Annotated in this window: 63 protein-coding genes, 1 tRNA gene, 1 pseudogene and 1 riboswitch (1 of these 66 cut by a window edge); of the genes and pseudogenes, 50 read left to right on the top strand and 15 right to left on the bottom strand. The window is 41.1% G+C overall.

The genetic code is table 11. From position 1 onward, the window contains the following. On the bottom strand, nt 1-12 hold the 5' end (the start) of the coding sequence (locus tag JNO66_RS18685) for an MBL fold metallo-hydrolase (RefSeq protein ID WP_203090728.1). The gene continues 624 nt to the left of window position 1, outside the view; the window shows 12 of its 636 coding nt (coding positions 1-12); the start codon lies at nt 10-12; its stop codon lies beyond the left edge, outside the window. Nucleotides 13-126: 114 nt separating this feature from the next. Between JNO66_RS18685 and JNO66_RS18680 the strand changes: the two genes are divergently transcribed. Continuing rightward, on the top strand, nt 127-318 hold the full coding sequence (locus tag JNO66_RS18680; protein ID WP_203090727.1) for a DUF2759 domain-containing protein: 192 nt from the start codon (nt 127-129) through the stop codon (nt 316-318). Nucleotides 319-336: 18 nt separating this feature from the next. Here JNO66_RS18680 and JNO66_RS18675 read toward each other — a convergent pair whose 3' ends face one another. Beyond that, nucleotides 337-1,158 carry a YqhG family protein gene (locus JNO66_RS18675; RefSeq protein ID WP_203090726.1) on the bottom strand — a complete coding sequence of 274 codons (822 nt, stop codon included), beginning with the start codon at nt 1,156-1,158 and terminating at the stop codon, nt 337-339. Beyond that, nucleotides 1,136-2,812 (bottom strand): DEAD/DEAH box helicase, encoded by a 1,677-nt coding sequence (locus JNO66_RS18670; RefSeq protein ID WP_203090725.1) that lies wholly within the window; start codon nt 2,810-2,812, stop codon nt 1,136-1,138. Before JNO66_RS18670 ends, JNO66_RS18675 begins: the two co-directional genes overlap by 23 nt. Nucleotides 2,813-2,969: 157 nt before the next feature. Further along, a riboswitch (glycine riboswitch) is annotated at nt 2,970-3,063 on the top strand. Nucleotides 3,064-3,228: 165 nt separating this feature from the next. Here JNO66_RS18670 and gcvT point away from each other — a divergent pair. The 3 genes from gcvT to gcvPB are packed head-to-tail and all read left to right on the top strand — an operon-like array spanning nt 3,229 to nt 7,151. Next, complete coding sequence (gcvT, locus tag JNO66_RS18665) at nt 3,229-4,332, top strand: glycine cleavage system aminomethyltransferase GcvT (RefSeq protein WP_203090724.1); 1,104 nt, start codon at nt 3,229-3,231, stop codon at nt 4,330-4,332. A 15-nt stretch (nt 4,333-4,347) separates the two neighbouring features. Next, entirely contained in the window at nt 4,348-5,691 is a 1,344-nt protein-coding gene (gene gcvPA, locus JNO66_RS18660; protein ID WP_203090723.1) for an aminomethyl-transferring glycine dehydrogenase subunit GcvPA, read from the top strand. Beyond that, complete coding sequence (gene gcvPB / locus JNO66_RS18655) at nt 5,688-7,151, top strand: aminomethyl-transferring glycine dehydrogenase subunit GcvPB (protein WP_203090722.1); 1,464 nt, start codon at nt 5,688-5,690, stop codon at nt 7,149-7,151. The genes gcvPA and gcvPB overlap by 4 nt, the downstream gene beginning before the upstream one ends. A gap of 301 nt (nt 7,152-7,452) precedes the next feature. On the opposite strand, the gene JNO66_RS18650 is transcribed toward gcvPB, so the two are convergent. From JNO66_RS18650 to JNO66_RS18630, 5 genes are all read right to left on the bottom strand, one after another. Continuing rightward, nucleotides 7,453-8,193, bottom strand: a complete 741-nt coding sequence (locus tag JNO66_RS18650) for a PepSY domain-containing protein (protein WP_203090721.1) — start codon at nt 8,191-8,193, stop codon at nt 7,453-7,455. Nucleotides 8,194-8,288: 95 nt separating this feature from the next. Continuing rightward, complete coding sequence (locus JNO66_RS18645; protein ID WP_203090720.1) at nt 8,289-8,978, bottom strand: PepSY domain-containing protein; 690 nt, start codon at nt 8,976-8,978, stop codon at nt 8,289-8,291. Beyond that, nucleotides 8,971-10,332 carry a sensor histidine kinase gene (locus JNO66_RS18640; RefSeq protein ID WP_203090719.1) on the bottom strand — a complete coding sequence of 454 codons (1,362 nt, stop codon included), beginning with the start codon at nt 10,330-10,332 and terminating at the stop codon, nt 8,971-8,973. Before JNO66_RS18640 ends, JNO66_RS18645 begins: the two co-directional genes overlap by 8 nt. Further along, nucleotides 10,329-11,024, bottom strand: coding sequence for a response regulator transcription factor (locus tag JNO66_RS18635; RefSeq protein WP_444546285.1), 696 nt, complete (start codon nt 11,022-11,024; stop codon nt 10,329-10,331). Before JNO66_RS18635 ends, JNO66_RS18640 begins: the two co-directional genes overlap by 4 nt. A gap of 126 nt (nt 11,025-11,150) precedes the next feature. Beyond that, complete coding sequence (locus tag JNO66_RS18630) at nt 11,151-11,534, bottom strand: rhodanese-like domain-containing protein (protein WP_203090718.1); 384 nt, start codon at nt 11,532-11,534, stop codon at nt 11,151-11,153. A 147-nt stretch (nt 11,535-11,681) separates the two neighbouring features. Between JNO66_RS18630 and JNO66_RS18625 the strand changes: the two genes are divergently transcribed. The 3 genes from JNO66_RS18625 to JNO66_RS18615 all read left to right on the top strand — a co-directional run bounded on the left by JNO66_RS18625 (nt 11,682) and on the right by JNO66_RS18615 (nt 15,882). Continuing rightward, a complete protein-coding gene (locus tag JNO66_RS18625; RefSeq protein WP_203090717.1) occupies nt 11,682-12,521 on the top strand; it encodes a lipoate--protein ligase family protein in 840 nt (279 codons plus the stop codon). Between the two features lie 185 nt (nt 12,522-12,706). Beyond that, nucleotides 12,707-15,040, top strand: a complete 2,334-nt coding sequence (helD, locus tag JNO66_RS18620; RefSeq protein ID WP_203090716.1) for an RNA polymerase recycling motor HelD — start codon at nt 12,707-12,709, stop codon at nt 15,038-15,040. Further along, a complete protein-coding gene (locus JNO66_RS18615; protein WP_203090715.1) occupies nt 15,037-15,882 on the top strand; it encodes an SDR family oxidoreductase in 846 nt (281 codons plus the stop codon). Before helD ends, JNO66_RS18615 begins: the two co-directional genes overlap by 4 nt. A gap of 292 nt (nt 15,883-16,174) precedes the next feature. Here JNO66_RS18615 and dat read toward each other — a convergent pair whose 3' ends face one another. Continuing rightward, complete coding sequence (gene dat / locus JNO66_RS18610; protein ID WP_246483362.1) at nt 16,175-17,083, bottom strand: D-amino-acid transaminase; 909 nt, start codon at nt 17,081-17,083, stop codon at nt 16,175-16,177. A gap of 146 nt (nt 17,084-17,229) precedes the next feature. On the opposite strand from dat, the gene splB reads away from it, so the two are divergent. The 3 genes from splB (at nt 17,230) to JNO66_RS18595 (ending at nt 19,822) form a co-directional block, all read left to right on the top strand. Further along, a complete protein-coding gene (gene splB / locus JNO66_RS18605; RefSeq protein WP_203090713.1) occupies nt 17,230-18,255 on the top strand; it encodes a spore photoproduct lyase in 1,026 nt (341 codons plus the stop codon). Nucleotides 18,256-18,379: 124 nt separating this feature from the next. Further along, entirely contained in the window at nt 18,380-18,814 is a 435-nt protein-coding gene (gene mntR / locus JNO66_RS18600; RefSeq protein WP_203090712.1) for a transcriptional regulator MntR, read from the top strand. Between the two features lie 117 nt (nt 18,815-18,931). Then, nucleotides 18,932-19,822, top strand: coding sequence for a patatin-like phospholipase family protein (locus JNO66_RS18595; protein ID WP_203090711.1), 891 nt, complete (start codon nt 18,932-18,934; stop codon nt 19,820-19,822). 18 nt (nt 19,823-19,840) lie between these two features. On the opposite strand, the gene JNO66_RS18590 is transcribed toward JNO66_RS18595, so the two are convergent. Together JNO66_RS18590 and JNO66_RS18585 are read right to left on the bottom strand one after the other, a co-directional pair. Further along, the gene (locus JNO66_RS18590) at nt 19,841-20,269 is read right to left on the bottom strand and encodes an SA1362 family protein (protein ID WP_203090710.1); all 429 of its coding nucleotides are present in this window, start codon (nt 20,267-20,269) and stop codon (nt 19,841-19,843) included. 27 nt (nt 20,270-20,296) lie between these two features. Beyond that, on the bottom strand, nt 20,297-21,241 hold the full coding sequence (locus tag JNO66_RS18585) for a DUF1385 domain-containing protein (protein ID WP_203090709.1): 945 nt from the start codon (nt 21,239-21,241) through the stop codon (nt 20,297-20,299). 147 nt (nt 21,242-21,388) lie between these two features. Here JNO66_RS18585 and JNO66_RS18580 point away from each other — a divergent pair, with 147 nt between their 5' ends. The 4 genes from JNO66_RS18580 (at nt 21,389) to aroD (ending at nt 24,563) form a co-directional block, all read left to right on the top strand. Next, entirely contained in the window at nt 21,389-21,871 is a 483-nt protein-coding gene (locus JNO66_RS18580; protein ID WP_203090708.1) for a YqhR family membrane protein, read from the top strand. 92 nt (nt 21,872-21,963) lie between these two features. Next, complete coding sequence (locus tag JNO66_RS18575) at nt 21,964-23,034, top strand: M24 family metallopeptidase (protein ID WP_203090707.1); 1,071 nt, start codon at nt 21,964-21,966, stop codon at nt 23,032-23,034. 95 nt (nt 23,035-23,129) lie between these two features. After that, a complete protein-coding gene (efp, locus tag JNO66_RS18570) occupies nt 23,130-23,687 on the top strand; it encodes an elongation factor P (protein WP_203090706.1) in 558 nt (185 codons plus the stop codon). Between the two features lie 135 nt (nt 23,688-23,822). Beyond that, nucleotides 23,823-24,563, top strand: a complete 741-nt coding sequence (gene aroD, locus JNO66_RS18565) for a type I 3-dehydroquinate dehydratase (protein WP_203090705.1) — start codon at nt 23,823-23,825, stop codon at nt 24,561-24,563. A gap of 13 nt (nt 24,564-24,576) precedes the next feature. Here the strand turns inward: aroD and JNO66_RS18560 are convergent, their stop codons facing one another. Continuing rightward, the gene (locus JNO66_RS18560; protein WP_203090704.1) at nt 24,577-25,101 is read right to left on the bottom strand and encodes a shikimate kinase; all 525 of its coding nucleotides are present in this window, start codon (nt 25,099-25,101) and stop codon (nt 24,577-24,579) included. Between the two features lie 165 nt (nt 25,102-25,266). Between JNO66_RS18560 and JNO66_RS18555 the strand changes: the two genes are divergently transcribed. From JNO66_RS18555 to JNO66_RS18435, 25 genes and pseudogenes are all read left to right on the top strand, one after another. After that, nucleotides 25,267-25,548 (top strand): YqhV family protein, encoded by a 282-nt coding sequence (locus JNO66_RS18555; protein WP_203090703.1) that lies wholly within the window; start codon nt 25,267-25,269, stop codon nt 25,546-25,548. A gap of 11 nt (nt 25,549-25,559) precedes the next feature. Beyond that, nucleotides 25,560-26,492: a stage III sporulation protein AA gene (spoIIIAA, locus tag JNO66_RS18550; protein ID WP_203090702.1), complete on the top strand. Its 933-nt coding sequence runs from the start codon at nt 25,560-25,562 to the stop codon at nt 26,490-26,492. Next, nucleotides 26,489-27,001, top strand: coding sequence for a stage III sporulation protein SpoIIIAB (gene spoIIIAB, locus JNO66_RS18545; RefSeq protein ID WP_203090701.1), 513 nt, complete (start codon nt 26,489-26,491; stop codon nt 26,999-27,001). Before spoIIIAA ends, spoIIIAB begins: the two co-directional genes overlap by 4 nt. A 22-nt stretch (nt 27,002-27,023) precedes the next feature. Next, nucleotides 27,024-27,230 (top strand): stage III sporulation protein AC, encoded by a 207-nt coding sequence (gene spoIIIAC, locus JNO66_RS18540; protein ID WP_010898943.1) that lies wholly within the window; start codon nt 27,024-27,026, stop codon nt 27,228-27,230. Nucleotides 27,231-27,244: 14 nt separating this feature from the next. Further along, entirely contained in the window at nt 27,245-27,634 is a 390-nt protein-coding gene (gene spoIIIAD / locus JNO66_RS18535) for a stage III sporulation protein AD (RefSeq protein WP_203090700.1), read from the top strand. 21 nt (nt 27,635-27,655) lie between these two features. Continuing rightward, nucleotides 27,656-28,855 (top strand): stage III sporulation protein AE, encoded by a 1,200-nt coding sequence (spoIIIAE, locus tag JNO66_RS18530; protein ID WP_203090699.1) that lies wholly within the window; start codon nt 27,656-27,658, stop codon nt 28,853-28,855. An 18-nt stretch (nt 28,856-28,873) separates the two neighbouring features. Continuing rightward, nucleotides 28,874-29,500 carry a stage III sporulation protein AF gene (spoIIIAF, locus tag JNO66_RS18525; protein WP_246483367.1) on the top strand — a complete coding sequence of 209 codons (627 nt, stop codon included), beginning with the start codon at nt 28,874-28,876 and terminating at the stop codon, nt 29,498-29,500. After that, nucleotides 29,493-30,158: a stage III sporulation protein AG gene (gene spoIIIAG, locus JNO66_RS18520; RefSeq protein WP_203090697.1), complete on the top strand. Its 666-nt coding sequence runs from the start codon at nt 29,493-29,495 to the stop codon at nt 30,156-30,158. Before spoIIIAF ends, spoIIIAG begins: the two co-directional genes overlap by 8 nt. A gap of 2 nt (nt 30,159-30,160) precedes the next feature. Then, a complete protein-coding gene (locus JNO66_RS18515; RefSeq protein ID WP_203090696.1) occupies nt 30,161-30,742 on the top strand; it encodes a SpoIIIAH-like family protein in 582 nt (193 codons plus the stop codon). Nucleotides 30,743-30,919: 177 nt separating this feature from the next. Next, nucleotides 30,920-31,291 (top strand): hypothetical protein, encoded by a 372-nt coding sequence (locus tag JNO66_RS18510; RefSeq protein ID WP_203090695.1) that lies wholly within the window; start codon nt 30,920-30,922, stop codon nt 31,289-31,291. Between the two features lie 155 nt (nt 31,292-31,446). Continuing rightward, a complete protein-coding gene (gene accB / locus JNO66_RS18505; RefSeq protein WP_203090694.1) occupies nt 31,447-31,926 on the top strand; it encodes an acetyl-CoA carboxylase biotin carboxyl carrier protein in 480 nt (159 codons plus the stop codon). A gap of 19 nt (nt 31,927-31,945) precedes the next feature. Next, a complete protein-coding gene (gene accC, locus JNO66_RS18500) occupies nt 31,946-33,313 on the top strand; it encodes an acetyl-CoA carboxylase biotin carboxylase subunit (RefSeq protein WP_203090693.1) in 1,368 nt (455 codons plus the stop codon). A gap of 21 nt (nt 33,314-33,334) precedes the next feature. Continuing rightward, on the top strand, nt 33,335-33,730 hold the full coding sequence (locus JNO66_RS18495) for an Asp23/Gls24 family envelope stress response protein (RefSeq protein ID WP_203090692.1): 396 nt from the start codon (nt 33,335-33,337) through the stop codon (nt 33,728-33,730). A 185-nt stretch (nt 33,731-33,915) separates the two neighbouring features. Further along, nucleotides 33,916-34,323 (top strand): transcription antitermination factor NusB, encoded by a 408-nt coding sequence (gene nusB, locus JNO66_RS18490; protein ID WP_203090691.1) that lies wholly within the window; start codon nt 33,916-33,918, stop codon nt 34,321-34,323. Nucleotides 34,324-34,398: 75 nt separating this feature from the next. Further along, entirely contained in the window at nt 34,399-35,247 is an 849-nt protein-coding gene (gene folD, locus JNO66_RS18485; protein WP_203090690.1) for a bifunctional methylenetetrahydrofolate dehydrogenase/methenyltetrahydrofolate cyclohydrolase FolD, read from the top strand. Between the two features lie 11 nt (nt 35,248-35,258). Then, nucleotides 35,259-36,629 (top strand): exodeoxyribonuclease VII large subunit, encoded by a 1,371-nt coding sequence (gene xseA / locus JNO66_RS18480; RefSeq protein ID WP_203090689.1) that lies wholly within the window; start codon nt 35,259-35,261, stop codon nt 36,627-36,629. After that, nucleotides 36,619-36,861: an exodeoxyribonuclease VII small subunit gene (xseB, locus tag JNO66_RS18475; RefSeq protein ID WP_203090688.1), complete on the top strand. Its 243-nt coding sequence runs from the start codon at nt 36,619-36,621 to the stop codon at nt 36,859-36,861. The genes xseA and xseB overlap by 11 nt, the downstream gene beginning before the upstream one ends. After that, entirely contained in the window at nt 36,858-37,739 is an 882-nt protein-coding gene (locus JNO66_RS18470) for a polyprenyl synthetase family protein (RefSeq protein ID WP_203090687.1), read from the top strand. Before xseB ends, JNO66_RS18470 begins: the two co-directional genes overlap by 4 nt. A gap of 175 nt (nt 37,740-37,914) precedes the next feature. Next, entirely contained in the window at nt 37,915-39,804 is a 1,890-nt protein-coding gene (gene dxs, locus JNO66_RS18465; protein ID WP_203090686.1) for a 1-deoxy-D-xylulose-5-phosphate synthase, read from the top strand. A gap of 3 nt (nt 39,805-39,807) precedes the next feature. Further along, nucleotides 39,808-40,650, top strand: a complete 843-nt coding sequence (locus tag JNO66_RS18460; protein ID WP_203090685.1) for a TlyA family RNA methyltransferase — start codon at nt 39,808-39,810, stop codon at nt 40,648-40,650. A 218-nt stretch (nt 40,651-40,868) separates the two neighbouring features. Then, the gene (gene ahrC, locus JNO66_RS18455; RefSeq protein ID WP_203090684.1) at nt 40,869-41,318 is read left to right on the top strand and encodes a transcriptional regulator AhrC/ArgR; all 450 of its coding nucleotides are present in this window, start codon (nt 40,869-40,871) and stop codon (nt 41,316-41,318) included. A 12-nt stretch (nt 41,319-41,330) separates the two neighbouring features. Further along, nucleotides 41,331-43,034: a DNA repair protein RecN gene (gene recN / locus JNO66_RS18450; protein WP_203090683.1), complete on the top strand. Its 1,704-nt coding sequence runs from the start codon at nt 41,331-41,333 to the stop codon at nt 43,032-43,034. Nucleotides 43,035-43,168: 134 nt separating this feature from the next. Next, complete coding sequence (gene spoIVB, locus JNO66_RS18445; protein WP_246483366.1) at nt 43,169-44,452, top strand: SpoIVB peptidase; 1,284 nt, start codon at nt 43,169-43,171, stop codon at nt 44,450-44,452. 227 nt (nt 44,453-44,679) lie between these two features. Continuing rightward, a pseudogene (gene spo0A, locus JNO66_RS18440) lies at nt 44,680-45,473 on the top strand (sporulation transcription factor Spo0A). A 176-nt stretch (nt 45,474-45,649) separates the two neighbouring features. Then, on the top strand, nt 45,650-46,099 hold the full coding sequence (locus JNO66_RS18435; RefSeq protein ID WP_203090681.1) for a hypothetical protein: 450 nt from the start codon (nt 45,650-45,652) through the stop codon (nt 46,097-46,099). A gap of 27 nt (nt 46,100-46,126) precedes the next feature. On the opposite strand, the gene JNO66_RS18430 is transcribed toward JNO66_RS18435, so the two are convergent. Then, nucleotides 46,127-46,324 (bottom strand): hypothetical protein, encoded by a 198-nt coding sequence (locus JNO66_RS18430; RefSeq protein WP_203090680.1) that lies wholly within the window; start codon nt 46,322-46,324, stop codon nt 46,127-46,129. A 125-nt stretch (nt 46,325-46,449) separates the two neighbouring features. Here JNO66_RS18430 and steA point away from each other — a divergent pair, with 125 nt between their 5' ends. From steA to JNO66_RS18415, 3 genes are read left to right on the top strand one after another with little or no spacing between them, the layout of a single operon-like run. Then, a complete protein-coding gene (gene steA, locus JNO66_RS18425; RefSeq protein WP_203090679.1) occupies nt 46,450-47,577 on the top strand; it encodes a putative cytokinetic ring protein SteA in 1,128 nt (375 codons plus the stop codon). Next, on the top strand, nt 47,570-48,235 hold the full coding sequence (locus JNO66_RS18420) for a glycosyltransferase family 2 protein (protein ID WP_203090678.1): 666 nt from the start codon (nt 47,570-47,572) through the stop codon (nt 48,233-48,235). The genes steA and JNO66_RS18420 overlap by 8 nt, the downstream gene beginning before the upstream one ends. After that, on the top strand, nt 48,232-49,029 hold the full coding sequence (locus JNO66_RS18415; protein WP_203090677.1) for a hypothetical protein: 798 nt from the start codon (nt 48,232-48,234) through the stop codon (nt 49,027-49,029). Before JNO66_RS18420 ends, JNO66_RS18415 begins: the two co-directional genes overlap by 4 nt. 7 nt (nt 49,030-49,036) lie before the next feature. On the opposite strand, the gene JNO66_RS18410 is transcribed toward JNO66_RS18415, so the two are convergent. Then, nucleotides 49,037-49,279, bottom strand: a complete 243-nt coding sequence (locus tag JNO66_RS18410) for a DUF2627 domain-containing protein (RefSeq protein ID WP_203090676.1) — start codon at nt 49,277-49,279, stop codon at nt 49,037-49,039. Nucleotides 49,280-49,648: 369 nt separating this feature from the next. Here JNO66_RS18410 and JNO66_RS18405 point away from each other — a divergent pair, with 369 nt between their 5' ends. From JNO66_RS18405 to JNO66_RS18370, 8 genes are all read left to right on the top strand, one after another. Continuing rightward, nucleotides 49,649-50,761: a Glu/Leu/Phe/Val family dehydrogenase gene (locus JNO66_RS18405; RefSeq protein WP_203090675.1), complete on the top strand. Its 1,113-nt coding sequence runs from the start codon at nt 49,649-49,651 to the stop codon at nt 50,759-50,761. Between the two features lie 23 nt (nt 50,762-50,784). Continuing rightward, nucleotides 50,785-52,206, top strand: coding sequence for a dihydrolipoyl dehydrogenase (lpdA, locus tag JNO66_RS18400; protein ID WP_203090674.1), 1,422 nt, complete (start codon nt 50,785-50,787; stop codon nt 52,204-52,206). Between the two features lie 23 nt (nt 52,207-52,229). After that, nucleotides 52,230-53,237 (top strand): thiamine pyrophosphate-dependent dehydrogenase E1 component subunit alpha, encoded by a 1,008-nt coding sequence (locus tag JNO66_RS18395; protein WP_203090673.1) that lies wholly within the window; start codon nt 52,230-52,232, stop codon nt 53,235-53,237. After that, nucleotides 53,234-54,217, top strand: coding sequence for an alpha-ketoacid dehydrogenase subunit beta (locus JNO66_RS18390; RefSeq protein WP_203090672.1), 984 nt, complete (start codon nt 53,234-53,236; stop codon nt 54,215-54,217). The genes JNO66_RS18395 and JNO66_RS18390 overlap by 4 nt, the downstream gene beginning before the upstream one ends. An 18-nt stretch (nt 54,218-54,235) precedes the next feature. Next, on the top strand, nt 54,236-55,495 hold the full coding sequence (locus tag JNO66_RS18385) for a dihydrolipoamide acetyltransferase family protein (protein ID WP_203090671.1): 1,260 nt from the start codon (nt 54,236-54,238) through the stop codon (nt 55,493-55,495). 81 nt (nt 55,496-55,576) lie between these two features. Next, entirely contained in the window at nt 55,577-56,011 is a 435-nt protein-coding gene (locus tag JNO66_RS18380; RefSeq protein ID WP_203090670.1) for a BrxA/BrxB family bacilliredoxin, read from the top strand. 126 nt (nt 56,012-56,137) lie between these two features. After that, nucleotides 56,138-56,497, top strand: a complete 360-nt coding sequence (locus JNO66_RS18375) for a hypothetical protein (RefSeq protein WP_203090669.1) — start codon at nt 56,138-56,140, stop codon at nt 56,495-56,497. Nucleotides 56,498-56,571: 74 nt separating this feature from the next. Beyond that, nucleotides 56,572-56,643 (top strand) — tRNA-Arg (locus tag JNO66_RS18370). Nucleotides 56,644-56,982: 339 nt separating this feature from the next. Here the strand turns inward: JNO66_RS18370 and JNO66_RS20480 are convergent. After that, a partial coding sequence (locus JNO66_RS20480) for a hypothetical protein (RefSeq protein WP_210340946.1) occupies nt 56,983-57,172 on the bottom strand: 190 nt, incomplete at its 5' end.

Here is a 57,172-nt window from a genome sequence, read left to right as displayed (position 1 = left end):
GGTCCAAGTCATGTTGATCCTCCTCATGAAAATAATGATATATACGTATCATAACTGTTTTCTTGGGAGTGTTCAAAACATTCACGTCTGTGAATGGTACGAAGTAAGTGGAAGGAGGAAGTCAATTTGTTTCTTGCCATCGTGTTCTTAATTATCACGATCCTTGCAGTGATTGGTGGAATTCGTGAAATGAAACGGATGAACTTGTTTGCTGTAGGATTCTCGTTTGTAACAGTTTTAGTTTTTGGGTTTTTCTCCGTTATGACATTGTACTCATTAATTACAACTGGAGAAGGAGCACCAGTAAGCACTCATTAAATGAAAATGGACATTCCCTTAATTTGCGGAATGTCCATTTTTTTGTGTGAATACTTGCTGCTGTAAGAAGAAAAGTCCCCCGTTAATCATTTCCACTTCAATGCGAGGTTCGTATTGTTCTCGGAGCGCCTCTTTTTCTAACTGATAGCTTTCTGGTTTCTCTTCGTATTCTTCATAAAAACTTTCAAGTAACTCTTCATCTTGCTGCCACCGTTGTCTCGCTTGAATAGCCCAATCATCTGGCTCATTATTAGCGAAGGTTTGTATCATTTTTTGTAAACGAATGAGGCCGCTGGCAGGCTTAATCAGGGAGGCCATCGTAAAACAATAATCCGGAAGCTTGGGCGTGAGAGGAATTTCCATCATCTTCGTATGAAAATCAGTAACGATCTGTCCGTGAATAAGATTTAGTCCTAATGATAAAATGACATCCTTTTTTCGATCACATTGGAAAGATACTTTTGCGTTTACGTTGATCCAAGGCTGAAGTGGGGTCGATTGAACGCGACTAACATGAACATCCTCGTACATTCTAATATAAGATCCGAGCGATTTTGTAGATTGAAATAGTTGATGAAGACGAGGAGAGCCAAAGTGAATATACTCTCCCTTCATTTCTTTTGTATTGGGCGTAGATTCTGTAATAAGTGTCATTTTCATTGGATTAGGGGAACCGCCTGTTTTTTCTAAGTAATGCCAGTAAAAGGGACGGTTCATGAGTAACTTATCCATATCAATAGACAATTGTACAGTTAAGAAGTCAGATTGGCGCTCGACTGGAGGACAGTCATTGGCTTCAAAATATCGTTCTACATACTTACGAACTTCGGACTGATTCATGATACCCCTCCTCGTTTTCGTCTTCGCTTTCCTTCGCAGCATCATTCATGACCGATGCAAGATGAGACAGTTTGATATTGACCTCGCCTTCGGAATCAGAATGTAAAATCACATCCTTCACATATTCATCGATGTTCGGTAGTTGAATACGTGTTAAAATTTCATCCAATTGCCCAATGACTTTTTCAAACAAGTGAATTTTGTCATAAAGTAGGTCGAGTATTTTTTGTTCAACTGTATTTTGAACAGCAAAGTTGTAGATGCGTACATCATGCTGCTGGCCTAATCGGTGAATACGCCCTATGCGTTGTTCAATTCTCATTGGGTTCCAAGGAAGATCGTAATTTATAATGTGACTACAGAATTGAAGGTTGATTCCTTCACCCCCGGCTTCGGTTGCGATGAGTACCTGAGCATGATTTTTGAAAAGCTCTCTCATCCAATCTTTTTTCCCGCGTTTAAACCCACCTCGGAACGGTACAGATACAATGCCATTTTGTTTTAAATACCATTGCAGGTAAAGCTGTGTGGCCCGGTACTCAGTAAAGATAATGACTTTTCCATCAATTTCTTTAATGAGTTCGAGTGCTTTCTCAGCTTTTGCATGCCGTTCAACCTTAGCAGCTTGTTCTAGTAGAGCCGTAGCTTCTTTATTGTCTTTTCCTTCTTCTTCAGCTTTTTCAATGAGCTTTTTTAAGGTCATGAATGTCGCTTCACGACTCGAGCATATTTCACGCTTTAGTGTAAGAAGAGAGAAATGATTTGCGCCCATTTGAGAAATGGCGTCGTACAACGCTCTTTCTTCTTCACTAAAGGTAATCGGAACCGTTTCAACGATTCGTTTTGTCCACTTAATTCCGGTTTCCTCACGGCGGTTTCGAACCATTACTTTATTAACTAATGCACGTAGCTTTTCATCATTCTTAGGAGAGCGTCCATTGGACCTGAATTCTTTTTCAAAGCTTGTTAAGTCTCCGAGATGACCTGGCTTTAAAAGAGAAACAAGATTAAAGATTTCTTCCAATTTATTTTGAACGGGTGTCGCCGTTAAAAGCAGACAGAATTTTTTCTTAAGACTGCGGATGAATTCATAGTTTTTCGTGTTTGGGTTTTTCAGTTTGTGTGCTTCATCAATAATGACAAGATCATAGGACTGATTAAGTACGATTTCTCTGTGTGGCTGTCGCTTAGCTGTATCAATTGATGCGACAACGACATCACATTGTTCCCACACATACGATTTTTTCTGAGGGATGGCAGGAATATAAAATTTGCTATTTAATTCAACTGCCCACTGAGAAACGAGAGAGGCAGGAACTAGGATTAAGATTTTTTTAGCTAGGCCACGAATCATATACTCTTTTAGGATCAAACCTGCTTCAATTGTTTTGCCAAGTCCTACTTCATCCGCAAGAATGGCTTTTCCGTTCATATCTTCAATGACGGTTTTAGCAACCTCTAATTGATGAGGAAATGGTTCAAGCTGAGGTAAGTGTGCAGGAGCCAATAAACCATGAAAATCTGCAACTTTCTGATAGTGGTGAGCTTCATAGGCTAAACAATAGTTTTCCCAACTGGCCCATTGACCATCAGAATCAAGCCTGTGAAGAAATTCTAAACGCCATGAATCATCAAAATGTATAGGAACTGTCATGAGCTGCGGTCTCCTTTTAACGTAAATCGTTCGACATCTTTTTAAAAAAATCGTTGCGCCACATGGTGACTATTGATAGGATATACAGTGTATAGAGCAACATGAATATTAGTAGTATGTACCAATTTCAAAAAACATAATCGAATCTTTTTTGCGGATGAAGGTAAGGGGAGAGATCGGGCGAAACGGCCCGACGCCGAAGGAGCAAGCAGTGATGTGAATCTCTCAGGCAAACAGACTCTTACGTGACGCAGCTCTGGAGAGAGCTTGCTATGCAAGCCACCCACGAAGACAATTCGGCCACCAGCCGAGTGAAACTTTCTGGTTCAAGGACAGGGTGATACACAAGTTATCGTGTATCAGTCTGTCCTTTTTTGTTTAATAGTTCAAACTATTCGTTCATCAGGAGGAGAAGCATGGCTGACTTAAAACAAACCCCAATATATGATTTGTACCAGGACTATCAAGCTAAAACGATTGATTTTGGAGGATGGGCATTGCCTGTTCAATTTAGTAGTATTAAAGCAGAACATGAGGCAGTTAGAACGAAAGCAGGACTATTTGATGTATCTCACATGGGTGAATTTGAGGTAACAGGAGAAGAGTCACTCGATTTTTTACAGAAACTTCTTACAAATGACTTATCCAAGCTAGTTGACGGCCAAGCGATCTACACAGCAATGTGCTACGAAAATGGTGGAACCGTTGATGATTTATTAGTATATCGAAAATCAGCGAGCGACTATCTTGTCGTTGTGAATGCCTCGAATATTGATAAGGATTGGGAATGGATGATTCAACATAAGCCTAGCTCTGTTGAAATGAAAAATGTGTCAGATCAGACGGCTCTACTTGCTATTCAAGGACCTCAAGCTGAAACCATTCTTCAACAAGTAACAGATGAACCTCTTGCTGAAATCCGTCCTTTCCGCTTCAAGGCCCAAGTAACGGTTGCGGGAGTGAATGCTCTTCTTTCTAGAACGGGTTACACAGGCGAAGATGGTTTTGAGCTTTATGTCGCTTCAGAAGATGCACAAAAGCTTTGGACAGAGCTTCTCTCTACAGGAGAATCTGAAGGACTTGTGCCATGTGGACTAGGTGCACGTGATACGCTTCGTTTTGAAGCGAAGCTCGCATTATACGGACAAGAGTTAACAAAAGATATATCACCACTTGAAGCCGGTATTGGTTTCGCTGTAAAGGTAAATAAAGAGGTTCCTTTTATTGGACAAGAGGTACTAAAGAAACAAAAAGAAGAAGGTCTTACTCGTAAACTTGTCGGAATTGAAATGCTTGATAAAGGCATTCCGAGAGCAGGGTATGAGGTATTTGTAGGTGAAGAGCAGATTGGATTTGTAACAACAGGTACACAATCTCCTACACTTGGTAAAAACATTGGCCTTGCCATACTTGATACTCGTTACACGGAGCTTGGTACTAATGTAGAGGTTCAAATTCGCAAGAAGCGGATACAAGCTGAAGTTGTAGGCACTCCATTTTACAAACGACCACGTCCATAGGAGGATTTGTTAAACATGAATAACCGATACTTACCAATGACAGAAACTGATCGCGATGAGATGCTCCAAGCCATCGGTGTTGACTCAATTGAAGAATTATTTGCCGACATTCCGAGTGATATCCGCTTTAAAGGGCAGTTAAATATCGAAAAAGCATTAAAAGAGCCTGAACTTATTAAATTCTTTAATGGGCTAGCAGCAAAGAATACATCTACGAAAAGCGTACCTTCTTTTCTAGGAGCAGGTGTGTACGATCATTACATCCCATCAATTGTGAATCATGTGATTTCACGTTCTGAATTTTACACGGCATATACACCGTATCAGCCTGAGATCTCCCAAGGAGAACTTCAAGCTATCTTTGAATTTCAAAGTATGATTTGTGAATTAACTGGAATGGACCTTGCAAACTCCTCAATGTATGATGGTCCAACCTCACTGGCTGAAGCGGCGATGATGAGCTGTGGTCATACGAAAAAGAAAACGATCCTAGTATCAAAGGCTGTTCATCCAGAAGCCCGCGACGTGTTAAAAACAAATGCATATGGTCAAGGATTAACAGTGATTGAGATTGATACAAAAAATGGAGTAACCGATTTAGATCTTTTGAAAGAGCATTATAATGATGATACGGCTTGTGTTCTTGTACAATATCCAAACTTTTTTGGTCATGTAGAGCCTTTAGCTGATATCGAAGCCATTACTCATCAAGGTAAGGCACTTCTTGCTGTATCGAGTAATCCGCTTGCACTCGGTTTGTTAAAATCACCAGGTGAATTTGGTGCAGATATCGTCGTTGGCGATGCACAGCCATTTGGGATTTCAATGCAATTCGGTGGTCCTCATTGTGGGTATTTTGCAACAACAAAGAAATTAATGCGTAAGGTTCCTGGTCGCTTAGTTGGCCAAACGGTTGATGATCAAGGGCAACGCGGATTTGTGTTAACTCTTCAAGCGCGTGAACAGCATATCCGTCGTGATAAAGCGACATCGAACATTTGCTCAAACCAAGCATTAAATGCACTTGCTGCATCGGTTGCCATGACGGCGATCGGTAAAAAAGGTGTAAAAGAGATGGCGTATCAAAACGTACAAAAAGCAGCTTACTTAAAAGCAAAGCTCAAAGGGTTAGGCATTAATATTGTTCATGACGGACCAACATTTAATGAATTTGTGATCCAATTAAACCAACCTGTAAAAGAAGTGAATGAAAAACTTCTTGAGAAAGGGTTTATTGGAGGATATGAATTGGAGCGTGACGATCAGTTACTAGAAGGTCAAATGTTACTATGTGTAACTGAGGTACGTACGAAAGAAGAGCTAGATGCATTTGCGAGTGAATTGGGGGCATTACAATGAGCACAGATAATCAAGCATTGATTTTTGAATTAAGCAAACCAGGTCGTGTTGGACATAGCTTGCCGGACCTTGATATCCCTGAAGTAGATCTTAGCTCTCTTCTTCCTGATGAGTATATTCGTGTCGAGGAGCCTGAGCTACCAGAAGTGTCTGAACTTCAAATTATGCGACACTACACAGCATTATCGAAACGTAATCATGGCGTGGACTCAGGTTTTTATCCGCTTGGATCATGCACAATGAAATACAATCCGAAGATTAATGAGGATGTTGCGCGTATCGATGGTCTTGCGAATGTTCACCCATATCAGCCAGTAAAGCAAGTGCAAGGCTCTTTGGAATTACTCCATAACCTCCAAACGTCACTAGCTGAGATTACTGGTATGGATGAGGTTACTTTACAACCAGCTGCTGGAGCACATGGAGAATGGACTGGACTCATGATGATCCGTGCGTACCATGAAGCAAGAGGGGACGCTCGTCGTACAAAGGTCATCGTACCTGATTCAGCTCACGGTACAAATCCAGCTTCAGCAACAGTTGCAGGGTTTGAATCAATCACTGTTCGGACGGACGAGCACGGGTTAGTGGACCTCGCCCATTTGCGTGAGGTAGTAAGTGATGAAACGGCAGCTTTAATGTTAACAAATCCGAACACGCTAGGTTTGTTTGAAAGCTATATCGTTGAAATGGCTTCAATCATCCACGAAGCGGGTGGAAAGCTTTACTATGATGGAGCAAATTCAAATGCCATTCTAGGGATTGCAAGACCTGGAGACATGGGCTTTGATGTTGTCCATTTAAACCTTCACAAGACGTTTACTGGACCTCATGGTGGCGGTGGCCCTGGATCTGGCCCTGTTGGCGTAAAAAAAGACTTAATTGAATTCCTACCGAAGCCTTTATTAGTTAAAACGGAGGAAGGTTACGACTTTGATTACGATCGACCAAACTCCATTGGCCGAGTGAAGCCTTATTACGGAAACTACGGAATAAACGTACGTGCGTACACATACATCCGTACAATGGGTCCTGAAGGCTTACGCCAAGTATCTGAGTTTGCTGTACTAAATGCAAACTACATGATGAGACGCCTAGCTCCTCATTATGACCTACCTTATACACAGCATTGCAAACATGAATTCGTCCTCTCAGGCAAACGTCAGAAAAAGCTGGGTGTACGTACACTAGATATTGCTAAAAGACTTCTTGATTTTGGGTATCATCCACCAACAATCTACTTCCCGTTGAATGTGGAAGAATGTATGATGATTGAGCCAACAGAGACAGAATCAAAAGAAACACTAGATGAATTTATTGAAGCGATGATTCAAATTGCAAAAGAAACAGAAGAGAATCCCGAAATCGTTCAAGAAGCTCCACATCACACAGTGATCGGACGTTTAGATGAAACGCTAGCTGCACGTAAACCAGTGTTACGTTATCAAAAAGCTGAATAACGGTTAAAGGAAAAAAGAGGTTGGGACAGAACATTAATGTGGATAGCAAAACACGAACATAGCAATAAACCCGCTACAGGAGAATCCCTCGCACCCGCGCGGAACGGCCTCAGCCCCCTCCGCGGGAAAAGCACCGCTACAGTGTCTTCACCACGTTCTGTTCCGTAGGAGTCTCGGGTTCTCCTTCCGCTCGTCTTACTAAAATGCGAAAAACACGAATGGCGAATGATTCGATCTTAGAATCATTCGCCATTTTCTAGTTGATTTATAGTCTTTGTCTCAGTCTCTTTTTGGTTATGAATCAATCTCTTTCATTTTTAAGGATTGCTTTTGAGACAGCATCGATCTCAACATCATATTCAACACCGTCTACTAGTAGTTCCATTTCGTATACAGAAAAACCTTCATCCGTATCAAGCTCAATTTCTGTTACAGTTGCTTTTTGTTCAAACTCACCAGTGGCTATTGACTTGGCTTCATCTATAGAGATTAGATCACCTTGCTCATGGAGATTTGCTTTAAAAACATCGTCCATTGAGACAATGGAACCTGTTTCAGCGTTGATTTTAACATCTTCATCTTCGCCATTTACATTAAATTCAATCTCATACACATATAATCCGTTTTCTATTTCAAGTTCAACCTTCTGGATATCCTCTTGATTTACCGCTTTTTTTGCAGCTGTTTCTGCTTCTTCTACAGAAATGATCTCTGGATTTGTAGGATCAATCTTCAAAAGGTTTCCATCGACATTTACAATTTCGCCAGTTTGCTGAAGAATCTCTACATCAAATTCTTCACCATCACGTTTCACTTCAACCTCAATGGTGCCGTCATCATCCTTTTCAATATCTTTCACGTTTCCGCCGATAAAGGCTTCTGCTAGAGCTGCAGCCTCCTGTTCATTAACGAGCTTCTCCTCAGAATGTAAAGCCAGGGTTGGCTCTGTTTCTGTTGCATTTGCTCCTGTTGATGCAATAGCAACTGAGGTTCCTCCGACCGCTAGTAGCGTTGTTAATGTTAAGATCATTGGTTTTTTCATATTCATCTTCCTTTCATTAATTGGCTATACATGCAGTATAGTAACTCAACATGAAAGGAGAATGAATGAAACATTAGAATTTAATGAGAGAATGATTAATATTCAAATTGAATGATTTGTCCGGTTACTGCATCGATAACGACCGTTACGTCCTCATCTGTCTCCTGATCCTCTATCTCAACCTCATAGACCATTCTTCCATCGGACTCTTCAAGGTCCACATCGTCTACTATTCCATTGATTTCTTTAAGCGCAATATCTATAGCTTCTTGTTCTGATAGATAAGACGTTTCCTGGTCTTCTTCAAATGTATTTCGAATGACTTCTCCTGTTTCTGCATGCAGATCAATGTCGCCATCTCTGTCCATGTATTCAATCTCAGCTTGCCAAATAGGAGGATTCTCATCTTCGAGTAACTCTAAATCTTTTATGGAAGCTGAAGGAGGGAGTAGTTCAAAAATCAGTTCCCGAGCATCACTCGCTGAGATAAACTCTCCTATTGGTTGTCCTGGATTTGTTTCAATTGAAACTAATGAAAGAATAGATCCTGTCTCTTCGCTTAGTTTAACCTTATAAAGGCCCTCTTTTCGCTCAATTACAGCAGTATAAACCGAATCGTCTAAAGTGATTTCAGTAGGTGTGCTTCCATATTGAGCTTCAATCTGTTCGGTCGCTTCTTCTAAAGTCAATGAAGAATCAGAAGCTGGAAATAATAAATAGATAACAAAGATAATCGCAGCAAGAGCAGCTACATAGAGAATCATTCGTATGGGATGTTTAATCATGCAAAGACACCTCCTTACATGGTCTTAAGGGAATATTCACGATAAAAGTGGATCCTACCCCAATTTTACTTTGAACATGGATGGTGCCTTCAAATTGCTCTACGATCTTTTTGGCGATAGAGAGACCGAGTCCAGAGCCTCCTGACTCTCGGTTTCGATCTTCCGATACGCGGTAAAAACGCTCAAATATAGCGGTTTGCTCATTCTCAGGAATGCCAATACCTTTGTCTTCAATCTCAAGGATTAGGAACTTTTGATTGGTATACAACCTGATACCAATGTCTTTTTTGCTATATTTTATTGCATTTTCAATTAAGATAAAAAGCAACTGTTTAAACAGATCCTCCTGTCCAAGAAATGAAATGGGCTCTTTTGAAACGAAGTGAATATCTCGGTTAAACGATCGGCTTAATCGTTCAGCTGCCTCTTGTGTAATTTCGATTGCATTTAGTTCCGTTAATGGTTGAATCGAATACTGGTCTCCTTGTGCTAGATCAAGCATTTGCTGTGTCATTCCCCGCATTCTAAGTGCTTCAGAATAGATGGCTTCAACCGCTTCATCTAGAATAGCGGGATCTTTTTTTCCCCAGCGCTTAAGCAGTGTGGAATAACTTTCAATAACAGTGAGTGGTGTTTTTAATTCATGTGAAGCATCGGAAACAAATTGCTGTTGCTTTTCAAAATTTTCTTTTAGCAGGTCAATCATCTGATTAAACGTGATACGCATCTGAGTTAACTCATCTGTGTTTTTCGAAGAGACGTCTATTTTTTTAAACGTTCCATTGCTCCTAATTTCGTTCATTGTCGCAATTAATGCACGTATAGGAGTTAAGATAAATCGACTAAGCCACACACTCGCAGCTACCGAAGGAATTAAAACCAGCACAGAGGCAGCTAGGAGTACTGTTTGCAATAGACTCATTGCATTTGAATAGTGAGAAATCGATTCTACATACTCTAGAGTCACAACGGTCCCATCATTCCAAATGAAAGGCTGTTTATATACTGCGTAATCCTTGTCATTATAACGAACAATCGATGATGCTTCGCTTTCGGAATAGGTAGTAGGGATCTGTCGATACTCACGTGACTTTGTAAGAACCTTTTCAATGTGATCGCCTGGGCGGATAACACGAAGCATACCGTCTCCAATGATATAATTGTCCATTAATAGACTAGGGTTTTGGTGATCTCCTATGGTTTCAACAATTGACTGACCTTGGTCTTTGATCTGAGTAAGTTCAGATTGCTCCATAAATTGTTTGAAAAAAAGATACACAGCACTATTCACGATTAATAAGATCAAAAAAAGTCCGACTGTAGATACGACGATAATTCGACGTTGAAGCCTCATGCGTTCGCTTCCTTTAGCATATACCCTACGCCTCGAACGGTATGAATGAGCTTATGTGATACATCCTTATCAATTTTTTGGCGGAGGTATCGAACGTACACATCAACAATATTGGAGTCTCCCATATAATCATACCCCCATACTTTTTGTAGGAGCTGATCACGACTGAGGACTTGGTGGGGGTGATTGATGAAAAATAATAGCAATTCATATTCACGAGCAGTAAGTGAAATCTCTTTTTTTGCTCGTGTGACCTCATGTGATGATGTATTTATCTCTAAATCAGCAATTTTCAATCGATTCTCTTCATGTTTAAGTGTTTGAACTCCCCTTAAATGGACGCGAATACGAGCCAGAAGTTCTTCAATATCAAATGGTTTTGTTACATAGTCGTTTGCACCTAAGTCTAAACCAGAAACTTTATCAATCACCGTGTCACGGGCTGTTAGCATAATGACCGGAGTTTGATCATTCCGATCACGTAATCGTCTTAGTACTTCCATGCCACTTAACCCTGGTAACATCACGTCTAATAATAGTAGTGACCATGAATGGCTTTGAATCAATTCCCAAGCCTTTAATCCATCTGGAGCAGTTTCTGTTTGGTATCCTTCATGTTCTAGCTCTAACTTAAGGATACGAGCGATACTCACTTCATCTTCTACAATTAATATTCGAGTCTCATCCAACATTTTCGCAAGCCACCTTAACCTACAAGTTTGTAAAGATACTGTACAATGAGTTCCGCGTCTTAGCAAGCGATGGATTATACTACAAAAACGCTCCTTCACATTAAGTGAAAGAGCGTTTACGTTACATTATTTCTTTTTAATCTTACCTGTCCATTTACGGAAACCATCTTTTAATTGATAAATTTCAGTATTTCCACGTTTTTTGCGAATGATGCTTGCAGCTTGTCTACTTCTAGCACCTGATTGGCAGTAGATGTAGATCGGTTGATCCGTACGGAATTCGTTGATACGTTGACGAATTTGAGACATTGGAATATTCCGCGCACCTAGAATATGTCCACCGTCATATTCTCTAGGCTCTCTGACGTCAACTAGCTGTGCTTTGCGATAGCCTTTAATAAATTCTTCTTGGGTTAAATTTTTAATATACTTAGGTGTATAGAATCGTCTAACCAATAAAAACACAATTAGTGCTGCTAAGATGATAATTAAAACAATCTGGAAATTCATAACGGGTGGTGCACGCTCCTTCAACTAAAAAACTTTTCTACTAAATTATAAAGCTCAAAACACGTTTTGGCAACGTGTTCACCGATTTCTTGGCTGATTTGCCACAGTTTTGATACACTGAAGTAGAATGAAAGGGGTCATAAAGAGATGGAAAACACTGAAGTCTGGAGATTTATTGATTCTGGTAAACGTTCTCCTGAGTACAACATGGCTTTAGATGAAGCTTTGTTAAACTGGCATAGCGAAGGTAAGATTCCACCAACCATTCGATTTTATGGGTGGAATCCAGCGACACTTTCAATTGGGTATTTTCAAAAAGTTGAGAAAGAAATTAATATGGACGCTGTAAGTAAACATGAATTAGGTTTTATTAGAAGGCCAACTGGTGGGCGAGGCGTATTACATGATCAAGAGCTTACATATAGTGTCATCGTATCGGAGGATCATCCTAGGATGCCGGTTTCGGTAACGGAAGCATATCGAGTCATTTCAGAGGGATTGCTCGAGGGATTTAAGGCTGCGGGGTTAAATGCGTATTTTTCAATCCCTTCCTCAGAGTCTGACAAGGAAGCATTAAAAAATCCTCGTTCTGCCGTTTGTTTTGATGCGCCTTCATGGTATGAGCTAGTGGTGGAGGGACGAAAGGTAGCGGGAAGTGCTCAAACAAGACAAAAAGGGGTTATCTTGCAGCACGGATCGATTATCCTTGATATTGATGAGGACAAGCTTTTTGATCTTTTTAACTATTCAAGTGAACGATTAAGAGAGAGAATGCAGCGTAATTTTAAACATAAGGCAGTAGCCATTAATGCGTTAAGGGAAGACCCTATGTCTGTAGAAGAAGCAAGCGTACTATTTAAAAAAGGATTTGAAAGAGGTTTATCTATAAAACTTGAACCATATGAGCTTACTGAAGCTGAAGAACGAGAGGTTCAAAAGATCATTGATCAAAGATACTCAACAGATGAGTGGAACTTCAGAAGATAGAAAAAAATCCCCTCTAAAGCAGAGGGGATTAACCTTTATATAAAAAAAGACCTTGCTGTAGCAACGTCTGCATGATACGATAAGAGCTCAAGACTTTTAAAATTAAATCATTTCAGTATATCTCTATTATATCTTAACAAACATCCATCTGGGTGTCAAGTAACTTTTTTAAGGGGCGTGAGTGGATGAGTAAATACAATCATTCTAAAGAGTCAGAACAGCAACGGATCGACCAGATTAAAGAGCAGGTTAAACGGGAGATCACAGCGCTCACACAGCACGATCAAAAAACGAAATCTGAAATTATCCATTTACGCAAAACCTTTTGGGAAGACGTCACAGTAAATATGGACAATCCTGAGGATGCGCTCGAAACGGTATTAAGTATTAAGCAGCAATCAGAGCTTCTTGGAGAACGGGAGCGAACGCATGGAACGATGGATCAAACGATCCGGAGGTTAGAAAAGATCCAGAGTTCACCTTATTTCGGACGCATTGACTTTAAAGAAGAGGGTCAGGATGATTCGATTCCGATCTATTTAGGAGTAGCTTCCTTATTGGATGAAGAGAAACAAAACTTTTTGATCCATGATTGGAGAGCGCCTATCTCTAGTCTTTATTATGATTTTGCACCAGGAGAAGCTTTTTACACGTCGCCAGAGGGAACAACAGAAGGAGAAATGACTAAAAAGCGTCAATTCCTTATCCAGAACGGAACGATTGTAAGTATGTTTGATACTGGTTTAACGATTGGGGATGATCTACTTAAAGAAGTGTTAGGAAATGAAGCGAACCCGCAAATGAAAAGTATCGTCGCAACGATTCAGCTTGAACAAAATCGACTTATTCGTGATGAATCTAGTCGTTATCTCGTTGTACAGGGAGCAGCTGGAAGTGGAAAAACATCTGCGGCCTTGCAAAGGGCGGCATACCTCCTCTATCGTCATATGGATAGTCTGCAAGCGAACCAAATGATGCTTTTCTCACCAAATCCGTTATTTAACAGCTACGTTTCAAAGGTATTACCGGAGCTTGGTGAGGAGAATATTGAGCAAACCACTTTCCAGCAATATGTTCAAAAGCGTATTGGCAAGTCATTTGAGGTAGAGGATGCATTTACGCAAACGGAGAACTTATTAACGCTAACTGATGAATCAGAATACGATCAAAGGGTTTCAAGTATCCGTTATAAATCTAGCCTGGTATTTAAAGCGTTAATTGATCGATACCTATCCCGACTATCGAAACAAGGCATGCAATTTAAACAAGTTCGTTTTCGCGGGGAAGTGTTAATCGATGCTTCGCGTATTAGTGCCTACTTCTATTCATTAGATCAATCAATCTCAATGGCTAATCGAATGAAATTAACAGCAGAATGGCTTTTAATTAAATTAACGCGTCTTGAAGTATTGGAGCGTAAAAATGGTTGGGTAGAAGATGAAATTGAATTACTTGGAGCAGAAGCTTTCCAAGAAGTGCGAAAAGAATTTCAACAAGAATATGAGGATCAAGATGGAGATTTTGATGAAGCGAAGTTTGAACGCAAACAACTGGCGAAGAAGATTGTAGCGAAGCAATTTAAACCGTTAAAGAACGCAGTTAAAAAAATGGCCTTTGTTCATGTGGATCGAATGTTCGTTAATCTCTTTAAGCAAGCTCATGAGGATACGCCCGATGATTGGGAACGTATTTGTATTCAAACACTTACGAATCTAAACAATCGATTGTTACGCTTTGAGGATGTTACACCATACTTGTATGTGAAGGATCAGCTCGCAGGAAGTAAATCAAACCATGCCATTCAGCATGTGTTTATTGATGAGGCGCAGGATTATTCCCCGTTTCAATTTGAGTATTTAAAATTGATTTATCCGACGGCGCAAATGACCATTCTAGGAGATATTAATCAAGCTGTTTATGCACAGTCTCAGCATCAGCTAACAATGCTTGACGAGAGTCTCCATACTGGTAGAGGGCATCATGTCATGCATTTAACAAAAAGCTACCGGTCCACTAGTGAGATTGTTGAATTCACTAAACAAATGATCCCTAAAGGTGACTTGATTGAACCGTTTAATCGTCAAGGGCAGAAGCCGGAAGTAAAGGTTGTTTCCGCTCCAGAAGAGCAATTAGAAGGCATCATTCAGGAAATTGAACGACTTAAAGAACATGGTCATCAATCGATTGCGATCATTACAAAAACAGCAGAGGAAAGTAAAAAGATATACAGAAATATGAATGAACGAATCTCATTGAAATTACTTACGAAAGACTCTTATGAATTTGAGCAAGGTATTCATGTAGTTCCTTCTTATCTTTCAAAAGGCATTGAATTTGACGCGGTTATTGTACATGATGCATCCGATCAAGTCTACGCAAACGAACACGAACGGACATTGTTCTATACGGTCTGTACTAGAGCCATGCACGAGCTCATTCTTTTTTCGCTTGGGGAGACATGTACTTTCTTAAAAGAGGTAGATCAAGCAACATATCATGTGGAGCAAGTTTCGAAATGAAAAAAGACTGTGTGCTCATTACAGGAGCAAGCAGTGGATTTGGGCTGCTTTTAGCGATTGCGTTTGCAGAAAAAGGGTGGAATGTGGTTGCAACAATGCGTGATACTGCAAAGGCCACGTTATTGGTGGAAGAAGCTCAAAAACGCAATGTTGCCAAGCAAATCATCGTTAAAAAACTAGATGTAACAAATGCTACAGAACTCAAGATGCTTAAGGGACAGCTACATTCCGATGGGATAAACGTCCAGATTCTTATTAACAATGCAGGCTATTGTCAAGGCGGTCCTACTGAAGGTGTGGCAATGGAAAAGTGGAAACATCAATTTGACACAAATGTACTTGGAGCGATTGCGGTGACAAAGGCATTCTTGCCAGACATGAGAAAGCGAAGGCAGGGACGGATCATTATGCTAAGTAGTATTAGTGGGAGATTCGGATTTCCTGCGCTGGGTCCGTACTCCGCTTCAAAGTTTGCGCTAGAAGGCTTTAGTGAATCCTTGCGTTTTGAGATGCTGCCTTTCGGAGTGTATGTTAGCTTAGTGGAGCCTGGACCTTACCGAACAAGTATTTGGGAAAAGGGGTTGGAGGAAGCGCAGTTCTCTGATGATGAAGACTATAAAGTGATTACTCAGACATTAGTTGCGCAAGCCACTCATTCGGCTACCTCCTCAAACGACCCTATCAGTGTAGTAAAAAAAATTGTTGCGATCTCTAAAGTAAAGCGACCAAAGCTCAGGTACCCAATCGGTGAAAGCACAAAGCTGATTATTATACTGAAAGCCTTGTTACCTATGAGGGTTATTGAATACGTTGTGCTAAGGAAGCTGAATGGGAAGACGTAAGATTATGGTTCGAATGAGAGGGCGGGACATAACATTAATATTGCGAGTCAAACACGAATATAGCAAATAATCCGCTACAGGAGAATCCCTCGCTTTCCGCGGACACGGCTTCAGCCTCATCCGTGGAAGAACACCACTGCTGAGTCTTCAGACACGTGTTTTTCCGCAGGAGTCTCGGGTTCTCCTTCCGCTTGTTCAAATAAAATCACGAAAGGCGAATGATTCTCCAATCGAATCATTCGCCTTTTCAAATTGATTTTTAGTTATGTCGCAGGCAGTACTTTTCTATTGATTATTCAGCTGTTTCAGATGCTTCTTTACGAGCGAGATTTTGTTCTTTCCGAATGGCTTCTTTGAATAACGTTTGTAAATGCCTCGTAACAGGGCCGACTGGTATCGTGGCCGTGATCTGTCCCTTGAACTCAGTAATAGGCGTCACTTCGCTTGTTGTACTCGTAATAAAGGCTTCTTCGGCATGGTCCAAAACATCCTTTGGAAAAGGTTCCTCCATTACTGAGTATCCTGCATGCTTGGCTAGTTGGATGACAAGCTGACGTGTAATCCCATTTAAAATAAGATTGGTTGCAGGATGCGTGTATAACGTGCCATTGTTGACTAAAAATAAGTTTGAGGAAGAGCCTTCAGTAACAGTCCCTTCGCGGTGTAAAATGGCTTCTTGGCAATCGGCATCAGCAGCTTCGCGTTTTGCCATCACATTTCCGAGTAAATTCACTGTTTTGATATCACAACGCAGCCAGCGCATGTCATCAGTGACCCAAGCTGAAATTCCTTCTTCTTGTTTTGATGCAGGTGCATTCATTGTGAAGCCAGTAACAACAGGTGTTTCCTCACGTGAATACAGATGATTTCTCGGAGTGGCACCGCGTGAGACTTGAATATACAGTGCACCATCAATCACCTGGTTTGCTTTAATAAGGTCATATGTTAATGTGGTTAGTTCTTCAGCTGTAAATGACACGTTCATATCAAGTTTCTTTGCACTTTGGAACAGTCGGTCCCAGTGCTCATCTAATTGGAATGGGGTTTGATCATAAATCCGAACAACTTCATAGACACCGTCTCCAAAGTGATAAGAGCGATCGTTAAACGAGAGTCTAGACTCGCTTTCGGGCACAATTTTCATATGATCTACTACATAATTCATCTGCTTGACCTCCGCAATTGTACTTAGTAATTCCATACAATCTGAACACGATCCAAAAAAATTGTCAATCATTTTACGCTTTGTTTTCCAAAATGAAAAGACATATTGTGAAATTACCAGAACCTTACACAAACATTTGGTTCATTCATGCGCACCCTAAAGGTACGAAAGGATGTGCAAACATGAAAGCTTTTTATCCCCAACTGGTTTACATTGAGCCAGGTGCTCTTGAGTATCCATTAGGTCGTCAGTTAAAAGAAAAATTTGAAAAGGAAGGCGTTGAGATTAGAGAAACAACGTCCCATAACCAAGTACGAAATATACCAGGAAAAAATGATTTACAAAAATATCGTAATGCCAAATCAACGCTCGTTATTGGAGTTCGTAAAACGTTGAAATTTGATACATCAAAACCTTCAGCTGAATATGCAATCCCACTTGCAACGGGTTGCATGGGGCACTGTCACTACTGCTATCTACAAACAACACTTGGAGATAAACCATATATTCGTACGTATGTGAACCTTGATGAGATTTTTGATGCAGCGGACAAGTATATGATGGAGCGGGCGCCAGAGCCTACACGGTTTGAAGCGGCGTGTACATCAGACATTGTAGGGCTTGATCATCTCACTCACTCTTTAAAGAAAACGATTGAACACATCGGTCAGACGGAATGGGGCCGCTTACGCTTCGTGACGAAGTATCATCACGTGGACCATTTGCTTGATGCAAAGCACAACGGAAACACACGCTTCCGCTTTAGTGTAAATTCTGATCACGTGATTAAGCACTTTGAACCTGGTACTTCATCATTCCTTGAACGAATTGAAGCGGCTCAGAAAGTAGCTAAAGCTGATTACCCAATCGGTTTTATCGTCGCACCGATCGTTTGGTACGAAGGCTGGGAGAAGGGATATCTGGAACTGTTTGAGCGTTTAGAGTCCATTCTTCCGACTTATGCGAAGAAGGATGTTACGTTTGAGCTTATCCAGCATCGTTTCACTAAAACGGCAAAACGAATTATTCAAAAACGTTATCCGAAGTCAAAGCTTGAGATGAATGAAGAAGACCGTAAAGTAAAATGGGGAAAATATGGTCGTACGAAGTATGTGTATAAGGATGATGAGGCGGGTCAGCTGAAAGACACCATACAAACATACATTGATAAGTATTTTCCTGAAGCAAAATTAGAATACTTCACGTAAGAAGTAAGTTGATCTCGATTTGTACTGTTTATTTACCCCCAAGTATAGTAAAATAGATGGTGGTTTTACTATAAGTTCGGATGCGTGTGTTGTATCTGTGCGTTGATAAATTGGAGGGGACCCTATGCCTACACCAAGCATGGAAGATTATCTGGAGCGAATTTATATGTTGATTGAAGAGAAAGGCTATGCCAGAGTATCGGATATTGCTGAGGCGCTTGAGGTGCATCCTTCTTCCGTCACAAAAATGGTCCAAAAGCTAGATAAAAGTGAATACCTTGTCTATGAGCGTTATAGAGGTTTAATTTTAACTGCAAAAGGTAACAAAATTGGGAAAAGACTTGTGTATCGCCATGAATTGTTAGAGGAATTTATGACGATCATTGGCGTTGACAAAGAGCACATCTATCAAGACGTAGAGGGAATTGAGCATCATATTAGCTGGGATGCCATTGATCGGATTGGTGATGTCGTGCAATTTTTTACGGAAAAGGAAGAACGTATTACCGAGCTACGTGAAGTACAACGGAAAAATGAAGAAGAAACCGATCAAAGCTAAGAAACAGCATCAAAAAGTCTACACTTTTTGGTGCTGTTTTTGCGTTCAATCGGTTTGTAGCCTACATTCATACGAGGCTCGTCGCATACATACGATGGGTATAGGAGGAGATTCCACTTGAAAATTGATGCGGTCTTTGCTGGTGGGGGAGTTAAAGCGTTTGCCTTTCTAGGTTCGTTAAAGGTGCTCGAGGAAAGAGGCTATGAATTTGAGCGCGTAGCCGGAACAAGTGCAGGCTCAATTGTTGCAGCGTTGGTAAAAGCAGGCTACACAAGTGAGGAAATGATGACGATTCTTGATCAGATTGATATCGATTCATTTAAGGATGATCGAATATCCTTCCTGCCATTTACAGTTCTAAAATGGATTAATGTCTATATGAAGCTAGGATTGTATAAAGGTGATGCACTTGAGGCGTGGATCCGTGAATTATTAAAAGCAAAAGGCATCGTTACATTTGGGGACTTACCTGAGCAATCATTACGTGTTGTGGTGTCAGACCTTTCAAGAGGGCAAATGGTTGTTCTGCCAGATGATCTTGATAAGTATGGCATAAGAGCGGAATCGTTTTCTGTGGCTAAGGCGATTCGGATGAGCTGTAGCATTCCATATTTCTTTGAGCCTGTTAAATTATACGATCGCTCTGGGCACTATTCATATATTGTCGATGGTGGTTTATTAAGTAACTTTCCAATTTGGTTATTTCGTGATGGTGAGAAAAATACGTGGAGGCGTCCTGTCATCGGATTGCAGCTTAAACCTAAAATTGAAGACCAGCCTCCACATCGTATCAAAAATGCAATTGACCTTTATAAGGCTGTATTTGATACAATGACAGCTGCTCATGATGCCAGGCATATTGAAGAAGAGGATGCACAGAATGTGATCTTTATTCCTGTAACTGATGTTAAAGCTACTGATTTTGATTTAACACCCGTTGAAAAAGAGGAACTTATTAAGCTGGGTGAAGCAAAAACAACCAAATTCTTAAGTAGATGGTCATTTTAAACATAAAAAAGAATCGTGCTAAAAGGAAGCACGATTCTTTTTCTTAGGTTTCGCTTTATTTTTTTTGCCCTCAATAACCGTTAAGTTTGGTCCGGATCTTCGTTTAGGTGTTTTCTTAAATGGTTTTTGGTTCCGTTTCATTTGAGGTGTACTATTTGGTTTCACTTTTGTTTGGTTTGTTGGACCTGCAGAACGAACAGTGCTGGTCCGTTTAGCCTTCTTAAGCTGAGCTCTAGTGGGACCCTCCTTAGAACCAGAGCGAAGAAACGGCATCCCATATTTTCTTGATAGGTAAAAACGATAGCCAAAGTAGAATAAGGCAATAAAACCAGCAATCAGTAGAATCGATTGCACAATTTGCATCGGGTTATTAATGACGGTAAAAACAAACCCAATAACAGCTAATACAATGATAAATGGGAAGGCCACGTTAAAGAATTTGCGCATTCTACTCACCTCCATGATGTCATCTAGCTATACGATGTCTGCTTTTGCAGAACTAGTGTAAGATTGCTCCCGTGTGAGCATCTCATTAAATGATGCAATGGCTACTTCGGTTTGTTCGTCATTTGGTTCTTTGGTTGTTAGTAATTGAAGAGCAAGACCGGGATACCCTAACCATTTAAGAACTGGAATGTCTCTGAATCGGTTTGTTAGCTGTAAGACTTCATAAGAGATTCCCAACACAACTGGTATTAAAACAATACGTTGCAGAATTCGCTCCATTAAAGAATCGAATGGAAGAAATAAATATAATCCTACCCCAACGATTACTGTAAACAAAATAAAGCTACTGCCACAACGGTAATGTAATCTTGAGCTCGCCTGTACCGATTGTACGGTTAGTGGTTGACCCGCTTCATATGCGTTGATTACCTTATGCTCGGCCCCGTGGTATTGAAACACGCGACGGATTAAAGGGGTAAATGATAACAAGTAGAGATATCCAAGTAATAAAATTAATTTAAATCCACCCTCAAGTAAGTTCTGTGCAACGTGCCCGGGGAGAATGGGTGTGAATAAATTCGCTAGAAATGCAGGAACGAGTGTAAATACTAATTTACTAAACAGGAAGGATAAAACAGCAACCGCTGCTACTCCGAGAATTAAATTTAATTTTGAAGACTTTTCGGTCGGTTTAATTGAGTCATCCTCTGAAGGATCAACATCATAGCGATCTGAAGAAAAATTCAAATGCTTAGATCCGTTTATACTTGCCTCAATAATTCCCGCAATTCCTCTAACAAAGGGAATTTTTTTTGCTTTTGTTACCCAAGCGGGAGAGTGTCGTTCAACTTCAAAGGAATCCAAGCTTCCATCTTTACGTCTGATCATGGAGACTGTGGTATGCTTTCCTCCAAACATAACTCCCTCAACAATGGCTTGACCGCCATATGCTGGTTTTGAAGACTTTTCCATAAGTCACCAACCTATTCTTCTGTGTTGTATATTCACTATTCTACATGAAACAAAACAATTCCTCTATTACAAATCATTGAGGTACTCAATCCGATCTAGCTGAATGAAATTTATTAGGTTAGGGATATACTGAAATGAGGTGATTTTATGGATCAAGCATTCGAACAAAATAAAACAGAGCAGCCAATGAAATTTCATACTAAAGTCATTTTAATTGGTTTTTTTGGTGGGTTACTCAGCTCTCTTCTAGGGCTTTTCAGTTTCTATTTTCATTTTATGACCTTTGGACCAGCGCTCATACTCATGCCATGGGCCTTAGGAGATTGGAAAACAACCTATCTGGGTCAAAGTGTAGGTGTGGCTGTGATTGCTGTTGTTTCCATTCTTATTGCATTTATTTATAAGTGGCTGCTCCAGAAAGTGAATACCATGTGGGCAGGTGTAGGATTCGGAGCCTTATTATGGGTGATCGTTTTTTATATTTGTAATCCATTTATACCTGGGTTAAAAAGTGTACAACAAATGGGCATTCACTCACTCGTCACATCGTTTAGTCTGTTTATTCTCTATGGATTATTTATTGGGTACTCTATCTCCTATGAATATCAACAGCAGCACCAGAGACAGTAAGAAAACGTTTTACTGCAAGTCTTCTTAAAGTGTATGGTACACTAGGTATGGATACTAACCTTGTGGATACATTTAAGAAGGAGCGTGGAATAATGAGCAGATTAGAAGCGATACGTAGTGAGTTTGGTGATCATGGAATTGACGGACTACTGATTATGAGCCCGTATAATCGCAGGTATGTTTCGGGGTTTACAGGGAGTGCAGGAGTTCTTTTATTAACAGGAACGGAAGCACTGTTTATCACAGATTTTAGATATGTTGAGCAAGCGAAGGATCAAGCGAAAGGGTTTACCATTGTCCAACATAAAGCTGCCATTCTTGAGGAAGTGGCAAAACAAGCATCGAAACTTAAGATTAACAAATTAGGTTTTGAACAGAGCTATGTTACATATGAACAACATCAGCAATTGCAAGCTGCGGTTGATTCCATTGAGTTTGTGCCTGTAAGTGGTTTAGTAGAAGGTGTTCGCATGATTAAAGATGAGAGTGAAATTCAGTTAATCCAAGATGCAGCAGATATTGCTGATGCGGCCTTTAAGCACATTACCACGTTTATTCGTCCGGGCTTAACGGAAATTGAAGTATCAAATGAGCTTGAATTTTTTATGCGTAAGCAAGGCGCACAAAGCTCATCCTTCGATACGATTGTTGCTTCGGGCTATCGTTCTGCACTTCCCCACGGTGTAGCAAGTGGAAAATTAATTGAATCCGGTGAGCTGGTGACGTTAGATTATGGTGCGTACTATAATGGGTACTGCTCAGATATTACGCGTACACTTGCCGTCGGAGAGGTGAACGAAGAGCTGACGACGATTTACCAAACCGTGCTTGAAGCGCAACTTCGTGGGATGAACGGAATTAAGGCTGGAATAACGGGCAAACAAGCCGATGCGCTAACACGTGATTATATTACAGAAAAAGGCTACGGAGAGTACTTTGGTCACTCTACGGGTCACGGTTTAGGTATGGAGGTTCATGAAGCGCCAGGATTATCTTTTAAATCAGACACAATTCTTAAACCAGGCATGGTGGTAACTGTTGAGCCGGGCATCTATATTCAAGGTGTAGGTGGAACAAGAATCGAGGATGATATCTTGATCACAACTGACGGAAATCGTTCGTTTACTTCATCTCCAAAGGAATTAATTCACGTCGGAGAATAATCAGATGTAATACATATCCACCTTGCCACAAAGCTGTGGTATAGTAATGGATGGAAACATTCCGCAAACTATGCAGGGAATACGGAGGACAAAACATGATTTCAGTAAATGATTTTAAAACAGGATTAACGATTGTAGTGGATAATGGTCTTTGGCAGGTATTGGATTTCCAACATGTTAAGCCAGGAAAAGGCGCAGCCTTTGTTCGCTCTAAGCTTCGTAATCTTCGAAATGGTAACATCCAAGAAAAAACATTTCGTGCTGGTGAAAAAGTTGAAAAAGCACACATTGAAAACAGACGTATGCAATATCTTTATGCAAGTGGAGATACGCACACATTCATGGATACAGAATCGTATGAGCAACTTGAATTACAAACTAATCAAATTGAACATGAACTGAAATTCCTTAAAGAGAATATGGACGTTCAAGTCATCAGCTATCAGGCTGAGACGTTAGGCGTAGAGGTTCCAAATACAGTAGAACTTGAAGTTGTTGAAACGGAGCCTGGTATTAAAGGTGACACAGCTTCTGGTGGTACAAAACCAGCTACTCTTGAAACAGGTATTACCGTTCAGGTGCCATTCTTCGTAAACCAAGGCGACCGTCTTCTGATTGATACGAGAAATACGTCTTATATGTCAAGAGCGTAAAATATAAACGAATCCATGAGAAGTGGATGAAGAACAGGAAGGCGTGCGATCACGAGAAACGGATCGCCGCCTTTCGTTCGGTTTTTAAGCAAATGATGAAAGAGGTGTGTTAAATTGTGTGCGGGTAAAGTGAGAGTGAAGCAAGTCACTTTTGGTGAGGGGCATAAGGCTGCGGTTTGTTGCTCATTGATTGGTGCAACGGAAGCTGAACTAGTAGATGAGGTGAAACTCATCCAATCAAAAAAGCCGGATGTCATTGAGTGGAGAGCAGATTTTTATAACCAGCTTGATAACACACAAGCAGTATTAAACGTCTTGACAATAGTATGCGAGCATATTGGAGAGACTCCTTTACTGTTTACGATCCGATCTGAGCAAGAGGGTGGGGAACCCATCTCATTAACGACGGCAGAACAAAAAGATTTAATCCAACATGTTCTTAAAACGAAATTGATTCACATGATTGATTTTGAGGTTGCCTCTCCTTTTGCGGAGGATGATGACTTAAAAGCACTTTGCAAAGACCTTGACATTAAGTGGATCGGCTCTACACATGATTTTGAAAAAACGCCTACGCGTGAAGAGATGCTTGCATTTCTTCAAAAAGGAGAAACGCTTGGAGCTGATCTTGTAAAGGTAGCTGTGATGCCTCATACAAGAGAAGACGTACTCTCCTTACTGACGTTGACGAATGATGCATCAAATGCGCTTTCTGTTCCTGTTATAACCATTGCTATGGGTAGTTTGGGAATTTCAACTCGTTTAGTCGGGGATCAATTTGGTTCTGTCATGACTTTTGCCGTTGGTCATCAGGCTTCTGCTCCTGGCCAAGCTCCTCTTGAGCTCATTAAAGAGATACAAACATATACGAATTAAAGAAAACCATCCTTTATGCTTTCGCATGATGGATGGTTTTTGCTATTTTTTCGGCCGTTTGCGGAGGTGTTAATCGACCTGTTTGAATGATGAGGTGAGCTTTAGAATACGATTGTTTTCTCGAGGTGTATAGTTCCTTCATCTCTTCAAGTGATTTTTGCTGAAGCAGCGGACGATCCTTTTGTAACAAAGGAATGCGCTCAGACCATATAGAGAAGTCGATATCAAGGAAGATGACTAAACTGTCATTCAAACAAGCGGCCTGAATCTCCTCTTGTAGGAACGCGCCACCGCCAAGTGAAAAGATGATATCAGATTGCTTTGAAAGCTTATGAAAAAGCGAACGCTCCCGTTTGCGAAAGCCTGATTCTCCTTCCGTCTTAAAAATCGTCTGGATGGTTTGGTTGGCTTCCTCTTCAATCGCTTGATCTAAATCCACAAAGCGCAAACCTAGAATTCGTGATAGCTCTTTTCCTACCGTTGTTTTTCCTGCCCCCATAAATCCGATGAGAACAATATTCCTCTCTACTTTACTCATGTTTGTTCCCCTTTTCCGTTTTCTACTCTTGATCCGTTTTGTCTCGCTCTAAGTATAGCAAAAGGAAGTCGAGCTTAGAAGTCTGTCTTAACTGGTTAGAGATCCTGTTCTGAACTCGTCCACCCCTGCATACCTTTTTAAAGAACGTGGATTCTGGAGGGATGTATGTTGAAATGGTTTGTTGCTGTTGAATGGACCCTGCTCGTTATGGTCCTTCTAAGAGTACTTTCAGGATTAATCGAGATCACCGTAGCAGGGCTCATCCTTCGATTTAATAGTGTAGAGAAAGCAATCTTTTTAAATGGCATTCTCGCCTTGATTGGGCCAACTATTTTTATATTATCCATCGTTATTGGACTAGTTGGTTTATCAGACAAGCTTTCCATACCCAAATTTATGTTAATTGGTACCGGAGCTGCTTGCATTTTAATTGGTGCAAAAATGTAGGAGGAGTCAGAATGGAAGAGATTTTAGCTGTGTTACCACCGGCCATTCGCGCGCGTTTAACGAAGCTACCGAGTGTCATGATTGAGGGCGTGGAGGAGATTCGGATACGTGTTCATAGACCACTCGAAGTAATCTCACAGGGGACTCCAATGTACCCGAGTGTAGATGGCGAAGGGGAATGGATTGTGCAGCCGAGTGATGCGCAATTTATCTTAAATCAGTTAAGTCAGTACTCCATGTATGCCTTTGAAGAAGAGTTAAAGCGAGGATTTATTACCATTAAAGGTGGACATCGAGTAGGGCTCGCAGGCAAGGTGACGCTGGAAAAAGGTGAAGTAAAAACGATTAGAGATATCAGCTCATTTAATATTCGGGTTGCGAGACAAACAATTGGCGCTGCGGATTCGCTTGTCTCCACTCTGTACGAAGGTGGATGGAAAAATAGCTTACTTATTGGTCCGCCACAAAGCGGTAAAACTACGCTACTTAGAGATTTAGCCCGCATCATTAGTACGGGTGTTGCGTCTGCAGGTATTCGTCCATTAAAAATCGGCATTGTAGATGAACGCTCTGAGATTGCGGCGAGCATCAAAGGAGTACCGCAGCATCAGCTTGGTCGCAGAGTAGATGTCTTAGATGGGTGTCCAAAGGCTGAAGGAATGATGATGATGATTCGCTCCATGAGTCCGGACGTCTTAATTGTTGATGAAATTGGTCGACCTGAAGATTGTTTGGCCTTGCAAGAAGCGATTCATGCCGGAGTGAGAGTAATCTCTACTGCGCATGGGTCATCTCTGGAAGAAGTCGCTTCTAGACCCGCCTTGCGAGCGTTATTTGCAGAGAAAGCATTTGATAAGTGTGTGGAACTTACTCGCGGTAAAAACCCAGGTCAAATCCGAAGAGTAAAAAGCTTGAATCACATGCGAACGGTTAAAGGATTATGAAATGGCTAGGAGCGATCCTCATCATCATCACATGTACATGGATTGGTTTTGAGCTAGCGAAACGAATTAGTAATAGGCCAAAACAGCTAAGACAGTTAAAAGTTGGCATTCAGGCACTTGAAGCGGAGATGGTTTATGGTCTAACGCCACTCGCTGAGGCAAGTGTCAGACTGTCAAAGCAGCTGGGCCACCCAGTAAATCTTTTATTTGAACGCTTCGCCCTTAAGCTTGAATTAAAGGGAGAGTCGGCTCATGTGGCATGGGAGCAAAGTTTAGAGGAAACATGGTCACTCACAAGCTTATTAAAGAGCGAACGAGAAATCTTACGTCAATTTGGCCAGACACTTGGACAGCATGACCGGGATCAACAACAAAAACAAATTAAATTAACTATGGTACACCTTGAACGAGAAGAGGCTGAAGCGAGAGACAATCAGATTCGTTACGAAAAAATGGTGAAAAGCCTAGGCTTTCTATTCGGTCTGCTAATTGTCATTCTGATGATTTAGTAGAAAAAAGGAGGGATGACAGTTGGCTTATGACGTAAATACCATTTTCCAAATTGCAGGGATAGGGATCGTTGTGGCAATGATTCACACGGTACTCAAGCAAATGGGAAAAGAAGATTGGGCTCACTGGGTTACATTAATCGGGTTTGTTGTTGTGTTATATATGGTAGCCACCATTGTTGATGACTTGTTTCAAAAAATTAGAGGTGTATTCCTCTTTCAAGGATAGAGGTGAGCGTTGCGATGGACATCATTCAAATTGTTGGAATCGGTCTGATCGCAACGTTTTTAGCGCTTGTTGTTCGTGAACAAAAACCGATTTTTGCATTTTTAATAACCTTGTTTGCAGGTGTCATGATCTTCTTATTTGTTGTAGATGAATTAGTTAAAATTATTCATCTACTTGAAGGAATCGCAAAAGATGCGAATGTTCACATCATGTATTTGCAAACCATCCTAAAGATTATTGGTATCGCCTATATTGCGGAGTTTGGTGCTCAGATTGCCAAGGACGCCGGACAAGCATCCATGGCTTCAAAGATAGAGCTTGCTGGGAAGATTTTAATCCTCGTGTTAGCCATTCCTATCATTAAAGCAGTTATTGAAATGATTTTATCGTTGCTACCAGGTTAGGTGAGGGGAGGAGAGTAGCACTTGCGTCGTTTAATCCTACTTGTCGTGATGGCCATTCTCTTTTTCTTTAATCCGAGTGTGGTACAAGCTGTAGATGAAATGAAACCGACAGATGAAGAGAGCCTTTCAGAAGATCCAACATTTATTGATCGACAAATTGAACGACTTCAACTAGATGAAATTCAGCGATATTGGGAGCAGGTCTCCACGGAATACGGTGGGTTTCTGCCTGAAAGTCAAAAGGGTTCGTTTAGAGAATTTATAACTGGAGAGAAGCAGTTTCAAATTAAAGAGTGGGGAATGGGGCTTGTAAAGTTTTTGCTTCACGAGCTGATTGTAAACAGTAAGCTACTTGGCATGTTGATCTTACTTACGCTGTTTAGCCAAATCATGCAAACCATTCAAAATGCCTTTGAGAGTCAAAATGTAAGCAAAGCAGCATACGCAGTCACATATCTTGTACTCATGATTTTAGCGATTAATAGCTTTCATGTAGCGATCACATATGCAACGGATGCGATAAACAGCATGATTCATTTTATGATTGCGTTGCTCCCGTTACTGTTAGCTCTTATGGCTTCAATTGGAAGCATTGCATCGTCCGCACTGTTCCATCCGCTCATCATTTTTCTTGTAAATACGAGTGGAATCCTGGTAAATCAGTTTGTACTTCCCTTACTTTTTTTCTCAGCTGTACTTGGCATGGTAAGTACACTGAGTGATCAGTACAAGGTTTCAAAGCTTGCTGACTTTTTTCGTAATATTGCTGTCGGCTTGTTAGGGATTTTCATGACAGTATTTTTAGGAGTCATCTCCGTTCAAGGAGCTTCAACTGCGGCAACCGATGGATTGACTATTCGCACCGCAAAGTTTATAGCGGGGAACTTTATACCGGTTGTAGGAAAGATGTTTACCGATGCTACAGATACGGTGATGAGTGCTTCCATTCTTTTAAAAAATACAGTAGGAGTAACAGGACTCGGGATTTTGTTCATGATCTGTGTATTTCCGCTACTAAAAGTACTATCACTAGGAATTATTTTTAATCTATCAGCCGCTATTTTGCAACCACTAGGTGGGGGGCCGATTATTGAGTGTCTATCAATTATTGGAAAAGCAGTGATGTATGTATTTGCTGCACTGGCGCTTGTTAGTTTGATGTTCTTCTTAGCTGTTACTTTAATGGTAGCAGCAAGTAATCTTTCGTTTATGATGCGTTAGGGGTGTGATGGTTTGGGAATGCTGACAGGTTGGATTACAGGTCTCGTATTATTAATCATGCTTGCAATTATCCTTGAGATGCTCCTGCCAAATTCATCAATGAGAGGGTACGTCAAGATGGTTATTAGTTTATTAATCCTAATTGCCATGCTGAAACCAGTTCTTTCATTATTCACAATGGATGCAGATGATTGGGTGCGAAATCTCCAAGCAAGTGACCCTTACGAAACAAATTCAATAGAAAGTCAAATAAATTTGCAGAAAAGTGGGTTAGAAGAGGTACGAGCTGCATATATTTCTGAACAGGTGGCTGACCAACTAGTAGAACAAGCAGAAGAAACAATGAGAGACACCTATTCACTCGAATTTACAAGTGTAGAAGTGTTGCAAGAAACGGAACAGGGAGGTCAGGAAGATGAGGAGGCAGTAGAGGTACATGCAGTTGTTCGAGAGTCAGAGGAGCAAGCTGAAGAGCAAACGACTACACGTGAAATTCAAACGGTCCGAGTTGACCTCTCTAAGCAACCAAGTGAAGAAGAAACTGTCGACCTACTTCCGGTAAAAAAATATCTCGCAGAAAGCTGGGAGATTCCAGAAAGTAAGATCATGCTTTACTTGGAAGGAGGAGAACAGGTCGATGGGTGAAGAGAATCCTAAAGGCTTCGGGTGGTTAAAGAAACTTGGAGGCCAGGAGCAAGGCAAAAAGAAAAATTATCGATACATCTTAGTTTTAGGTATTGTTGGGATCCTATTAATGGTTGCAAACCAAGTGTTTCAGGGATCACCACCAGAACAAAGTCAATCCGTTGTGCCTACTTTTCAATCCAAGGATGACGAGGGTGAAAAAGGGGATGTGGAAGTCTTTAAACAAGATTCAGCAGAGCCTGTCAGCATGACGGATTATGAGGACCGCTACGAGAATCAGCTGAGAGAAACGTTGGAAGAGATTGTTGGATTAAGTGAAGTGTCAGTCATGATTAATCTAGCTGAAACGGAAAAGCAAATTTACGAGAAGAATTCGAGTTCTAAAAATCAGCAAACAAGTGAAACAGACCGTGAAGGTGGAACGCGAGAGGTTACCGATCAAACCATTGACGAACAAACAGTCATTATTCGTAACGGAGACAAAGAGGAACCGTTACTCATTCAGACAGAGAAACCGAACATTAAAGGTGTGCTTGTAGTAGCCGAGGGAGTAGAAAATGTACAAGTTAAAGCTTGGGTGGTTGAAGCGGTAAGTAGAGTACTGGATGTGCCTGCCCATCGTATTTCAGTTATGCCTAAGAAATCTAAGGAGGAATAAAAATGGCACTAAAAAAACAGACAGTATGGCTTTTAACGATGTTAAGTTTAATAATTGTTCTTTCCGTTTACTATGTCTCTTCAGGTAATACAAATTTAGCTCTAACGGACGACGAACCCGCTACTGAAGAAAACGCAGCAAGTGATGGCGAAAACCAAATTGAAGTGCAGGTCACTCAAGATGGAGAAGTGGAAGGGATTCTTGAGGTAACAGGTGAAGATAATGTTGCTAATTATTTTACAGAAGCCCGCATGCAAGTTGTTGAATCTCGTGCAAAACTTGCAGAGCAATACATGGAAACATCAGCTGCTCCAGATGCAACAGCTGAAGAAAAAGTAGAAGCACGTGACAAGAGCATGGAAATTATGAACCTAACTCAAAATGAGGAGACACTTGAATCCCTTTTAAAAACAAAGGGGTATGAGAATGTGCTTGTCATAAGTGAAGAATCAAAGGTTCAGGTGATGGTTGACGCAGATGAGTTAACATCAGCAGAAGCAAATGATATCATTCTTCTAGCGAAAGAGCAGCTAGGGCAAGCAAACAACGTTTCCGTTTCTCATAATACAGGCGGAAACAATTAAACGGTTAAGATGAAGGCTGGCGTACAACCTACTAAAAGGGTGTGCGCCAGTTGTGTTTTCTTTTAATTCTTGGGCTAGTTGGTTAGACTGTTAGGGCAGATTAGATGCATTAATGCATTCATCAAAGAGTCATGTTATAATACTTTAGGTGCAATTTGTTTACGAGGAGCGATAAGTATGGAATGGACAGACCTAACCGAGGGCGCGAAGGCAGTATTAGAGCAAACTCGTAATATCAAGAACGATCATATTCAAATCGTTGAATTTGAAGTAGGGTTTGAGGAGCAATTTGAAGAGCAAGACGAAGATACCTATACAGTCTCCATCCAAGAAGAAGATTACGAGAACTTAAAAAGGTATACTAAAGAGAATGAATATGATGAGAAATACCATATGGCGCGAAACAAGGATATTGTAAAGATTATTCTACTTGAAAATGGCAAGATTCCTGATAATCTTTCGGAATTCCCTGTGTTTCGTCAATACAAAAAAGATGCTCTAGTGAAGGATCAAGTAGAGTCAGAACAAGTAAGCGAAGAGCAAGAATAAGCGGATTGATCCTTTATTCAATGAATGAAGGATTTTTTATAACAGGAAAAGAACTTGTCTAATGTAGTCAATTTTTCTTACTACTTTGAGTGCAGGGGCCATGTTATAATTGTCGCAAGTGCTAACCAATGATGAAGGAGTTGTACATAATAACTATGAACGTTCAAGAGATTAAAGAATTAATAGAAGCAGTCAATCAATCGGATATTGATGAATTAGAATACGAGCAAAACGGGAATAAGCTTGTCCTTAAGAAGGTAAAGGCTGAAACTATTGTACAGGCCCAAGCGTACGAACCTGTTCGTCAAGTGGAGGCACAACAACCTGTTGCTACTCAAACGAGTGAAGCGCCTCAAGAGGCTACTACTCAAGCACAACCTGAGAAGAAAGAGAACCTTCACACAGTAACATCTCCAATGGTAGGAACATTTTACTCTTCACCATCACCAGAAGATGGTCCTTATGTAGGAGTTGGCGATGATGTGAAAAAAGATTCAATCGTTTGTATTGTAGAAGCAATGAAGCTTATGAACGAGATCGAAGCAGATGTGAATGGCAAAATTGTTGAAGTTGTTGCGCAAAACGGGGAGTTAGTTGAGTACGGACAACCTCTATTTGTTGTGGAACTGAAATAATCTAGGAGCTGGGTTAAAGATGATAAAAAAAATACTAATTGCCAATCGCGGAGAAATTGCTGTTCGAATTATCCGTGCGTGCCAGGAGCTTGGAATTGAGACGGTAGCCGTTTATTCTGAAGCAGATGTTGATGCACTCCATGTGAAGCTTGCTGATCAAGCATTTTGTATTGGGCCAACAGCATCCGGTCAAAGCTACTTAAACTTCACAAATATTATGAGCGTAGCCACATTAACTGAGTCAGATGCGATTCACCCAGGTTACGGTTTCCTAGCGGAGAACGCAGACTTTGCTGAGATTTGTGCAGCATGTAATATTACATTTATCGGACCAAGTCCTTCTGCTATTAACCAAATGGGTACAAAAGATGTGGCTCGTGAAACGATGAAAAAAGCAGGTGTTCCAGTTGTCCCAGGCTCAAATGGGATTATTGAAAGCCCAGAGGCTGGACTTGAGATTGCTGAAGAAATTGGCTATCCAGTCATTATCAAGGCAACAGCCGGTGGTGGCGGAAAAGGAATCCGCGTAGCCAGAAATCCAGAGGAGCTTCGTAAAGGTATCAATATTACACAACAAGAGGCAGCCACAGCCTTTGGTAACCCTGGTGTGTATCTTGAGAAATTTATTGAAGATTTCCGTCATGTTGAAATTCAAGTGATGGCTGATACGTTAGGTAATACCGTCCATTTAGGTGAGCGTGACTGCTCCATTCAGCGTCGTCTGCAGAAGCTTGTAGAGGAAACGCCATCTCCTGCCTTAACTCCTGAAAAACGTGCCGAAATGGGGCAAGCTGCTGTTGCAGCTGCGCAAGCTGTTGATTATGTTGGAGCAGGTACGGTAGAATTTATCTATGATCATAATGATGGAACCTTCTTCTTTATGGAGATGAATACTCGTATTCAAGTTGAGCATCCAGTAACTGAAATGGTTACGGGTATTGATTTAATTAAAGAACAAATTCGTGTAGCGAATGGTCAGCCGCTCTCCTTTTCCCAAGAAGATGTGACGTTCCAAGGTGTTGCGATTGAATGTCGAATCAATGCAGAAAATCCTTCTAAGAATTTCATGCCATCTCCAGGATTAATTACTCGTTACCTAGTTCCAGGAGGTTTTGGTGTACGAATTGATTCTGCTGCATACCAAGGGTATAAGATTACACCATTTTATGATTCAATGATTGCAAAAGTAATCGTTCATGCCCCAACGCGCGGTGAAGCAGTTGAACGGATGAAGCGAGCACTTGAGGAATTTGATATTGAAGGAGTGGATACTACCATTCCGTTCCACCTTCGATTATTTGATCATGAAGTATTCCGCTCTGGGGAATTTAATACGAAATTCATTGAGCAATATGAAGTAATGCCATCCGATAAAGAAAAACAATAACGTTAATAAGAGGAGGCCATTATGGAAGATAATCAAATTTTGGAATTAGAGGAACAAAAGTCAGGCTTAGGGAAAGTCGAGATCTCTCCTGAGGTCATTGAAGTCATTGCAGGAATTGCAGCTCAAGAGGTTGAAGGAATTGCGACCTTGCGTGGAAGTTTCGCGACTGATGTTGCTGAGCGCTTAGGGCGTAAGAATCATGGTAAAGGTGTAAAAGTTGATCTGGATGAAAGTGGCATTATTGTTGATGTCTCTGTTGTAATTGTCTACGGAGCTTCTGTTCCTGAGGTTGCAAATCTTGTTCAGATGAATATCAAACAAACGTTACTAACGATGACAGCAATTCAACTTGAGGCGATTAATGTCCATGTTGTTGGGGTTCAGTTTGAATCAACAGAACCAGCAAAAGACGAATAATAGGGTTATCTAACCTGCGTGTAAAAATAGTCTGGCTGCATGTTGGAAAGCATGTATCCAGACTATTTTTGTACAAATTTCGTGAAAAGTACACGAACGTCGACAAAACGATTTTCCACAGACAAAAAAGTGCGTTATACTAGACGTTCATTAGAATTTTTTTAAATGATAAGGAGTTCATATCTATGAATCGACGGGTAGCAAGACTAAGAGCGGCACAAGCCCTATACCAAATTGATGTAATTAAAACAGAACCAGACCTAGCGATGGAAAGTGTACTAAATGATGACGAAGAACCTAGTGATTTCTTCCATCAGTTAGTGCATGGTACGTTAGAACATAAAAAAGAACTTGACGGATGGATCTCGAGTAATCTACAAGGATATACGATCGAGCGTATTGGTCATGTTGACAGAGCCATTGCACGTATGGCTCTGTTCGAAATGAAATATATAGACGATATCCCGGCGAATGTAACATTTAATGAAGCCATTGAATTGTCAAAAGCATTCGGGGGAGAAGAAGCCGGTCGATTTATGAATGGAGTTTTATCAAACTCAGTTGATATGATGAATAGAGAATCAAACGAGTAAGATCAATTATCGTTTATCCACCCCGATTAATCGGGTGTCTTTTGTCTGCAAATTAACTACAACGGAGTGATCATGATGACAGCGGAATTAATGAATGGAAAAGAACTAGCAGCCTCTAAACAAGCAGAAATGAAAGAACGTGTTCAAGCTCTGACGGAACAAGGTATTGTTCCAGGTCTTGCAGTGATCTTAGTTGGGGACAATCAAGCATCACAAACGTATGTGCGTTCCAAACAGCGTTCGTGCGAAAAAGCCGGGATTCATTCAGAGCTAAGACATCTTTCTGAGGAAACGACAGAAGAAGAGCTACTTAATCACATTCGTGAGTTAAACGAGGATCCGACGATTGATGGAATTCTTGTTCAATTACCGTTGCCAAAACAAATCTCTGAACAAGCTGTAATTGAAGCCATTAGTCCAACTAAGGATGTAGATGGATTTCATCCAATTAGTATAGGTAAGATGATGACAGGTGAAAAAACGTTTTTACCTTGTACACCATACGGCATTATTGAATTGCTTAAAGCTTCAAACGTTGATATTGCAGGAAAGCATGCGGTTGTAGTGGGCAGAAGTAATATTGTTGGAAAGCCAGTTGGACAGTTATTGTTAAATGAACATGCGACTGTTACGTACTGTCATTCGCGTACTCCAGATTTAAATGCAATCACAAAACAAGCAGATATTCTTGTTGTTGCGGTTGGAATAGCCAAGCTAATTAAAAAAGAAGATGTGAAACCAGGTGCAGTTGTGATTGATGTTGGAATGAATCGTGATGAAAATGGAAAGCTTTGTGGCGATGTGGATTTTGCAGATGTGGAAGAAGTTGCTTCTCATTTAACGCCAGTTCCTGGTGGTGTGGGCCCAATGACCATCACCATGCTACTTGAAAACACGATTGAATCTGCTATCAATCGCTCGTAAGGAGGAATGACATGTCTGAATCGATTGTTTCCGTTTCAGAATTAACACGATATATAAAAGGGTTACTCGAAACAGACAAGCTTCTTCCTGACGTTTGGATTCGAGGAGAACTTTCTAATTTTAAACAGCACAGTCGTGGACATATGTACTTTTCCGTTAAGGACGAGAATTCGCGAATTCAAGCAGTCATGTTTGCAGGTCATAATCGCTACTTAGCATTTAAACCGGAGAATGGAATGAAGGTCTTAATTCGGGGAGAAGTGAATGTCTATGAGCCCTACGGTCAGTATCAGCTTTATGCAAAAGAGATGCAGCCTGACGGAATCGGTAATTTATATTTAGCATATGAGAAGCTTAAAGAAACGCTTGAAGAGGAAGGTTTATTTTCCGATGAACGAAAAAAGCCCATTCCTATTTATCCAAAGCGAATAGCTGTAGTGACTTCACCAACAGGTGCGGCGGTACGAGACATTCTCACAACGTTAAAAAGACGTTATCCAATTGCACAAATTACATTGCTTCCGGCTTTAGTGCAGGGAGATCAAGCACCGGCCTCTATCGTACGTGCGATTATGCAAGCCGATGCAGCTGGAGTATTTGATGTATTAATCGCAGGACGAGGCGGAGGCTCAATTGAAGAGCTTTGGGCTTTTAACGATGAACAGGTTGTTCGCACAATTGCTGAGGCAAACGTACCAATTATTTCAGCAGTGGGGCACGAGACCGACTTCACCATTAGTGACTTTGTATCTGACTTAAGAGCACCAACTCCAACAGCCGCAGCGGAACTCGCTGTACCGAATCGCCTCGACTTGTTACATAGAACCTTAACTCAAAAGCAACGTCTGTTAGTTGGCATGCGGGAGAGAGTGAAACAAGAAAGAAGGCAGCTAGATCGCTTGCAAAAGTCCTACGCATTTAAGTATCCAGCGCAACTGATTCGTCAAAAGGAACAGGAGCTCGACACTCGGATTGATCAGCTAAAGCGATCGATGAATCGTTTAGTTGAAAAGAAAAAAGGACAACAAGAGCAGCTTGCTAAAAGTGTACTTCTAGCTCATCCAAAAGAACGTATTAAACAAATGCAGGAAAAACTCACTCGTCATGAGCTATCGTTAAAACGAGAAACAAACCAAATCGTGGCAAAGAAGCAACAGCGTTTCCAAAATAGCCTACAACAGCTGCAACTTCTTAGTCCACTTCAAGTCATGAGTCGTGGCTATAGTCTTGCTTACCAGCAGATTACCGGTGAACTGATAAAATCTGTTGATCAAGCAGAACCGGATGAAGTGTTAGAGTTACAAGTGACGGATGGAACTTATTTTTGTCAGATAACAGGAAAAGAAAAAAAGATACCGAGGAGTGAATCACATGGCAAATAAAGAAGAAACCATTAGCTTTGAAGAAGCGATGGAACAGCTAGAAGAAGTTGTAGACAAGCTTGAACAAGGAGATGTGCCTCTTGAACAAGCCATTGAAATGTTCCAACAAGGTATGGATCTATCCAAACAATGCCATGTGAAGCTTGAACATATCGAAAAACAAATGGACCAAATTCTGCATGAAGATGGTGAAATAGAAGAGCTTGACTTAAGTGGGGAGGACCAGGAGTGACAGCAGAACTAGAACGCTTTATCGAATCATCTAAGGTTGAAATTGAAGCTCAACTTATTCAAACAATTGATATATTGCAAACACCTGATTCATTAAAGAAATCGATGATCTACTCCCTGCAAGCAGGTGGAAAACGTATTAGACCGGTTCTGTTAATGGCTGTTCTTAGAGGATTTGGCATGCCAATCAAAAAAGGGATGGACGTAGCCTGCGCGATTGAAATGATACACACATATTCATTGATTCATGATGACCTTCCTGCGATGGATGATGATGATCTGCGTCGAGGTAAGCCAACAAACCATAAAGTATTTGGAGAAGCAACAGCGATTCTCGCAGGAGATGCGCTACTTACACATAGTTTTCAGCTCATTTCAAATATAGATGAAGATCCCGCATTAATTGTTTCCCTTATCCGTGAAATTTCACAGGCTGCTGGTGCACAAGGTATGGTTGGCGGCCAGGTTTCTGATATGGAGGGCGAGAATAAAGAGCTATCCATTGAAGAATTAGAGCACATCCATCATCACAAAACCGGTGATTTAATTATTGGATCCCTCATTTCTGGTGCCATTCTTGCAGAAGCGACGGAAGAAGATATTCTTCACTTAAGGCAGTTTGGAAGAGAGTTAGGTTTGTTATTCCAAATTAAAGATGACATTCTTGATATTGAGGGCGATGCGGACACAATTGGAAAACCAGTTGGAAGCGATGTATCCAATAACAAAGGTACGTACCCAAGCATGCTAGGAATGGACGGAGCAAAAGAAAAATTAACCTATCACCTTGAAGCGGCACTGGCTTCTCTTCGAAATGTTCAGATGGATCACTCATTACTTGAGGATTTAACAAATTATGTCGCATATCGTAATCATTAATAGACGTTGGTCTCAGGCGATTCCACTTTGTTGGGTCGCCTTTTTTCTTGGATATTTTCAATGCGAAAGGATTACATTTGGGGTAACGCTTCAATTTTTGATATACTAAGAACACAATATGAGATTAGATACAGATTACGGTTCGATAAGATTGACGAAAGTGGGGAATATGTATATGAGGTTAGAGGACCTTCAACATCCGGCAGCCATTAAAGGCTATTCCAAGAAAGAACTTCAAGAGTTGTCGCAGGATATCCGGGACTTCTTAGTTCAGCAGTTATCAGTTACGGGTGGACACCTAGGTCCAAACCTTGGGGTCGTTGAGTTAACGATTGCGATGCATTATTTATTTGATAGTCCAAAGGATAAATTCATTTGGGATGTAGGGCATCAAGCCTATGTTCATAAGATTTTAACTGGAAGAGCTGGACAATTTGAGACGTTACGTAAATATAAAGGGCTCTGTGGTTTTCCAAAGAGAAATGAGAGTGAGCATGATGTTTGGGAAACGGGACATAGTTCGACTTCTCTTTCTGCTGCAATGGGAATGGCAACGGCTCGAGATATCAAAGGGACGGACGAGAGTGTCATTGCGGTAATTGGTGATGGTGCGTTAACAGGTGGAATGGCCTTTGAAGCACTTAACCACATAGGTCATGAACAAACAGATTTAATTGTCATTTTAAATGATAATGAAATGTCCATCGCACCAAACGTTGGAGCGCTTCACAGTGTGCTTGGTCGCCTGCGTACAGGCGGAAAGTATAACCGTGCAAAGGATGAAATTGAGGGCTTTATTAAAAAAATCCCTGCAGTCGGTGGGAAGCTGGCTTCTACTGCTGAGAAATTTAAAGATAGCATGAAGTATATGATGATCCCTGGTGTTTTCTTTGAAGAGCTTGGTTTCACGTACCTTGGACCAGTTGACGGGCACGACCTTGATGATTTAATGGACAACCTTAAGTATGCTAAGAAAACAAAAGGTCCTGTGTTAATTCATCTATTGACGAAAAAAGGAAAAGGCTACGAGCCTGCTGAAAATGATGCAAAAGGAACATGGCATGGCCTTGGACCTTACAAGATTGAATCTGGAGAAGTCGTTTCTAAACCAGGTCCACCAAGTTATAGCGGGGTTTTTGCAAACACACTCATCAAGAAAGCAAAAACAGATGAGCGTATTGTGGGAATTACAGCGGCCATGCCTGGAGGAACAAAGCTTGACGCATTTGGTGCAGCATTTCCGGACAGAATGTTTGATGTAGGAATTGCTGAGCAGCATGCAACAACAATGGCAGGTGGACTAGCTACTCAAGGATTAAAGCCTGTGTTTGCGGTTTATTCTACATTCCTACAAAGAGGATACGATCAATTAGTGCATGATATATGTCGTCAGAACCTCAACGTTGTGTTTGCGATAGATCGTGCAGGACTTGTAGGAGCAGATGGGGAAACGCATCAGGGCGTATTTGATATTGCTTATTTACGTCATCTACCAAACATGACCATTCTAAATCCTAAGGATGAAAATGAATTACAAAATATGCTTCATACTGCTTTAGAATACGATGATGGTCCAGTGGCTGTCAGATATCCTCGTGGAAATGGGTACGGGGTACCGATGGATGAAGAGTTTAAAACCGTTGAGATTGGAAAATGGGAAACCCTTCGTGAAGGTACAGATGGCTGTATTTTAACTTTTGGTACGATGATTCCTGTCGCCGAAGAAGCAGCAAAAGCGCTTGAAGCTGAAGGGTTATCTATTCGCATTATAAACGCGAATTCGGTGAAGCCATTAGATATTGAGCTTTTAAACAAATTAGCAGAGGAAGAAATTCCAGTGATGACGATTGAAGAAACAGCTCTTCAAGGCGGTTTCGGTAGTGCTGTTCTTGAGCATTTTAATGAACATGGCTACCATCACGTCCAAGTAAGACGACTGGGAATTCCTGATGAATACATTGAGCATGGAGATGTTCCACAACTACTTGAAGAGATTGGATTAACATCAAAGAATGTGATGAGCCAACTAGTTGAGTTCATTCCTGCTAAACAGAAAAGAGCATAACCTGTGAAAAAAGAACGAATTGATACATTATTAGTGGACCGGGGGCTAATTGATTCACGTGAGAAAGCCAAGCGTGCTGTTATGGCAGGCTTGGTTTACTCTGGTACCGAGCGTCTGGATAAACCAGGAATGAAAATTGATCATGAGGCACCTCTCGAAGTAAAAGGTCAGCTTATGCCGTACGTCAGTCGCGGTGGCTTTAAGCTGGAGAAAGCGTTAAAGGTGTTTGATGTAGACGTACGAGATAAGATCATGCTTGATATTGGTGCCTCTACTGGTGGGTTCACTGATTGTGCCTTGCAAAACGGAGCATCACTTGTTTATGCGCTTGATGTAGGGTACAACCAACTCGCTTGGAAGATTAGGCAGCACGAGCAGGTTGTTGTGATGGAGCGAACGAATTTTCGCTATGTAAAACCTGAAGACCTGCAGGAGGGCTTACCTGAATTTGCAAGCATTGATGTTTCGTTTATTTCCTTAAAACTAATCCTGCCAACCTTGAAGACTGTTCTATGTGCAGGAGGCGATGTCTTGGCACTAGTTAAGCCTCAATTTGAAGCAGGTCGAGAGCAAGTAGGAAAAAAAGGAATCATACGAGATCCTGCCATTCATGAGCAAGTGTTATTAAACGTTAGTGAAATGGCGAATAAGGAAGGGTTTCACGTGCGTGCTCTTGATTATTCACCCATTACAGGTGGGGAAGGAAACATTGAGTTTTTAATGCACCTTACATTGCCTTTAGATGAAAACGAAACGGTAAGTAAGTTAAATGATTCAACCATTCAGGATGTTGTGAAACAAGCACAACAGCTGAATACAAAAGGGTCTGAGTCAGAACAATCATGATGTAAAGGGGGACTAATGATTCTATTATTTAGAGTCATCAGTCCCTTTTTAAATTCAGCTGGTTTTCATTACATTCATGCATAAATCGTACATGTTGCTTTATTTTTATGATGTTAGTTCTTGTTTTCTTTTTTGTTGAAATGGGTTCAGCTATTGTTTTAGTAGGCATTTCATATCATAATGGGTGATAAGGAAATCATATGAAAAAGGTGAGTTTATTGAATAAAGGTCAACGACATATTAAGATAAGGGAAGTCATCGCGAATCAAGCCATTGAAACGCAAGAAGACTTAGTTGATTATTTAAAAGGATTAGGGTATAACGTAACTCAAGCTACGGTATCAAGAGACATAAAGGAATTGCATCTTGTAAAGGTACCTATGCAGGATGGACGCTATAAATATAGCTTACCTGCGGATCAACGGTTTAACCCGCTGCAAAAGCTTAAGCGCAGCCTAACAGATAGCTTTATCAGTATTGACAGTACGGACAACTTGATTGTCATGAAATGCTTACCTGGAAATGCCAACGCGATTGGAGCGTTAATTGACAATCTTGATTGGGAAGAGCTAATGGGAACCATTTGTGGAGATGATACCTTATTGATTATCTGCAAGAATAAAAAGGATGGAGAACTCATTAGTTCTCGATTCTTAGACATGCTATAAGGTGGGGAATCGATGTTAATTGAACTTTCAGTGAGGCATTTTGCCATAATTGAAGAACTGACCATTCCTTTTGAAAGTGGTCTAACTGTTCTAACTGGAGAGACAGGCGCAGGGAAGTCCATTATTATTGATGCCATTGGTTTATTACTTGGTGGACGAGGTTCTGCAGAGTTTGTTCGTCACGGAGAAACAAGAGCAGAGATCGAAGGATTATTTGCAGTTGACGCCAAACATCAAGCGGTCTTAAAAGCTGTTGAACTTGGAATAGAGGCGAATGAAGAACTGATCTTGCGCAGGGAAATAACGAGTCAAGGGAAAAGCATTTGTCGAATCAATGGTAAGCTAGTTACACTTGGTATCCTACGTGAAATCGGTCAGTCTTTAGTTGATGTTCATGGTCAGCATGAGCATCAGTCATTAATGCAACCGGACAAGCATTTGCGGTTTTTGGACCAGTATGCGACGAACAAGCTTAAATCCACATTCCAAGAATATCGTGAGTTGTATGAACGGGCTCAGAAAATTAATAAACAAATATCGGCCTTAAGCGAAAATGAGCAAGAAACGGCTCAGCGAATCGATTTACTTAGGTATCAATTAGAAGAAATCGAGAAAGCTGAACTTAAGCCAAAAGAAGACGATCAGCTTGAAGAAGATCGCAAACGTTTAGCTAATAGTGAAAAGCTTTATACACTGCTTAGAGATAGCTATGAACGACTGTATGGCGATGGGCAGGCACTTGATGCCATGAACGATAGTGCGGCGAATCTCGAAACAGCGAGTGATCTAGATGCCAATCTGAAATCCTTACATGAAAGTGTGAGTAGTAGCTATTATATGATGGAGGAAGCGGCGTTTTCAATTAGAGAGCAAATGGAGCAAATTGAATTTGATCCTGATCGTTTAGAATTAATTGAGAATCGCCTCGCTGAAATCCAGCAGCTTAAGCGCAAATATGGTACAACGGTGGAAGAGATATTAGAGTATGCTTCGCGAATTGAGGAAGAGCTTGATACAAAACTCAATAAGGATGACCGTTTGCATTCCTTACATCAGGAGCTTGACGGTGTTCTTCTTGATTTAACAGTTGAAGCCAAAGCGCTCACAACAATTCGCAAAAAGGCTGCTTTAGAGCTGACTGAAGCCATTCACAAGCAGCTTAGAGCTTTATATATGGAAAAGACCATTTTTGAGATCAACATTCAAAGCTCTTCATTGGATGAAAATAAGGGAATGGCAGCTTTATCTGCAAACGGTGTGGATCAAGTGGAATTCTTTATCTCCACCAATCCTGGAGAACCCGTCAAACCCTTGGCTAAAGTGGCTTCAGGTGGAGAAATTTCTCGAATCATGCTCGCCATTAAATCCATCTTCTCTACGCATCAAGGCGTCACCTCAGTGATTTTTGATGAAGTAGATACAGGAGTAAGTGGTCGAGTAGCCCAAGCGATTGCTGAAAAAATCTATACCATTGCTTCAGGTTCACAAGTGCTCGTCATTACGCACCTACCTCAAGTCGCTGCGATGGCTGATCAACATTTATATATCTCAAAGCATGAATCAAAGGATCGAGTATCGACATCTGTAACAGGACTGAAAGAGAAGTCTAAGGTGGAAGAGCTTGCCAGAATGATTTCAGGTGTAGAGGTCACTGAGTTAACGAAACAGCATGCTCATGAATTGTTGGATCTTGCTAGCCAACATAAACATGCTTAAGGATTATTCATACAAAAGCTACCCAGTTAAGGGTAGCTTTTTCTGATGGTTCCAGTTATAAATGTGCTATTTGGAGGCAACATTAATAGTACAGCCACATGAGGTGTGGGTTGGGAGCTAGGAGAGTGAAGAATTTGAAGGTAGAAGGAGTGCGTATGGTGGTCGGCATCTTGCTTCTTGCAGGAATGCTGTGTATAGGTTTTTGGAACCCATTAAAAGAATGGGCACATATCCCAACATCTATCTCTGTGTTTAAAGGGGAGTCAGTAACGCTAAAAGCACCAAAGCTCTTAACGGTTGATCCGACTCATGGTGACTCTACATTACACATTCAGGATGCCGAATCAATTGCGGCGATGAGTGCAGGAACCGAAGAAGTTGTGTTTAAAGCAGTGGGTGGATTCCCTGTTAAATCAACAACTGTAGATGTACTACCCGAGCAAAAGGTTATTGCAGGTGGTCAATCAATCGGTGTAAAACTGAATACAAAAGGTGTATTGGTTGTAGGGCATCATTTAATTAAGACAAATACAGGGGAAGTATCACCTGGAGAAACAGCAGGTATTGAAGTAGGAGACATGATTACTAAAATTAACGGTGTCTCAATTGAAAAGATGAGCCAAGTAACACAAGTTGTACAGCAAGCAGGCGAAAAGAATCAAGACTTAAACATTGAACTAAAGCGAAATCAACATCCATTAAACACAACGTTGCAGCCGATTAAAGCCAGTGGTGAGCAATCATATCGGATGGGCCTGTTTATTAGAGATTCTGCAGCAGGAGTAGGAACCATGACCTTTTATGATCCCCAATCTAAGAAGTTTGGTGCATTAGGACATGTGATTTCTGATTCTGACACGCATAAGCCTATTGCAGTCCACGATGGAGAGGTTCTCAGGTCTTCTGTAACATCGATTGAAAAGGGAAGTCATGGGGATCCTGGAGAAAAATTAGCGAGCTTTTCTAAGAATCGAGAAATACTGGGCCAAATAAATAAAAATAGTTCGTTTGGAATTTTTGGTACGCTTAACAAAGCGGACTTAAAAAATGATATTATGGATAAGGAGCTTCCTATTGCCTTATCGAATCAGATAAAAGAAGGACCAGCTAAGATTTTAACGGTAGTTAGTGGAGAGAAAGTAGAAGAATTTGATATTCAAATTGTAAATGCCATTCAACAAAAGCAACCGGCTACAAAAGGACTTGTTTTAAAAGTAACGGATCCTAAGTTACTTGAAGCGACAGGTGGCATTGTTCAAGGGATGAGTGGAAGTCCCATTATACAAGATGGAAAACTGGTTGGTGCTGTCACACATGTATTTGTAAACGATCCAACGTCGGGTTATGGTTGTCATATTGGTTGGATGCTTGAAGAAGCAGGAGTGACAAATGAACTTAAACAGGCTAAAGCGAGTTAACTCGTCTAGCCTGTTTATTATTTTCATATAGGTAAGTTTGTGCTAAAGATTATTCGACAAATTTATATATTATCTTAATTAATTAATCGAAAAGAAGCGAATAACGAAGAAAAATTAAGTATTTGTAAAAGAATAAGGTTTATTTTAAAAAAATAAAGGACTTAGAATCAAACTGTCGAATTGATTACATACAGAAAACTTACAATTGAACTCAAGGAGGATATTTTGTGGATAAAATAAAAGTATGTGTCGTGGATGATAATCGGGAATTGGTTAATTTACTCAGTGAATATATTTCGGCTCAAGATGATATGACAATAGCCGGTGTAGCATATAATGGGCAAGAATGCCTGAGCTTAGTTGAAGACAAACAGCCAGACGTTTTATTGTTAGACATTATCATGCCTCATTTAGATGGGCTTGCCGTTTTGGAACGGATCAATTCTGGTAGTGGTCACAAGCCTAACATCATTATGCTTACAGCGTTTGGTCAAGAAGACGTAACAAAAAAAGCTGTCGATCTTGGCGCTTCGTATTATGTGCTTAAGCCATTTGATATGGAAATTTTGGTCGCTAAGGTTCGTGAAATTGGTGGCAAAAAAGCGGGCATCACACAAAAAACATCAACATTTACGATGAATCACTCACCATCACGATCAGATAAGCGCTTTAACTTGGATGCAAGCATTACAGCGATCATCCATGAAATTGGGGTCCCGGCACATATCAAAGGATATATGTACCTTAGAGAAGCCATCACAATGGTTTACAATGACATTGAATTGCTAGGATCAATTACAAAAGTTTTATATCCGGATATCGGAAAAAATTCAATACAACATCCAGTCGTGTAGAGCGTGCCATTCGTCATGCTATTGAAGTGGCTTGGAGCCGCGGGAACATTGAATCCATTTCTAGTTTATTCGGTTATACCGTTAGTCAGTCAAAAGCTAAACCAACAAACAGTGAATTTATTGCGATGGTTGCAGACAAATTACGAATTGAACATAAGGTTGGTTAAACATTAATTCATTCCAGCGTTAAACATCTTATATTCGTACGATAAGCTAGCTTTCAATGTGTAGTATGACCTACCATTGAAGGCTATTTTATTTAGAAATCGTTTAGAATATGGTTGAACTATTTCTCACTCCACATTTATATATATACATTATATTAATGTATTGGAGGAGTATAGTGGGTACAATGCTAAAAAGAAAAGGCGTATGGTTCACCTTATTAGGTATTGCCGCCGTACTTGTGTCCTGTGGTCAGTCAACTAATGTTACAGAAGCATATTTTGTGGCACCTAAGCCAGTGGACAAGGAGTTTTTATCGTACGCTGGTTTAAGTGACCCTTTTCACTCTGAAGCAGTAGTGGATGAGACGTTAAAAACGGTCACAGATGGTCGCGTTGAGATTTGGATGGATGAGTATAGTGGTCGTTATGGTCCGTTGCAAGAAGGAGTTGTTTGCGGAGCTTGGTTATGTTTAGAGCCTGATAGCCTACCATCCTCTGCATATTTTGCAGAGGATGGGTATATTTACGATAGGCTTACCCCAGGTATTTGGGAAGTCACTTGGGATAAAGATCAATATGAGCAATGGGAATTTTATCCCTTTTATCAAGAAGAGCCAGCTGACTAATGATCAGCTGGCTCTTTATCATGAACATTACTTTCCTGTGGACGCTTTATAAGGTCTTGATAGTCGGATTAAGTTGAATACACTAGATAAGGCAATACCGATCCCAAGGATCAAATAAAACATATCACGACCAGATGAAGAATCAGAAAGAAAATATGCTGAAATTACGCCGATAGCAAAAAGGAAAATGAAGCTATGAAATGTAAGTAACAACCGTTTAGACAAGCAGATTCGCTCCTTTTCATTAAGTATGCCTAGTATAGCGTACTTTTTCAATTAGATAAACGGAGAATGTTTACCCACTTGGTGCACATACTAAATGAAAAGGTGTCCAGTGGAGGATTATAGCAATGACTCAAATTATACAAGGGCAAGCATTTGAAGGTAAACGAACAAAAGAACTATTACATAGAATACCTGATCATGCCATTCTGCTAGTGTGGCACGAGGATCTGGACTCAGTCACAACAGATGCAATCCTCGAGAAAAAGGTAAAAGCTGTTGTCAATCGAAGACCTTCAATGACTGGAACATATGAACATGATAACATCACGCGTCTAATACAAGCAGGGGTCATTGTATGTGATGTGTCAGATTGGAATGATTGGGCCGGGGTGCTGGCCGGGGCGACGGTATTAATTAAAGAGAACAAGCTATTCATTCAAGATAAGGGTGAGTGCTTGGAACTAGCAAGGCTCAATCAGTACACGCCTGAGAAGGTTGATCTACTAAATGAACAAGCAAGAGTACATTTTCCAACCATGTTTAAATCATTTATCGAAAATACATTTTATCATGCAAAAAGTGATCTAGCTGACTTTCTAGAGCCAATAAAGCTCCCTTCTTCGTTTCATGAGATTAAACAGAAACAAGTGTTGATTGTCGCACGGAATGGCAAGTACAAGCATGATGTAAAGGCGATGAAGCGCTGGATCATCCTTACTAACCCGGTTATTGTAGCGGTTGATGGCGCTGCAGATGGACTGCTGGAACTAGGGCTCGTACCCCATTTTATCATAGGTGACATGGATTCCGTTTCCCACACTGCGCTTCAATGTGGTGCCAATATAGTGTGCCACTCTTACATGAATGGAGAGTCGCCGGGACGTACGCTTGTAGATAACTTAGGGTTAGAATCGCAAAGTGTGGACCTTATCGGAACAAGTGAAGATGTAGCGATACGAGCGATACATGCTGCCGGTGCTGATCATCTTTTTTTAATAGGGTGTCGTTTTGGAGTAAAAGAATTTATGGAGAAACAGCGACTGGGCATGGGCTCTACCATCTTATCACGTATGGAATCGGGTGACCGTATGACCGATTTAAAAGGGATTCATCTTCTGTTTGAAGGGACATCCTTTGTATCTCAAGTTAAACGCATGCGACAGGAACTGAAGGCGGAGGCAAAGGAGTTACAAAAAATAATTGGCCAAGGGTACAGGTTGTTTGTTAGGAAGGGAGAAATCAGACATGACTAGAGTCTCCATTGTGATTCCTGCTTATAACGAGCAAGAACGGTTAGCTGCCACGATTCAGGCGGCAAGAACCATTCCGTTTGAACACGAAATTATTTGTGTGAATGATGGAAGCGTTGATTTAACTGCTGAGATTGCAGAAGAATTGGCTGATTTGCATATTCTTCTTCCTGAAAACAAAGGGAAGGGATATGCGTTACAAACAGGCTGGACGCGAGCAAAGGGTTCCTACATTATGTGTCTGGATGCAGATCTAGAAGACTCCGCAAGTGAAGCGATCCACTTACTAGAACCTCTAATGAAAAAGGAAGCGGATCTAACCATCTCAAAGGTTCCGCGTCTCAGTCGCGGAGGAAATGGGTTTGTGAAATCAAAGGTTCAGCGGTTGATTCATGAGCAGACAGGGGTCTGGTTAGAAGCTCCCCTTTCTGGTCAACGGGCCTTTCAAAGAAGATGGCTCAGGCTACTGCTTAGCAAGAATTATACAGGCTATGGAATTGAAACGATGATGTGTTTGCACATGATTCATGGGGGAGCTCGGCTACTCGAAATTGAATCTCAAATGCAGCATCGTGAAATGGGACGTAATCTCACAGGCGTTATGCATCGATACAATCAGTGGCGTCAGATAAGAAGACAGTTAAAAGGTGAAGCTCAATGATTTTATTAATGCTGACGTTACCTATTATTGCTTTTACGAGTATGTGTGCTTTTTATGAGGCAAGATGGACCGTACGTAATTACGAACAAACGATTGTTCCTTACAGCCTAGGGGCATTTGTCGTTTATAGTTATGCGGTCATGTGTGCCTTCCCGCCGAATGAATCTGCTGTTTTTAGTTACATCTCTTTAGGTTATGTCATAGGTATTTGGATCATTGGTTTTATTGACGACCGTTATGGGAGTGGTGAACCAAAAGGCATTCGTGGCCACATCGGTGTGTTTTTAAATGATCGAAGATGGACAACTGGTTTAATAAAAGCGGTAGGAACCATTTTGCTTGCGGGTGTTTATACTTTTTTAAGTCAGCCTCAGTCTGGAATCACAAGTATTATGATGTTTATGCTTCTATGTTTGTTTCCGCACATCATGAACTTATTTGATACCCGCCCTTTACGAGTGTGGAAAATTTCCTTAATGGTTTCAGCGGTTATTGTCGCATTTATGCCAATTCCAAGGTTTTCAACCTTAGTGTATGTATTAACTATTTTTTATTTAGTGTATGTGATGGAGGGAGAAAGAAAAGCCGTGCTTGGTGACAACGGTGCTACTGCCACCGGAGCGATTCTTGCTATTTGGCTTACACATGAAGGGTCTGCGGAATTACAATACTTTAGCGTAACCATTCTGTTTTTGTTATTGCTTGCAGCAGAGCGGGTGTCGTTTTCAATGTGGATTGCGGAGCGACCGTTTTTTAGATGGATGGATGGGATTGGGGTCATGAAGAAAGAGTGACCCACTCCTATCCTTCTTTTTTTGCAAAACGAGGGGCAACCTTGCCATTTTTGCGGTCACGATGAAGGATAAACCCACCGATAAATGCAAATCCAATAAAAAATAACACAATGCCAGCTAGGAATTGTAAGGATATGGATGAGAAAGGGGGTTGAATGATATGAAAAAATGCATCTCTCATCAACTTAATGCCGAATCCGGCCAAGAAGATAGGAATAAGAAGAATGACTAAAGCTACAAATCGTCCCATAAGAAGCCTCCTTGAAAACGTTCTTTCCATATTGTAGCGAAAAAAAGACAAGAAGTATATGCCTGAATGTTGCATGATTTTTAATTTTGAGTAATAATATAAGAGTAAGTTTTAGGACCTAGTCATAAAACGGATCATAATCCGTTCAATAAATGTTCAAATTATCTGTGAAATCGCGTAGCCATAGGATTTAGGCAACCTGCGTGATATACTTGAATGGCGCATTTTGCTATGGGAGTTTTATGATGAATCGGTATATAAGACTAATAATTCATTATAAATTGAGAGACATTTTGCGAGTAAGCATGGAGACAAAGAGAACATGCTACACCCATTTTGACCTTCCAACAGACTAAAGGAGGAATCGCGATGAATCTTTTCTCAACAATGGAAACATACGATTATGAACAGGTAGTTGTTTGTCAGGATAAAACATCCGGACTTAAGGCTATCATTGCTATTCATGACACTACCCTTGGCCCCGCTTTAGGTGGAACAAGAATGTGGAACTATGCAAGTGAAGAGGAAGCATTTGAAGATGCTCTCAGACTTTCAAGAGGAATGACATACAAGAATGCAGCGGCTGGACTTAATTTAGGTGGGGGAAAAACAGTTATTATTGGCGACCCCAGAAAAGATAAAAATGAAGAAATGTTTCGTGCGTTTGGACGCTACATACAAGGATTAAATGGTCGTTATATTACAGCAGAAGATGTTGGTACAACTGTTGCTGATATGGACATCATCCACGAGGAAACGGATTATGTAACAGGAATTTCTCCTGCTTTTGGAGCATCTGGAAATCCTTCTCCCGTTACAGCATACGGTGTATTTGTCGGAATGAAAGCTGCGGCAAAAGCTGCGTATGGAAGTGAGAATCTTGCAGGCAAGAAGATTGCCGTGCAGGGTGTAGGAAATGTATCCTATCAACTATGCAAGTATTTGCATGAAGAAGGTGCAGAGCTAATTGTAACGGATATCTATGAGGCTTCTGCTAAGCGTGCAGTTGAAGATTTTGGTGCGACATATGTCACACCAGATGAAATTTATAGTGTTTCATGCGATATCTTCTCTCCTAACGCCCTTGGAGCCATCATTAATGACGATACACTTGCTCATATTAAAGCAACTGTGATTGCAGGAGCAGCCAACAATCAATTAAAAGAAGAGCGTCACGGCGAGCGTTTAAAAGAGATGGGTATAGCCTACGCTCCTGACTACGTCATTAACGCAGGTGGTGTCATTAACGTAGCTGATGAATTAAAAGGCTATAATCGTGATCGTGCGATGAAAAAAGTAGAAGGCATTTACGATAATGTGGCGAAAGTATTTGAGATTGCCAGACGTGATGGGTTATCTACAAATGTTGCTGCGGATCGTATGGCTGAGGAGCGTATTGAGAATTTACGTCGCTCTCGTAAACAGTTTGTTCGCGATGGACATCATCTATTATCACGTTCAAGAATTGGACAGCAAAAGTAAAAGGTTTTAAAGGAGGAGACACCATGGCGGAAGATTATGATCTAGTCATTCTAGGCGGTGGAACAGGCGGCTATGTAGCCGCAATTAGAGCAGCTCAAGAAGGGCTCAAAACAGCAATCGTAGAACAAGAGAAGATTGGTGGAACGTGTCTTCATAAGGGATGTATTCCAAGTAAAGCGCTGCTTAAAAGTGCGGAGGTTCTTAGAACCGCAAAAGGAGCAGAAGAATTTGGAGTAACAAACACAGGTGTCTCCTTTGACTTTAAAGCTGCACAAAGAAGAAAACAAAAAGTGGTCGATCAGCTCCATAAAGGCGTTAAATATTTAATGGAACGCGGCAAAATTGATGTATATGAAGGAAAGGGTCGAATTCTAGGCCCTTCTATCTTCTCACCAACTCCTGGAACCATCTCAGTGGAAAGAGCCAATGATGAGAACTTAATGCTTATCGGCAAAAATGTCATCGTTGCAACAGGTTCAACTCCTCGTTCACTTCCAGGGCTTGAAATTGATGGAACCCACATACTCACATCAGATCATGCCCTTACACTCGAGTATCTCCCAGCTTCTATGCTTATTATAGGGGGAGGAGTTATTGGCGTGGAATGGGCATCAATGTTAAACGATTTTGGTGTAGATGTCACAATCGTTGAATACGGAGATCGAATTCTGCCTACAGAAGATGCTGACATTGCAAGAGAAGCAGCTAAACAGCTTCAAGCTAGAGGCATTCATATTCAAACCAATGTGAATATACAAACGGATCAACTTTTGAAAGAAGAAAATCATGTGAAAATGACAGGTGCGGCGGGTGATGAGGAGTTCACATTCGAAGCAGAAAAAATCCTTGTTTGTGTCGGACGAGCTGGTAATACGTCAGACATCGGGTTACACAATACAGAGATTGACGTACAAAATGGCTTTATTCAAGTAAATGAATTTGGTCAAACGAAAGAATCACACATCTATGCAATTGGAGATGTGATTGGCGGTATGCAGCTTGCTCATGTGGCCTCACATGAAGGGATCCTTGCTGTCGAGCACATCGTAGGAGCAAATCCTCAACCGATTCAGTATGAAACCGTCCCAAGCTGCATTTACAGCTTCCCAGAAATGGCTTCAGTTGGACTGACAGAAGAAGAGGCAAAAGATCGTAACCTTCCACTAAAAGTGGGGACGTTCTCTTTCCAAGCCATCGGGAAAGCGCTTGTTCAAGGTGAGACAAATGGCTTTGTAAAGCTTATCGCAAATAAAGAAAATGATGATTTAATTGGGGTTCATATTATCGGACCGCATGCAACAGACTTAATTTCAGAAGCGGCCATTGCAAAAGTTCTTGATGCAGCAAGCTGGGAAGTAGCACATACGATTCACCCACATCCAACGTTGTCGGAGGTTATCGGTGAAGCAGCCCTTGCGGCAAATGGACGCGCCATTCATGGATAAGAATGAAGTAGAGGAGGAGAGTTATGATTACAAATAAACACCATTCACTTGGTTTAACAGATGAAACGGTTATAGATATGTATGAGCATATGCTTCATTCACGAAGACTAGATGAGCGTCTTTGGCTATTAAATCGTGCTGGTAAAATTCCATTTACCATCTCATGTCAAGGACAGGAAGCAGCACAGGTAGGAGCTGCATTTGCGCTTGACCAACAAAAAGATTACATCCTACCATATTATCGTGATATAGGCGTTGTTCTAACGTTTGGTATGACAACAAAAGAACTGATGCTGTCAGCCTTTGCAAAAGCTGAGGATCCGAATTCGGGTGGACGTCAAATGCCAGGTCATTTCGGGCATCGTGTAAAACGAATTGTAACTGGATCGTCTCCTGTCACAACACAGGTGCCACATGCTGTCGGAATGGCCCTTGCTGCAAAAATGGAGAAAAAGGACCTTGTTGTATTTACTACGTTTGGAGAAGGGTCTTCCAATCAGGGAGATTTCCACGAAGGAGCAAACTTTGCAGGTGTGCATAAGCTTCCGGTTATTATGATGTGTGAAAATAACAAATATGCAATCTCTGTACCAGTAGAGAAGCAATTAGGATGTGCCAGTGTATCTGATCGTGCCATCGGTTATGGCATGCCTGGTATAACAGTGGACGGAAATGATCCGATCGCTGTTTACGCAGCTGTTAAAGAAGCCGCAGATCGTGGACGCCGCGGGGAAGGTGCTACATTAATTGAGACGGTTTCGTACCGTTTAACACCTCACTCAAGTGATGATGATGATCGTGCTTACAGAACAAGAGAAGAAGTAGAAGAAGCGAAGAGTAAGGATGCGCTTCTTACATTCCGTGAGTATTTAGTTAAGGAAGGCTTGCTTGAAGAGCAGGCTGAACAAGAAATGGAAGACCGAATTGCACAAATCATTGACGAGGCTACCGAATATGCAGAACAGGCGCCTTACGCTGACCCTGAGAGCTTGCATTTACATGTGTATGAAGAGCAGGAGGGTTCATTATGACGGTCATATCTTACATTGAATCAATTACTCAAGCGTTAAAAGAAGAGATGGAACGCGATGAAAAAGTATTCGTGTTAGGCGAAGACGTTGGCGCGCGTGGCGGTGTGTTCCGAGCAACAGCTGGACTTTACGAACAATTCGGCGAGGACAGAGTTCTTGATACACCACTTGCAGAATCAGCAATTGTTGGTGTAGGTATTGGTGCAGCCATGTACGGGATGCGTCCCGTTGCTGAAATTCAGTTCGCTGACTTTATCATGCCTGCTGTGAATCAAATTGTCTCAGAAGCTGCAAAAATTCGCTATCGTTCAAACAATGATTGGCAAAGTCCAATTACGATTCGTGCCCCATATGGTGGTGGTGTTCACGGAGCGCTCTATCACTCTCAAAGTGTAGAGAAAATGTTTGCTGGTACACCAGGTTTAAAGATTGTCATGCCATCTACACCATACGATGCCAAAGGACTTTTAAAAGCTGCGATTCGTTCAAACGATCCGGTCTTGTTCTTTGAGCATAAGCGCGCGTATCGGTTAATAAAGGGTGAGGTTCCTGAGGGAGACTATACATTACCAATCGGAAAAGCGGATGTGAAGCGTGAAGGAGAAGATTTAACGGTCATTACGTACGGACTAGCTGTTCATTTCGCTATGCAGGCAGCTGAACGCTTAGAGAAAGATGGTTATTCCACTCATATTCTCGATTTACGTACTGTTTATCCATTGGATAAAGAAGCGATTATTGAAGCAGCCTCCAAGACAGGAAAAGTACTCCTTGTAACAGAAGATAACTTAGAAGGAAGCATCATTGGTGAGGTCGCTGCAATCATTGCTGAGAACTGTCTGTTTGATTTAGATGCCCCAATTAAGCGTCTAGCTGGACCAGACACACCGGCTATGCCATATGCTCCAACCATGGAAAAAGAATTTATGATTAACCCAGATAAAGTGGAAAAAGCAATGAGAGAGCTTGCTGAGTTTTAATGCAAAGGAGTTGGTCGCATGGCAACAGAAATGAAGATGCCACAGCTTGGTGAAAGTGTAACAGAAGGAACAATTACCAAGTGGTTAGTGCAACCTGGAGATACCATCAAAAAGTATGAACCGATTGCAGAAGTGATGACGGATAAGGTAAGTGCAGAAGTGCCTTCCTCTTATAATGGTGTGGTTAAAGAACTTCATGTCCAAGAGGATGAAACAGTAAGCGTGGGCACGGTTATTTGTTCAGTTGAAACCGATGAAGTCTCTGTTGAACAAACAAATGCTGCAAATGAGAAAAGTGTTGTTCAGGATGAGACCAAAGCGGAAGAGAAAGACACGTCTAGTCGAACACGTTATTCTCCTGCTGTCCTTAAGCTCGCTCAAGAAAATGAGATTGATTTATCTCAAGTAGAGGGTTCGGGCAAGTCTGGCCGTATCACTCGAAAAGATCTTGAGAAAATCATTGCCTCTGGTGGACAACAGCAAGCAAGTCAACAAACCGAACCAGTTCAACAAACACCAGTAGCTCCAGAAAGAGCGAAAAAGGCTGAAACCACTCAAGAAGTGACAACCTCAGCTGGAGATATTGAAATCCCTGTGTCCGGTATTCGAAAAGCAATTGCTTCAAATATGGTTCGCAGTAAGCACGAAATCCCGCATGCTTGGACGATGATTGAAGTAGATGTTACTCGACTGGTTCAATTCAGACAAAGGAAAAAGGATGCCTTTAAAGAAAGAGAAGGATACAATCTAACATTCCTTCCATTCTTCATGAAAGCTGTAACAGAGGCACTAAAGGAGTTCCCAGAGGTAAACTCCGTTTGGGCAGGAGATAAAATCATTCGTAAAAAAGACATCAATCTGTCAATGGCTGTGTCAACAGAGGATGCATTATTTGTTCCTGTTATCCATGGTGCGGACGATAAGTCCATTAAAGGACTTGCTAAGAGCATTCATGAGCTTGCTGGGAAAGTTCGATCAGGCGCGTTGAGCAGTGCAGACTCTCAAGGTGGAACGTTTACGATTAACAATACGGGGTCTTTTGGTTCGATTCAATCGGCACCTATTATTAACTATCCACAAGCAGCTATCCTTTCAATTGAATCGATTGTGAAGCGCCCTGTTGTTATTGAGCAGCCTGAGGGAGACTCCATTGCGATCCGTCATATGGTGAACCTTTGTCTGTCCCTTGATCACCGAATCCTAGATGGATTAGTCTGCGGACAATTCTTAGCTTCTATTAAGAGAAAGCTTGAACAGTTCTCAGAGGGATCAATCTAAGACTTCAAGCATTTCTATTGGTTTTTGCCGTATGACCATGTAAAATAATAGTCAAAGCAGGGCAAAAAGGAGAGAGCACACATGGATTTTAATTTCTTTATTAATGATGTAGTACAAGGTGCTAGACAAGAAATGGTTGAATCAGGTTACAAAGAGCTTACGACTCCTGAGGATGTAGATACAGCTCTACAAGAAAAAGGAACAGCGCTTGTCATGGTGAACTCCGTATGTGGCTGTGCAGGAGGTATCGCAAGACCTACAGCTGCTTACATGAAAAACTACGAAACAAGACCTGACCGTTTTCTAACGGTTTTTGCAGGCCAGGATAAAGAAGCAACAGCAAAAGCACGTGAATACTTCAAAGGCTATGCTCCGTCTTCTCCATCTTTTGCATTACTTAAAGATGGTGAGATTCAAATGATGGTGGAGCGTCATGAAATTGAAGGTCACGAACCCATTCAAGTAGTACAAAAGCTTGAAAAAGCCTTTGATGAATACTGCAAAACAACAAACTAACAAACATTAGAGGCGGTGGACAACAACTGTTCACTGCCTTTCTTTTGAATGATTTATGGTAGACTGACCATGAGTTATAAAATATGCTATAATAAGCCCGATAGAATTAAAGGAGTGTAGTCAAACATGCAGGATTTATATGATCAAATTCAAGTGTATTTAAATATGGACGAAGAAATTTCATTTAAGGAATTTCAAGATTTCTACAAGAAAGTCTTAGATCGTCTCGCGACTGAAGGAAACGAACTAGAGGAAGAATCTCTCTGGAAAGTTCTTTTTGTTGTAGAAAACGTTATTTCAAATGCAGAAGGTCGCGCGAACGATACAAAAGGCAGTGAGTCCAAGAAATATGCTAAAATGGCTAGCAGACTTCAACTGTGGGCAAAGAACTTTGGTGCGCGTCTAGGTACAGCTGGTTACACAGAAGACGACATCAACGAACGCTTTAGCGAAATGTTTGCAGAAGGCGAAAAGCAACACTCGTAATATTGAGAAGGGAGGAAACCATTGACTGAATCCTCCCTTTAAGCTATACTTATTCATGTCGCAAAAACTACCATGCGCCTATGGTGAAAGGGATATCATTCAAGATTCCGATTCTTGCGTTGTAGGTTCGAGTCCTACTAGGCGCGTACAACAAACACTCCACTCTTCCAATTAAGGAAGAGTGGAGTGTTTTTTTCTGTTTTGGGAAGTGTGTGAAGAAGAAAGAGTGGGGTACCAAGATGGCCTGTTCAATACTCAAGCCCCACGCAGTAGAAACCAAGAAGAATCTCTCCAAACCAAGAGCCTCCACTGACTTAAGGAAAAAAATGAACATTTTTCATTTTAGATGAACGTTAGGGGTAAATCCAAGAAGAACGGCAGACAAACCAAGAACCCAAGCCCCTTACCAAGAAGAACGCTGAATCTACCAAGAAAAAGCGGGGGTCTCACCAAGAAGAGAGGGCCGATAGCAAGAAGTGAGGTACCTAAATTAAGACCCACCCCTCGATACCAAGAAGAAAGAGTCTTATACCAAGCCACGCGCAGTAGGAACCAAGAAGAACATCCTCCCAATCAAGAACCTCCACTGACATAAGGAAAAAATGAACATTTTTCATTTTAGAAAGAACGTTCGGAGTGTCACTAAGAAGAACAGCAGACAAACCAAGAACCCAA

The organism is Alkalicoccobacillus gibsonii (assembly GCF_016798245.1).
Lineage (GTDB): Bacteria > Bacillota > Bacilli > Bacillales > Bacillaceae_D > Alkalicoccobacillus > Alkalicoccobacillus gibsonii.
This window is presented reverse-complemented; position numbering and strand designations above follow the sequence as displayed.

Excerpts from the sequence above, each read along its gene's own strand:
- JNO66_RS18675 (WP_203090726.1), bottom strand. The coding sequence starts at position 1,158 with ATGAATCAGTCCGAAGTTCGTAAGTATGTAGAACGATATTTTGAAGCC.
- JNO66_RS18670 (WP_203090725.1), bottom strand. The coding sequence starts at position 2,812 with ATGACAGTTCCTATACATTTTGATGATTCATGGCGTTTAGAATTTCTT.
- gcvT (WP_203090724.1), top strand. The coding sequence starts at position 3,229 with ATGGCTGACTTAAAACAAACCCCAATATATGATTTGTACCAGGACTAT.
- gcvPA (WP_203090723.1), top strand. The coding sequence starts at position 4,348 with ATGAATAACCGATACTTACCAATGACAGAAACTGATCGCGATGAGATG.
- gcvPB (WP_203090722.1), top strand. The coding sequence starts at position 5,688 with ATGAGCACAGATAATCAAGCATTGATTTTTGAATTAAGCAAACCAGGT.
- JNO66_RS18650 (WP_203090721.1), bottom strand. The coding sequence starts at position 8,193 with ATGAAAAAACCAATGATCTTAACATTAACAACGCTACTAGCGGTCGGA.
- JNO66_RS18645 (WP_203090720.1), bottom strand. The coding sequence starts at position 8,978 with ATGATTAAACATCCCATACGAATGATTCTCTATGTAGCTGCTCTTGCT.
- JNO66_RS18640 (WP_203090719.1), bottom strand. The coding sequence starts at position 10,332 with ATGAGGCTTCAACGTCGAATTATCGTCGTATCTACAGTCGGACTTTTT.
- JNO66_RS18635 (WP_444546285.1), bottom strand. The coding sequence starts at position 11,024 with ATGTTGGATGAGACTCGAATATTAATTGTAGAAGATGAAGTGAGTATC.
- JNO66_RS18630 (WP_203090718.1), bottom strand. The coding sequence starts at position 11,534 with ATGAATTTCCAGATTGTTTTAATTATCATCTTAGCAGCACTAATTGTG.
- JNO66_RS18625 (WP_203090717.1), top strand. The coding sequence starts at position 11,682 with ATGGAAAACACTGAAGTCTGGAGATTTATTGATTCTGGTAAACGTTCT.
- helD (WP_203090716.1), top strand. The coding sequence starts at position 12,707 with ATGAGTAAATACAATCATTCTAAAGAGTCAGAACAGCAACGGATCGAC.
- JNO66_RS18615 (WP_203090715.1), top strand. The coding sequence starts at position 15,037 with ATGAAAAAAGACTGTGTGCTCATTACAGGAGCAAGCAGTGGATTTGGG.
- dat (WP_246483362.1), bottom strand. The coding sequence starts at position 17,083 with ATGGAATTACTAAGTACAATTGCGGAGGTCAAGCAGATGAATTATGTA.
- splB (WP_203090713.1), top strand. The coding sequence starts at position 17,230 with ATGAAAGCTTTTTATCCCCAACTGGTTTACATTGAGCCAGGTGCTCTT.
- mntR (WP_203090712.1), top strand. The coding sequence starts at position 18,380 with ATGCCTACACCAAGCATGGAAGATTATCTGGAGCGAATTTATATGTTG.
- JNO66_RS18590 (WP_203090710.1), bottom strand. The coding sequence starts at position 20,269 with ATGCGCAAATTCTTTAACGTGGCCTTCCCATTTATCATTGTATTAGCT.
- JNO66_RS18585 (WP_203090709.1), bottom strand. The coding sequence starts at position 21,241 with ATGGAAAAGTCTTCAAAACCAGCATATGGCGGTCAAGCCATTGTTGAG.
- JNO66_RS18580 (WP_203090708.1), top strand. The coding sequence starts at position 21,389 with ATGGATCAAGCATTCGAACAAAATAAAACAGAGCAGCCAATGAAATTT.
- JNO66_RS18575 (WP_203090707.1), top strand. The coding sequence starts at position 21,964 with ATGAGCAGATTAGAAGCGATACGTAGTGAGTTTGGTGATCATGGAATT.
- efp (WP_203090706.1), top strand. The coding sequence starts at position 23,130 with ATGATTTCAGTAAATGATTTTAAAACAGGATTAACGATTGTAGTGGAT.
- JNO66_RS18560 (WP_203090704.1), bottom strand. The coding sequence starts at position 25,101 with ATGAGTAAAGTAGAGAGGAATATTGTTCTCATCGGATTTATGGGGGCA.
- JNO66_RS18555 (WP_203090703.1), top strand. The coding sequence starts at position 25,267 with ATGTTGAAATGGTTTGTTGCTGTTGAATGGACCCTGCTCGTTATGGTC.
- spoIIIAA (WP_203090702.1), top strand. The coding sequence starts at position 25,560 with ATGGAAGAGATTTTAGCTGTGTTACCACCGGCCATTCGCGCGCGTTTA.
- spoIIIAB (WP_203090701.1), top strand. The coding sequence starts at position 26,489 with ATGAAATGGCTAGGAGCGATCCTCATCATCATCACATGTACATGGATT.
- spoIIIAD (WP_203090700.1), top strand. The coding sequence starts at position 27,245 with ATGGACATCATTCAAATTGTTGGAATCGGTCTGATCGCAACGTTTTTA.
- spoIIIAF (WP_246483367.1), top strand. The coding sequence starts at position 28,874 with ATGCTGACAGGTTGGATTACAGGTCTCGTATTATTAATCATGCTTGCA.
- spoIIIAG (WP_203090697.1), top strand. The coding sequence starts at position 29,493 with ATGGGTGAAGAGAATCCTAAAGGCTTCGGGTGGTTAAAGAAACTTGGA.
- JNO66_RS18515 (WP_203090696.1), top strand. The coding sequence starts at position 30,161 with ATGGCACTAAAAAAACAGACAGTATGGCTTTTAACGATGTTAAGTTTA.
- JNO66_RS18510 (WP_203090695.1), top strand. The coding sequence starts at position 30,920 with ATGGAATGGACAGACCTAACCGAGGGCGCGAAGGCAGTATTAGAGCAA.
- accB (WP_203090694.1), top strand. The coding sequence starts at position 31,447 with ATGAACGTTCAAGAGATTAAAGAATTAATAGAAGCAGTCAATCAATCG.
- accC (WP_203090693.1), top strand. The coding sequence starts at position 31,946 with ATGATAAAAAAAATACTAATTGCCAATCGCGGAGAAATTGCTGTTCGA.
- JNO66_RS18495 (WP_203090692.1), top strand. The coding sequence starts at position 33,335 with ATGGAAGATAATCAAATTTTGGAATTAGAGGAACAAAAGTCAGGCTTA.
- nusB (WP_203090691.1), top strand. The coding sequence starts at position 33,916 with ATGAATCGACGGGTAGCAAGACTAAGAGCGGCACAAGCCCTATACCAA.
- folD (WP_203090690.1), top strand. The coding sequence starts at position 34,399 with ATGACAGCGGAATTAATGAATGGAAAAGAACTAGCAGCCTCTAAACAA.
- xseA (WP_203090689.1), top strand. The coding sequence starts at position 35,259 with ATGTCTGAATCGATTGTTTCCGTTTCAGAATTAACACGATATATAAAA.
- xseB (WP_203090688.1), top strand. The coding sequence starts at position 36,619 with ATGGCAAATAAAGAAGAAACCATTAGCTTTGAAGAAGCGATGGAACAG.
- dxs (WP_203090686.1), top strand. The coding sequence starts at position 37,915 with ATGAGGTTAGAGGACCTTCAACATCCGGCAGCCATTAAAGGCTATTCC.
- recN (WP_203090683.1), top strand. The coding sequence starts at position 41,331 with ATGTTAATTGAACTTTCAGTGAGGCATTTTGCCATAATTGAAGAACTG.
- steA (WP_203090679.1), top strand. The coding sequence starts at position 46,450 with ATGACTCAAATTATACAAGGGCAAGCATTTGAAGGTAAACGAACAAAA.
- JNO66_RS18420 (WP_203090678.1), top strand. The coding sequence starts at position 47,570 with ATGACTAGAGTCTCCATTGTGATTCCTGCTTATAACGAGCAAGAACGG.
- JNO66_RS18415 (WP_203090677.1), top strand. The coding sequence starts at position 48,232 with ATGATTTTATTAATGCTGACGTTACCTATTATTGCTTTTACGAGTATG.
- JNO66_RS18410 (WP_203090676.1), bottom strand. The coding sequence starts at position 49,279 with ATGGGACGATTTGTAGCTTTAGTCATTCTTCTTATTCCTATCTTCTTG.
- JNO66_RS18405 (WP_203090675.1), top strand. The coding sequence starts at position 49,649 with ATGAATCTTTTCTCAACAATGGAAACATACGATTATGAACAGGTAGTT.
- lpdA (WP_203090674.1), top strand. The coding sequence starts at position 50,785 with ATGGCGGAAGATTATGATCTAGTCATTCTAGGCGGTGGAACAGGCGGC.
- JNO66_RS18395 (WP_203090673.1), top strand. The coding sequence starts at position 52,230 with ATGATTACAAATAAACACCATTCACTTGGTTTAACAGATGAAACGGTT.
- JNO66_RS18390 (WP_203090672.1), top strand. The coding sequence starts at position 53,234 with ATGACGGTCATATCTTACATTGAATCAATTACTCAAGCGTTAAAAGAA.
- JNO66_RS18385 (WP_203090671.1), top strand. The coding sequence starts at position 54,236 with ATGGCAACAGAAATGAAGATGCCACAGCTTGGTGAAAGTGTAACAGAA.
- JNO66_RS18380 (WP_203090670.1), top strand. The coding sequence starts at position 55,577 with ATGGATTTTAATTTCTTTATTAATGATGTAGTACAAGGTGCTAGACAA.
- JNO66_RS18375 (WP_203090669.1), top strand. The coding sequence starts at position 56,138 with ATGCAGGATTTATATGATCAAATTCAAGTGTATTTAAATATGGACGAA.